Genomic DNA, 55398 nt, shown 5'->3' on the forward strand with positions numbered 1-55398 from the left:
GCCTGCGCGTCATCGATCTCGCGCGGCAGGGACGCGGCGGTCCGCGACACCGCGGCGTCGACGGCGGCGGGCAGCGCCGCCCCGCGCGGCGCGATGTAGGGCCGGCCGTGCGCCTCCCCGTCGGTCAACGTGTTCACGAGCGATACGGCCTGCTCCAGCAGAACGCCGACGTGACTGTCGAACATCACTTGACCAGTCACTCCTTCCGTGGCTAGCGTTAGGTGACTGACGATAGTCGATTCGACAGTTACGCGAGGGGGTGTCCGTGCCGCGGACCGTATGGCTGCTGGTGGGAGCGCGGGCGATCAACCGGCTCGGCGCCTTCTCCCTGCCCTTCCTGACCGTTCTGATCAGTACCGGATTCGGCGCGAGCGCCACGACCGCCGGCGCCCTCTCGGCCGCCTTCGGCCTCGCGACGATCCCCTCCCGGCTGGCCGGAGGCCGCCTCGCCGTCCGCCTCGGACGCCGCCGCACCATGGTGCTCGGGCTCACCGGGTGCGCCCTGGCCCAATTGGGCATCGCGGCCGCCGGTTCACTGGCCGCCGTGGCACTCTTCGCGGTCCTGCTGGGCCTGGCCTTCGAACTGTACGAACCGCCCAGCCAGGGGATGATCGCCGACGCCGTCGGCCCCGCCGACCGGGTGCGCGCGTACGGCCTGATGAACACCGCGCTCGCCATCGGCGGCACGGGAGCCGGGCTGATCGCGGCGGGCCTCGGCCGGTGGGACCTGCGGTGGCTGTTCGTCGTCGACGCGCTGACCTGCCTCGTCTGCGCCCTGGTCCTCCACCTGGTCCTGCCCGCCGACCACCTCCGACCGAAGGCGCCGCTCGCCCCGGGCGGTCGCCGGGACGGGGCGAGTCCTTGGCGGGACCGGGCGCTGTGCGCCATGTTCGGGGCCGGGACCGTCTTCGCCCTCGTCACGATGCAGATCATGATCGCGCTGCCGCTCAGCCTGGACCGCCGGGGCCTGCAACCCGCCGACACCGGGCTGTTGTTCACCGCCTCGGCCCTGACCGTGGTCGCCGCGCAGCCCGCGCTGCGCCTGCGCCGCCTCGCCGTGCTCCCCGACTCCGTGGCCCTGGCCCTGGGTTACGTCCTGATGGCACTGGGCCTGGCAGGGTACGCCGTCGCGCACACGCTGCCCGCGTTCACCGCCGCCACCGTGCTGTGGAGCCTGGGCGACGTACTCCTGCTGGGCCGGGCCCTGGGCGTGGTGGCGGAGTTGGCCCCGCCCGGCGCCGCCGACCGGTACCTCGCCGCGTACGGCGTCAGTTGGGGCATCGCCACGGTCGCGGCCCCCGTCACGTCCACCCAGGCCCTCGAACACGCCGGTGCCGCCGCGCTGTGGACCGCCACCGCGGCCCTCTGCCTCGCCCTCGCGGCAGCCCAGCTCGTGATCGTCGAACCCCTCATCCGCCGTACGCGGCCGCCACGGGCGGTCCGCCCCGCACACCCTCCGGAGGCCGGCGGACGCATCAGTCGGACGTGAACAGCTCCTGCCGCACGCCGTCCAGGACGAACCCGTTGTCGAAGCGCACGCGGACCGTGACGAGGGGACCGCGGCGCTGGTGGGCGGTCCACTCCGGCTCCAGGTCGACGATCTGCTCCTCCAGTCGCCGCTTGCTCTCCGTGGGCATGTCGTGGCCGAAGGAGTCGAGGAGCGAGGTGAGGCGCCGGTACTCGCGCACGCCCACGCTCTCGTCCAGGTGCTCCACCACCTCCTCGACGGTCCCCTCCGTCCCCGCCGCGAGCAGCAGGGACCCGGAGAAGGCGCCCGGCGGCATCGGGGAGTCGTCCGCCGGCGCGAGCGAATCGATCAGCGTCGTGTCGTCCGCCAGCCGTACCCGCCGGCCTTCTGTCAGGGTCATCGCTTCGTCATCCCTCGCATCGGTACGGGCCGCTCGCCCGGGCCCGCTGCCAGTATCCCCGCAGGTCCGATCGCCGCGGCACCCGCTTCCGACGGGGGCCGTACGCGACGGCGCGTCATGGCGACGCCCAGTAGGACGACCGCCATGCCGGCCACGACCCGCGCGCCGATCTCCTCGCCGAGGACGACCGCTCCGAGGACCACGGAGACCACCGGCAGCAGGTAGCCCACCGTCGCCGCGTTGGTCGCCCCTTCGTCCGCGATGATCCTGTACGTCAAGTAGAAGGTGAGACCCGTGGCGAACAGTCCCAGTACGACGACTGCGGCCACGGCGAGCAGGGTGCGCGGTTCGTCGCGCACCGGGGTGAAGCCCCCGAAGGGCAGGGTCGGCGCGGTCAGCGCCGTCGCGGCGATCAGCTGGGACGCGGCGAGCGGCAGGGTGGGGACGCCGCGCCCCACCAGGTGCCGGCCCATGAGGACGAAGGCGACCGCGTAGCTGCCGGCGGCCCCCACGATCGCGAGTGCGCCCCAGCCCATCGGGGTCGACTGCTCCCAGGGCGCGAAGATCAGGGCCGTACCCGCGAACCCGGCCGACAGGCCGACCACGCGCACCGCGCGCAGGGGCCGTTCGCCGCCCAGGAGCAGGCCGAGCAACAGCGACCACAAGGGCGTCGTCGCGTTCAGCACCCCGGCCGCCCCGGAGTCCACCGTCTGCTGGCCGACGCTGAACAGGGCAAACGGCAGGGCGTTGCAGAAGAACGCGGCGACCAGGACGCGGCCCCACACGCCCCGCTCCCGCGGGAGTCGGTGTCCCTTCACCCGGCACAGGATCAGCAACAGGGCCGAGCCGAGCGCGCAACGGATGAAGGTGACCTGGACCGGGGTGAAGGCCTCCAAGGCCAGATCGATCCACAGGAAGGTCGATCCCCACAACAGAGACAGCACGGCCACCCGTACGGCACTGGTCATTCCTTTGTCTCCCTCGGCCGGTTGTTCCTCCTGAGAACGGTGCCCCAGTCGATTCGACAGGACAAGCAAAGGATCATGCACCTACCGTTAAGCTGTACTACATGCTTGATGTGCGACGGATGCAGGTCCTCAGAGCGGTCATCACCAGCGGCTCGGTCACGGCCGCCGCCGCCCACCTCGGCTACACCCCCTCGGCGGTGAGCCAGCAGGTGGCCGCCCTGGAGAAACAGGCCGGGACCGCCCTGCTCGAACGGGTCGGCCGCGGCGTGCGGCCCACCGCCGCCGGCCGGTTGCTCGCGGAGCACGCGGAGGTCATCAGCCGGGACCTCGCGGCGGCCGAGGCAGCCCTGGCCGACCTGCGGGAAGGGCACACCGGACGGCTCGTCGTCCGCTACTTCGCCTCCGCGGGCGCCGCGCTCGTCGCACCCGCCCTGGTGGGCCTGCGCCGCGCCCACCCCCGGGTGCGGATCGACCTGAAACTCGCCGACCCGGTCGCCCCGCTCCACGAGGTCGAGCAGGGCCGGGCGGACCTCGCGCTCGCCGTCGGGCCGGACCCCCGACCGTACGAGGGCGTGCGCCTGATCCACCTGCACGACGACCCGTACGACGTGGTCCTGCCGACGCACCACCCCCTCGCCGAACGGGAGGAGGTCGACCTGATCGACCTCGCCGGGGAACCCTGGGTCGGCAGCGAACCGCCCGGCCCCTGCCTGGACGCCGTCCTCACGGCGTGCGCGGCGGCCGGGTTCAGCCCCGGCTTCGCCGTCGAGAGCGAGGACTACGCCACCGCGCAGGGCTTCGTGGCGGCCGGTCTGGGCGTCGCCCTGATGCCGCGGATGGCGCTGGGCGGCGCCCGCCCGGGAGTCCTCGTACGCCCGGTGCGCAACCCCCGGCCGCTCCGGCGGATCCACGTGGCCGTCCGCGAGGTCTCGCTCGCCCGCCCCGCCGTACGCGACCTCCTCGACGGCCTGCGTCAGGCGGTGGGCTGACCCCGCCCCCGCGGGGTCGGGCGCATGGGTCTGGACTGGACGGGGGAACGGCCGGAGTCGGGCGGGCCCCGCGCGGTGTCGTGGCGGGGAGCCCCGTCGGGTGCGGTGAGGATCGGGGCATGGGCTTCGTACTGCCGGTCCTCTTCGCGCTGTTCGCGGCGCTCAGCAACGCCCTCGCGACCGTGCTCCAGCGGCGGGCCGCCCTCACCGTGCCGCAGAGCGACGGATTCCGGTTCGGGCTCGTCCTGGACCTGCTGAAGCGCCCGGTGTGGGTCGCCGGGATCCTGGCGGTCATCGCCGCCGGCGTCGGACAGGCCGTCGCGCTGGCGACGGGCGCGCTGGCCCTCGTGCAGCCCCTGTTCGTACTGGAACTCCCGCTCGCGCTGCTGATCGGCTCGCTGGTGACGCGGAACCGGCTGCCGGGGGCGGTGTGGCTCGCCGTCGCCGGCGTGGTCGCCGGGCTCGGGATCGTGCTGGTCGCCGCCTCGCCGGCGGGCAACCGCACGCACGTCCCCACCGACCGCTGGCTGCTCGCCCTGGCCGCCTGCGCGGCGGCCGTGGCGGCACTGGCCGTGACCGGACTGCGCAGACCGCCCGGCCGGATGCGGGCCGGCTGCCTCGGCGCGGCCACCGCCGTCTGCTACGCGCTCACCGCCGCCCTCATGAAGTCCTCCATGCACGTGCTCGCCCAGGGCGGCCTCGGCGCCTTCCTCACCGCCTGGCAGACGTACGCCTTCGCCGCCTGCGGCGTCTGCGCACTGCTGCTCCTCGAACACGCCATGCAGGGCGGCCCGCTCGTCGCCTCCCAGCCCGCGCTGACCCTCGGCGACGCGGGCGTCAGCGTCGCCCTCGGGGTGCTGCTGTACGAGGAACACCTACGGGCCCACTGGTGGCTGCTGCCCCAGCTTCTGGGCCTCGCCCTGATCTGCGTCGGCGTGTTCGCGTTGGCCCGGGCCGGCGCGGAGGTCGAGGACGGTGGCCCCTGAGCCGCCCCTGTCGTCGAGGCCCGGAAACTGTTGGCTTGAACGTGTTCAAGACCGGCTCGCCGGGGCGAGGGAACGCCCGCCGGGCCGGACCCGCGAAGTGAGGAACGCGCCCATGGGCCGAGGCCGCCGACCCCCCGCCGGCCTGCCGCGCCGGCTCATCGACCCCGACGGCTCGGCCGTCCCCGGCCACGAGCCGATGGCCGCCCCGATCACCCCCGACGCCCCTGCCGTCATCCCCCGCCCCTCCCGTACGTCCTGACCTCACCGCCCCCAGATGGCCCGGAGCCCGGTGTCCCGGCCGACCGTCGACCGGCCGCCGGGACACCGGGACACCCGGCGGGCTCAGGCCAGGTCGAACCGGTCGAGGTTCATGACCTTGTTCCACGCGGCCACGAAGTCGCGTACGAACGTCTCGCGCGCGTCCTCGCAGGCGTAGACCTCGGCCAGGGCCCGCAGTTGGGAATGCGAACCGAAGACGAGGTCGACGGCGGTCGCGGTCCACTTGACCGCACCCGTCGCCCCGTCCCGGCCCTCGAACACGTTCTCCGTCGACTCCGACGCCTTCCACTGCGTGCCCATGTCGAGCAGGTTGACGAAGAAGTCGTTGGTCAACAGCCCGGGCCGCTGGGTGAGGACGCCGTGCGTACCTCCCTTGAAGCCGGTGTTCAGCGCCCGCATGCCGCCGATCAGCACCGTCATCTCGGGAGCCGTGAGGGTCAGCATGTTGGCCCGGTCCAACAGGAGGGTCTCCGGGGACAACTTCTCGCCCTCGTGGAGGTAGTTGCGGAACCCGTCGGCCCGCGGTTCGAGCACGGCGAACGACTCCACGTCGGTCTGCTCCTGCGAGGCGTCCGTGCGCCCCGGCGCGAACGGGACCGTCACGGTGTGCCCGGCACTCTTCGCGGCCTGCTCCACGGCCGCGCACCCGCCCAGGACGATCAGGTCGGCGAGCGAAACCCTCTTGCCGTCCGCCGAGGCGTTGAACTCCTGCTGGATCCCTTCGAGGGTCCGGACCGTCTCGGTGACCTCTGGCAGGTCGTTGAGCTCCCAGTCGCGCTGCGGCGCGAGCCGGATCCGGGCCCCGTTCGCCCCGCCGCGCTTGTCGGTGCCGCGGAAGCTCGCCGCCGACGCCCAAGCGGTGGTGACCAGTTGCGGGACCGACAACCCCGAGGCGAGGATCCTGCCCTTCAGGTCCGCGACGTCCGCGTCCGAGACCGGTGCGTGATCGGCCGCGGGGACGGGGTCCTGCCACAGCTGCGGCTCGGGGATCCAGGGGCCGAGGTAGCGCGAGATCGGCCCCATGTCGCGGTGCAGCAGCTTGTACCAGGCCTTGGCGAAGGCCCGCGCGAGCTGGTCCGGGTTCTCGTGGAAGCGCTTCGCGATCGGCGCGTAGATCGGATCCACCTTCAGGGCGAGGTCCGTCGTGAGCATCATCGGCGCGTGCCGCCTCGACGGATCGTGCGCGTCGGGCACGGTGTCGCGGGCGGCGGGATCCTTCGGGGTCCACTGCTTGGCCCCGGCGGGGCTCGTCGTCAGCTCCCAGTCGTAGCGGAACAGGTTGTCCAGGTAGCCGTTGTCCCACTTCGTCGGCTCCGAGGTCCACGCGCCTTCGAGGCCGCTGGTGAGCGCGTCGACGCCCGTCCCGCTGCCGCACGTGTTCCGCCAGCCGAAGCCCTGCTGCTCGATCGGTGCGGCTTCGGGCTCCGGTCCGATGCAGTCGGGATCGACGGCGCCGTGGCACTTGCCGAACGTGTGGCCGCCGACGATGAGGGCCAGCGTCTCCTCGTCGTTCATCGCCATGCGGGCGAACGTCTCACGAATGTCCCGGGCCGCCGCCAGCGGATCCGGGTTTCCGTTCGGCCCCTCCGGATTGACGTAGATCAAACCCATCTGCACGGCGCCGAAAGGACCGGTGAGTTCCCTGTCGCCGCTGTAGCGCTCGTCCCCGAGCCAGGTGTCCTCGGGCCCCCAGAAGATTTCCTCCGGCTCCCAGATGTCCTCCCGGCCGAAACCGAACCCGAACGTCTTGAACCCCATGGATTCCATCGCGCAGTTTCCGGCGAACACCAGCAGGTCCGCCCAGGAGATGCGACGGCCGTACTTCTGCTTGACCGGCCACAGCAGGCGGCGCGCCTTGTCGAGGCTCGCATTGTCCGGCCAGCTGTTGAGGGGCGCGAAGCGCTGGGCGCCCGAGCCGCCGCCGCCCCGACCGTCGGAGATCCGATACGTCCCCGCGGCGTGCCAGCTCATGCGGATGAAGAGCGGCCCGTAATGGCCGTAATCGGCCGGCCACCAGTCCTGGGAGGCCGTCATGACGTCGAAGACGTCCCGCTTGAGCGCGTCGACATCGAGACCGGCGAATTCCTTCGCGTAGTCGAAGTCGTCCGCCATCGGATTGGAGAGGGGCGAGTGCTGGTGGAGGACCTGCAGGTCCAGCTGGTTCGGCCACCAGTCCCGGTTCGTCCTGGGGCGCGTCGCAGTGGCGGTCGGGGAGGGGATTGCCGGGTTCTCACTTTCGCTGCCGGACACGTCCGCCCTTCTTTCCTGTCTCGATGTTTCCTGCTGCCGGCTCTTTACGACGCCGGAAAGGGTGCCGGGGGTCGGCGCTCGTATGTTCGCGCACCATGGACCGCACGGCCGCGAGAACACGCAGGGCACGGCGCGAGAACACGCGGAGCGCGCACGCGATGCCGGGAGGTGATCTCCGCGGGGGGAAAGGGATTCGACGGCGGGGGCTTATCGCGGGAACAACGGGGCAGGCGTGCCCACGGAGGAGTGAACGGCGTGGTGGTCCACCGTCGTGAGCCCCGTACCCAATTCGACCGGATCGGAGATCACCATGGCCGACAAGGGCGCAATGGACAAGGCGAAGGGCAAGGCCAAGGAGGCCGCGGGCAAGGTCACCGGAAACGACCGGATGGCAGCCGAGGGCAAGGCCGACCAGGCCAAGGGCAAGGCCAAGGGAGCCGTCGGGGACGCGAAGGAAGCGATGAAGGGCAAGCGCAGCAAGATGTGACACCCGCAAACACCCGTGGGCCCCCGGCAGCTCTGCCGGGGGCCCACGAGCTCGCTCTGTCGGCGTTGCGCCTCCTTGACCTGTTCGTCATGCTTCCTGCGGGTATCGGAAGCGCCGTGGTGGGCAGGCGCAGGGACATGAAGGCATCGAAGATGGCCTACAAGCCGGTCGGCCTGGCGTTCGGCGCAGGGGCCGGGATCGTGGCCGGGGCGCTGTTCAAGCAGGTCTGGAAACTGGCGGGGCACGACGACGACGCCCCGGACGCCATGGACGAAGGACGGCACTGGCGGGAGATCCTGCTCGCGGCGGCTATCCAAGGGGCGATCTTCGCCCTCGTCAAGGCGGCCGTCGAGCGCTCCGGAGCCGTCGCCGTGCGACGGGTTTCGGGCAGCTGGCCGGGCTGAGGGGCCGGAGAGGTCGAGGGCGGCACACCTGCGGGCACGCATCCCAAGGATTCTTTGCCCATCAGGTGAGTTTTGTTATGTGTAACGGCAAGCGCACCGGGCATTTCCATGGTGAACATGGCGCATCGGCCATGCCGGGGGAAGGGGTGGCCGCGTTGCTCACTCACCTGTTCGACGGTGGCGTCCTGATCGTCCGGCTCCCCGACGACCTCGACGTCGGCACACGCGGCACCGTCGTCTCGGAGTTCGAGTTCCTCCTCAGGAGTTACCGCCCCCGCACCGTCGTGATGGAGCTCCCGTGGTGCGCGGGGCGCGCCGCGGTCGTCAGCGCCGTCCTGCGCGCCGAGCGGCTGTGCCGGGCCGCGGGGGCCTCCTTCGGGACGACGACCTCCCGCGCGGCCCCGCCCCTCATCGACTGCCCGTCCCCGACCGACGGCTCGCCCCGCGCCGACGGTCCGTCCCTCGCCGAGGAGGACGACACGCCGGCGGCGGCCTGAACCCGGCCCCCGGCAGGTTTCACGCGGGGGAGACCGGTAAGGCGCAGCACATGGTGCGATTCGGATACACGATGATGACCGAGCAGGCCGGCCCCCGGGAACTGGTGGAGCACGTCGCCGCCGCCGAGCGGGCCGGTTTCGACTTCTCCGTCACCTCGGACCACTACTTCCCGTGGCTCGCCTCCCAGGGGCACGCCCCGTACGCGTGGAGCGTCCTGGGAGCGGCCGCGCAGGCCACGTCCACCATCCCCCTCATGACCTACGTGACGTGCCCGACGGTCCGCTACCACCCGGCGGTCGTTGCCCAGAAGGCGGCGACGATGCAACTGCTGTCCGAGGGCCGGTTCCGGCTGGGGCTGGGCTCCGGCGAGAACCTGAACGAGCACGTGGTCGGACCGGGCTGGCCCGCCGCGCACGTGCGACTGGAGATGCTGGAAGAAGCCGTCCAGATCATCCGCGACCTCTTCGACGGCGGCTCCGTGAACCACCACGGACAGTACTTCGACGTGGAGAACGCCAAGCTGTGGGACCTGCCGGACCGACCGCCGCCCATCGGCATCGCGGTGTCCGGCAAGCGGTCGTGCGAACTGGCGGGCCGGTACGCGGACTTGGTGATCGCCATCGATCCGGAACGGGAACTCCTGGAGTCCTTTGACCGAGCGGGCGGCGTGGGCAAGCCGCGGGTCGGCCAACTGGCGGTCTGTTACGACACCGACCGCGACGCGGCCGTTCAGCGCGCCCACGACCAGTTCCGGTGGTCGGCGGGCGGCTGGCAGGTCAACGCGGAGCTCCCCGGCCCGGCCGCCTTCGAGCAGGCCTCGCAGTACGTCCGCCCCGAGGACATCGCGAAGTCGATCCCCTGCGGCGACGACGTCGCGACCTTCGTCGACGCAGTCCGCCCGTACGTGGACGCCGGCTTCACCGAGATCGCCCTGGTCCAGGTCGGCGGATCCCACCAGCACACGTTCATCGACTGGGCCGAATCCACCCTCCTCCCGGCCCTGCGCAACATGACCTGACCCCCCGCCCCCTCCTCCCCGGGGTCACGCCGGTTGATCGCCGGATGGGTTCCCCTCGCGCCCCCACGCTCGCCTCGCCCTGCGGCGAACCCGACCGGGGCGACCGGGGGTTGTGCCCTGCCCGGCCCGCAGGATGTGGGTGAACTCGCGGCCGGCGGGGCGCGTACGGCGGGCCGTCGGGCGCGATCACCGGGCGGCCCGGTCGACGTCCGCCGAACCGGCGACGCGGGTAGCCTGCCCCTGTCGGACCGTGCCGGACCAGCCGTTCAGGTACGCACTCACCAGCGGACGCATCGGACGTGGAGCCCCAAATGACCACACCGCGTGACTTGTTGATCGTCACCATGGACACGGCAGACGGTCACCCGGCCGAGAAGGGCGACCTCTCGCTCGCCCTCGCGGGCGCCGAAGCGATCGACCTCCTCGGCACCCGTACCATCCGGCTGGACGGCGACCGGATCGTCCCGGACGACGAGCGCCCGGCACCGACCGACCGACTGATGGCGGAGGCGGCCTCCTCGATCGTCCGGGACGAGCCCTACGAGTCGGTCACCGACTGGCTGTGGCGCCGGGGCCGCGGCCTGTCCGCCGTCTACGAGGCCGCGCTGGTGGAGGAGGGCCTCCTCGCCCGGCAACGCCGCCGCGGACTCTCCTTCCGGGTCGGCGCCCCCGAACTCGTCGAATCGCCCGCCCGCCGCAGGGCCGTGGACCGCTGGAAGTCGCAGGACCCCGTCCTCGCCAACCTCGCGGAAACGGTCGGCGTCCACGGCGACCGGACCGGGGACACCCCGGACGTCGCCGACGAAGCCGTGGCCACCGTCCTGGCCGCCATCGGCGACGCGGTGGTGGAACTGGCCTCCGTGCGCCAACGCCGCGCCATCGACGAGGCGGCCTTCGACAACATCTGGCGCGGCGGCGTCTGATCCACCCGGGCGCACCCGCCCCTGCCCGGGCTCACATGGCCGCGCGGAGGAGGCCCGCCGTTCTGGCCATGGCCGCCTTCGTCGCCTCGTCGGAGGCGGTGCGGGCGGCTTCCTCCAGCAGGAGGGTCGCCGCTTGGAGGAGGCCGACGTGGACGGGCACCGTTTCGAGTCCCGTGAGCGCGGCCATGGCCTGGTCGGTCGCGCTCTGCGGGATGAGGGTGCTGACGCCGCGTCCGACGCCGCGCTGGGACTGGGATGGTGTGCTCACCCGGTGATTCTCGCGGGTCCGGCCGCCGAACCGCGCACGATCACGCGCAGATTCACCGGCGTGGCCCGCGGCGCCCGGTCAACCGGGCCCGTGGCGCCGTCGACCCGTGGCGCCGTCGACCCGTACCGTCTGGACGTGGACGTCACCCCGCCCCGCCGCGGAGCCGGGTGACGCCGATCGGGGCGGTCCCGGCCACCGCCACGTCGTGCCCGACCCGGACCGCCCGCGAAAAGCCGATCCGCGGTTCCAACGGGGACGCGGAGCCGACGGTTCGTCCAATGGATTCCATCGGATCATGCTCGCAGCCGTCCCGGGACGCCCGGGACGCCCGGAACGCCCGGGACGCCCGGGACCTCAATCCGGCGGCAGGACGTTGCCGTCCTCGTCGAGCCCGACGTGGATCCGCGTCGGTTCCTGGGTGTTGACGTCGGAGGGGCGCGGGCCCTCGGGCCCGTCGGGCCCCCAGCGCAGCAGGCGGCGGGTGCGTACGATCTGGTAGACGGAGCCGTCCAGTTCCAGCTCGTTCACGCGCCCCACCCGAAGGCTGTCGGCGGCCCCCGCGTACGCGGCCAACCGCCCGGCCCGCTCGGACCGGTCGGAGGACGACGTCCCCGTACGGGCGTCGACGTGCGGGCCTGCGCCGGGCGGGATCAGGCCGTGCATGCGCGGCCACATCCAGGTCAGGGCGAAGTCCAGTGACTTGCGGGCCTCGTGGGCGGTGGCGTGCGGACCGCTGACCGGGCTCCAGCCCGTCCCGCTCCGCTCCGCGACGGTGAACGTCGCCGGCAACAGCAGTACGTCCGGATGCGTTTCCAGGGCCCGCCGCGCATCGGCGCGCACGTCGTCGGGGAACCGCGCACCGGTGTAGCACAGCCCACGCATCGCCAGCTGCTCCACCGCCTGCGTCGGGGTGACCGGCGCGTCCGGGTCCACGACCAGTCCCTCGTCGATCCCCGGCACCTTGGCCGTACGGTCCCAGTCGGGGACCAAGGGCTCCGGGTCGGTCGGCCGGGGCTGTTCGACGCCGTCCGGGCCCGCACCGGCGTACTCCTCGGCGCGCACGATCCGGTACCGGACCCCGGCGACGGAGAGCTCGTCGACCCGCTCGGTCTCCAGCCGGGAGACCGCCGCCAGCAGGGCCCGGCGTTCCGCCCGGTCCTGTGCGTGGTCCTTCGCGCGGAACCACAGCCAGGAGTTCAACCCGTCACGGGCCTGCTGCGGACAGCTGGACGTCACCTCGATCACCACCCGCCACCGCGGCGCGTCCCCCGCCCGCTGCTCCGCCACCCCGAAGAGGGGGCCGCGCACCACCGGAGTACCCGCACGGGCCACGGCGTCGACCGCGTCGGCCTCCACCACGGCCTCCACCGGTTCCACCGGCACCCGCACCACGATCGGCCGTGATCCGCCCGGCTCCACATTCCCAGGGTCCATCCCCCCATCCTGGCGCCGCCGGCCGGGGCGGCGCTCAGGATCCGCCGATTCCCGTACGGCGAACCGCCCGTGCGCGGTACAGTCCGAACCCCCGCACGGAAATCCGAACGCCCGCCCGGACGCGGTGGACCGCTGCCCGGCCGCCGGCGGGGGACCCTTCAGGCTTCCTCCGGCCGGTGCCCCTCGCCCACCATGAACCGCCGGACCAGGGCGTGGCCGAGGACGATGTCGTCCTGGGCGGAGACGACGCGCGGCGCGACCGCGTCGGTGAAAGCCGCGAAGCTGCCGTCGGCCAGGAGGCCTCGATCACGGCCTCCTCCGGAGCGAAGGTGCCGAAGGACAGGGACGCGCAGGCCCGCTCCGGGCCCGACCGGTGTGCGAGAGCTGCCGAGGTGTCGTCACCGCCCCGGCGCACTCCCGGCGGCCTGCGACTGCAAGGTGCGCAGCAGGTCGAAGGCGGGACGGTCCACCGGACGCGCGGTGTTGGCGAGAGCGACGACGCCGCACCGCGTCTCTGGATCGAAGCCGACGAAGGAGGAGAAGCCGCCGGTTCCCCCGTTGTGCCAGATCTGCAGGTGGGAGCCCTGCTTGGCGTGCAGACGGTGGGCCGTCCAGCCGAGGTGCACCCAGCCGAAGGGGCTCGTACGGTGCTCATCGGCGCGGGTCAGGACGATCGCCTCGGCGAGTTCCTCGGGTCCGCCGTCGAGCTGGGCCCGGACGAAGGCGACCATGTCGCTCGCGGTCGACCGGAGTCCGCCCGCCCCCGCCAGGTCGGCGAGGTGCCAGGGCGGTACGGGGCGCCCGCGCCGGCCGTGCCCCCGGGCGCAACGGTCCGCCCGGGCGCTGTCCACCGTCACCGAGGTGTCGCGCATGCCGAGCGGCGCGCAGACCTCCCGGGTGACGAGGTCCTCGTAGCCCGTACCGGCCCGGCGGGCGAGGGCCAGACCCAGCAGTCCGGCTCCGAGGTTCGAGTAGTGGAACTTCTGCCCCGGGGTGGCCCGCAGCCGGGTCCGACCGAGCCCGGCCAGGAGGACGTCGGCGGTGCAGTCGGCGTACGGATCCGGCTTCGACGGGTGCAGCAGGGCCTGGAGGAGCATGCCGCGGGGCAGGCGCGGCAGGCCGGACGTGTGGTGCGCGAGATGCCGCAGCGAGATCTGTTCGCCCCCGCGGGACGGCACCACCACCCCGCCCGGCAGGAGGTCGCGCAGCGGCTCGTCCAGATCCACCGAGCCGAGCACCGCCATGCGGGCCAGGGCCAGGGCCGTCAGTGACTTCGTCACCGAACCGATCTCGAACAGGGTGTCCGGCCCCGGGGTGCGGCCGAGGTCGCCGCCGGTGCTGCCGGCGCCCCTGATCTCCACGCGGTCCCCGGAGACGGCGGCCACCACCACGCCCACGCGCTGCTGTCCGAGCCGGTCGGCGGTCTGTTGGGCCAGGGTGCCCAGGGCAGCGAGTTCTTGATCCATGCTCGAATCATGACGGTGGCGAACCGCCAACCGATGCGCCTGGATGATGATTTGCGAAGCGGAGCGCTCCGACCTGAGCAGTACGCGGATACGTCGCCGGCAGGAAGCGCGGTGGCGCCCGCCCGGGCCGGCCTACTCGGTGGCGATGCCCGTGATGACGGGATCGCCCAGCCGGGCCCCGTCCCCGCCCAGCCCGGCGCGCCCCAGCGCTTCCGTGGCCAGCTCGCGCGCCTTCTGCTCGGCGCCGCGGGTGTCGGCGGCCTCCACTTCCAGGTGAAGGGCGAATCCGGGTGAGTCCGGATAGAGCGAGAGGAGGTGCAGGTCCTCCTCCACGCCGACGTCCGTGGTGCGCGGGTCGGCCGGACGGAGGGATCGGAGCAGCACGGCGCGGGCGTCCGGCGTGAGCTCGGTCAGCAGGGTCCCGGGAACGGTGACGACGTAGACGGTCATGACGGTCCGGATGCCCGCAGGCGCCGAAAAAATGCTCCTCCCGCCCGGCCCGCCCACGGACGGCCTCCCGAATCGACCCGACTGGCCGCCGCCCGGGGCGCGCGGGGAGGGGCGGCGCCGGCCGGCACCGATACGCGGAGACCGCCCGGTCGGCCACGGCCATTCCCGGGTTCCGAGTGGGCGTTGTCACGTCCCGGACGGCCGGCACGGGCCGTTCGGCCCATGGGCGCCGGCGTACCGCCCGCCTAGCCTGGACGGGCAACGCGAGTCCAGGGGGGCCGAGTGCAAGGGAAGAGCACATCCATGGGCAGCACCACCTCCGGAAGCCGTCGCCGTCGTACGGGCATCACCGTGACGGCAGCCGTCCTCGGCCTGTTGGCCGCGGCCGGCGCACCGGCCCTCGCCGCCGGCACCGGCACCCCGGACCAGGCACCGGAGGCACCCGGTTCCGGTTCCGTACAGGCGCAGCCGCAGGCACCCGGGGCGGAGCCCGCGCAGACGCCGGCCGGGATATCCCGGCTCGCCGAGGGAGCCGGCCGTGACATCGCGATCACGATCGACGACGGCCCGGACCCGCGCTGGACCCCGCAAGTGCTGGAGGTGCTGAAGGAGAACAACGTCAAGGCCACCTTCTGCATGATCGGTACGCAGGCCCGGGCGCACCCCGACCTGGTCCGGCAGGTCGCCGCCGCCGGGCACCGGCTCTGCGACCACTCCGTGGACCACGACGTGACGATGGACCACAAGCCCGTCGACTACCAGAGGCGCCAGATCCTCGACGGCAAGAAGATGATCGAGACGGCGGCTCCCGGGGCCTCGGTCGACTACTACCGGGCGCCGGGCGGAGCCTTCACCCCCCAGAGCCGGGCGATCGCCGCCGCGAACGGCATGCGGCCCCTCGGCTGGACCGTCGACCCCAAGGACTGGAGCAAGCCCGGCCTCGACGCCATCGTCGCGGCCGTGGAGGAGGGCCTGCCCGCCCAGCCCACCGTGCTGTTCCACGACGGGGGCGGGGACCGCAGCGAAACCGTCGCCGCCCTGCGCCAGTACCTCCCCTGGCTCTCCGCCCAGGGCTACCACTTCACCTTCCCGGTCCGGTAGCGGCGGGGCCGGCCGGCCGGTGCCGGGCGTGGGCGGGGTTCAGGACATCCTGCAGACGTGGAACCGGCCGGAACGGATGTTTCCGAAGTCCGCCGGGAGCTGGGACACCCCCTGACCGGGACGGATGGTCAGGTGCCGACCCGAGTAGTCGACGCCGCTGTACACGGTGACGCAGCGCCCCCAGAGCCGGCCGTCGGCACGCCACGTCCTGCCGCCGTTCCACACCGACGAGCCGCCGTTGAACCCCACGTACGCGGTCGTCTCGGGGTAGCGCCGCATGTCGTTCGCCACGAGGCTCACCACACCCGTCCAGCCGGGATCCGTCCAGCCGCAGACCCAGCCGGGGCTGCACCGGTCGGCGGGGGCCGCCAGGCTCGCGGGGGCGAGTGCGAGGGCCAGGGCCAGGGCGAAGGCGAGGACGAGGCCCGGCCACGCGGCGCCGGGAGCGCGCATCGGCCCCGCCCGCCGCCGCGTGCCCCGGCGACGGCGCGCGGGACGTCGGTGGAGGGCTCCGGAGGACTCGTACACGGTGATCACCGCCGATCTCCGGCGACCGGAGGTCGCCGATCGCCGGCCGGTCGCGGACCGCCGATCGGGGGCGACGGTTCGGCGCCGGGCTTCCATCGCACCCCCGCCCGGGGTTGATCGCACCCCGGGCCGCCCCCTGGCCGCCGGGCTCCGTACGACAGGAAGGGCCCTCCCGACGCCGTGGACGCCGGGACGGCCCCTCCTGTGGTGCGTCCCTGGGAGTACCGAGCCGTTCGCCCGGTGTTCCGGGCTAGTCCGTGCCGGACTCCATCGCGGCGCGGTCCAGCACTTCCTCGTCGGCCGACACCTCGCCGCGCGAGGCGATCGCCTCGGCGCCGCCCTCCTGGAGGCTGCCGATGAGCCCGGTCGCGGCCGCCTGGGCGGCGCCGATCGCCGGGTTGTCGCTGCCGATCAGGCCGAGGACGGCGTACTGCTCCAGCTTGGCGCGCGAGTCCGCGATGTCGAGGTTGCGCATGGTGAGCTGGCCGATCCGGTCCACCGGGCCGAACGCCGAGTCCTCGGTGCGCTCCATGGACAGCTTGTCCGGGTGGTAGCTGAAGGCCGGGCCCGTGGTGTCGAGCAGCGAGTAGTCCTCACCGCGCCGCAGCCGCAGCGTGACCTCGCCGGTGACGGCCGCGCCGACCCAGCGCTGCAGCGACTCGCGGACCATCAGCGCCTGCGGGTCCAGCCAGCGGCCCTCGTACATGAGGCGACCGAGGCGCCGGCCCTCGTTGTAGTACTGGGCGAGGGTGTCCTCGTTGTGGATCGCGTTGACGAGACGCTCGTACGCCGTGTGCAGCAGGGCCATGCCGGGGGCCTCGTAGATGCCCCGGCTCTTGGCCTCGATGATCCGGTTCTCGATCTGGTCCGACATGCCCATGCCGTGCCGGCCGCCGATGGCGTTCGCTTCCATCACCAGGTCGACGGGCGAGCCGAAGGTCTTGCCGTTGATCGTCACCGGACGGCCCTGGTTGAAGCCGATGGTCACGTCCTCGGTGGCGATCTCGACCGAGGGGTCCCAGAACCGGACGCCCATGATCGGCTGGACGGTCTCCACACCGGTGTCCAGGTGTTCGAGGGTCTTGGCCTCGTGGGTGGCTCCCCAGATGTTGGCGTCGGTGGAGTACGCCTTCTCCGCGCTGTCGCGGTAGGGGAGGTCGTGGGCCAGCAGCCACTCCGACATCTCCTTGCGGCCACCGAGCTCGGTCACGAAGTCGGCGTCGAGCCACGGCTTGTAGATGCGCAGGTGCGGGTTGGCGAGCAGGCCGTAGCGGTAGAACCGCTCGATGTCGTTGCCCTTGAAGGTCGAGCCGTCGCCCCAGATCTGGACGTCGTCCTCGAGCATCGCCCGGACGAGGAGGGTCCCCGTGACGGCGCGGCCCAGCGGCGTGGTGTTGAAGTAGGCGCGCCCGCCCGAGCGGATGTGGAACGCTCCGCACGTCAGCGCGGCCAGCCCCTCTTCCACGAGCGCCGCCCGGCAGTCGACCAGGCGCGCGACCTCGGCGCCGTAGGTCTGCGCGCGGCCGGGCACCGAGGCGATGTCGGGCTCGTCGTACTGGCCGATGTCGGCGGTGTAGGTGCACGGGATGGCGCCCTTGTCGCGCATCCAAGCGACCGCGACGGAGGTGTCGAGGCCGCCGGAGAAGGCGATGCCGACGCGCTCGCCGGCGGGAAGGGAGGTGAGAACCTTAGACATGGGAAGAGTATGCGCAATAATGCATGGTCATGCAAAACCGCATCTCGGACGGACGCGGATCGGGCCCGATCCTGGGCTCGGAACGGGGGGCGATCCGAGCCGGTGACGAGGCCGTGTAGCTCGGGGGTCGGGCTCCACGCCCGGGTCCCGGTACCGGGTACGGAGCCGGGCGCTCAGCCGTTCAGCGCCTTCGGATCGCCGGAGCGGGCGGTGAGGTCGAGCCGGAGGAACCACTCCGTCCCCAGGATCCGTTCCCGCGTCGCCTCCGGCACCACGGACAGGAGCGCGGGCAGCGAGCCCGCCCGGGCCGCCTCGGAGCGGTGCGCCCGGATCGCGGCCCACTTCTGCTCGACCCACGGCCGGACGTCGACGCTCGCGTCGAGCGTGTCGTCCGGCACGGTGTGCAGCCGCTTGCCGGCCCCGCCGAGCAGTTCGGCCAGTTCGCCCGAGGCCGAGCGGGGATGCGAGGAGAGGTAAAGGGCGCTCGGCCGCCACGGGGGACCGGCCTCGGGCAGGAACCCTTCGAGTCCGGCGGCGTGCACGGCCAGCAGGGTCACGCGGTGGGTGTGGACGTGGTCCGGGTGGCCGGAGGAACCGTGGGCGTCGTGGGTGACCACGATGCCCGGCCGGAAGGCGCGTACGTGGGCGACGACCCGCCCGACCGTCTCGTCGAGCGGCGCGTCGCACCAGCGTGGTCGCCCGGGGGCGGACTCCGGGACCCGGTGGTCGGCGTAGCCGAGCATGCGGGGCTCCCCGGCCCCGAGGAGGCGCAGTGCGTCGGCGAGTTCACCGGCGCGGTGGCTGTCGGGGGCCCAGGTGGCCGTCACGACGCCGGTACGGGCTCCCGCCGCGGCGTGCCGGGCGAGGATCCCGCCGGCGGACAGGGACTCGTCGTCGGGATGGGCGTACACCGCGAGGACATCGGGGCAGGGCACGGCGGACGGGTCCTCTCGATTCTTCGGGAGCGGAACGGGCAGGTGCGGGATCGCGGTGGGCGCCACCACGGCCGAACCGGAACCGGCGTCGGAACCCGCGTCGGGGCCGCCGTGCGCGAGTGGTACCGGGCACCAAGGGGCAGCGAGCCCGGTGTCGTTCATGATGCGGTCGATCGTGTCGGAGAGGGCGCTGTCCGTTCCGATGACGGTTTCCGGAGCGCCCGGGAGCAGGTCGCGCTCGCGGTACCAGCTGCGCAGCTCGCGCTCGGTGACCTGGGCCCGGTAGGCGAGGTCGACCTTCGTACCGTGTCGGGTCAGCGTCTCCTCGATCGGGATGTCGAGGTAGTAGCAGCGCGAGAGCCCGCGATGGTCGTCGAGCAGGTCGGTCAGCACGTCGCCGTACCGGTCGGCGTACAGGATGCCCTCGATCACCACGTGGTAGCCCGCGTCCAGCGCGTAGCGGGCGACCGTGTCGATCAGCCCGATGTTGGCGCCGCCGGGCACGTCGCGCTCCTTCAGCACGATCCGCCGCAGGTTGTCCTGGCCGACGAGGGCCACACCACGGCCGAACCGGTCGCGGATTCCGGCCGCCACCGAGGATTTGCCCGAGGCCGAGTTCCCCCGCACGACCACGAGCCGGGTCTCCGTGCTTCCCACGAGCCCGCGGGCCACGCTACCGACCCCCGGGGAAGCCGCTGCGCGCTGTCCGGGCGGGGTCGGTGACCGCTCGTGCGCGGGGTCCCTTCAGGAGCCGGGTGCGTACCGGACCGTCGCCGTCGTGGGGGACCGGGTCGCCGGGTCGCTGGAAGTGGACGGCGCCCGGACGGCCGTCGCGATAGGCCTCCAGCCCGGCGCGGCAGTACGCCACCATCGGCGCGGGCAGCGCGCCGAGGGAGTACCAGCCCATCGCGTCGCACAGGGCGGGCTCCATGATGGCCGGCTCGCCCGTGAAGTTCCGGACCTCGAAGAAGAACCCGATCCGGGCGCGGCCGTGCGGGCTCCGGTGGTGCACCGTGGCGGCGAGGGCCACGTCCTGCCGGTCGATGACGACGCCCGTCTCCTCGGCGGCCTCCCGGACGACGCCTTCGACCACGTCCTCGTGCGGCCCGTCCAGATGCCCCGACGGCAGGTGCCACAACCCGGAGGCGTACACCGGGCCGGCCCGCCGGGACAGCAGCACTTCCGGACCGGTCGCTGCGTCGCGGGCCAGGATCAGATGGACGTCGACCGTCAGCGCGTAGCGCTCACGGCCGCTCACCGTCCGGTCCCGGGGTCGGTGGAGGCGGGTGCGGCGGCATCCTGTGCGATTCCCCCACCCCTGGGGCGGCGGCTGAACGCTGTCTGCATGGGTCCTCCCTGGTTGACGCGGAACCGAGCGGTACTCGAACGACCCCTCACCACAGGGCACCGTAACGGGCCCTCGGCGGCGAGTTTTTCGAACGGAATTGCGCAAATGTGGCGCCGGGCGGTCGTCTCGGGACCGCCGGATTCCGAACTCACACGTTCGAGTGGACGGCTCCCCGAAGCACTCGATCGGGGACTTGCGGGTCTCCGCGCCGACGACGGGCCGCGCTCGACGGGGACATGGGGCAGCCGATCCGCAGGGGGAGCGGTTTCCGCCATGTTCGTCATTCCCCGCCCACCGTCGGGCGTCCTCAGTAGCGTGACCTTCGAAATCGGTCCGACTTCGCGCACGCGGGTGTCGGGCCCCGGTGGTGAACGGCACGTGAGGGAGCTGGACCGATGGCGAACGTGGAAGTGTCCTTGAAGGAGACGATGACCTCGATCGAAGGGGCGCTGGGGGCGGCGCTGGTGGATTACACCAGCGGCATGGCACTCGGAACTCTCGGCGGCGGCAAGGACCTTGACCTGGTCGTTGCCGCGGCGGGCAACACCGATGTGATCCGGGCGAAGGTCCGCACGCTGGAGATGCTGGGGCTCCGCGACGAGATCGAGGACCTGCTGATCACGCTGGGCAGCCAGTACCACTTGATCCGGCTGCTCAGGGGGCGGGGGACGGACGGCCTCTTCCTGTACGTCGTGCTGGACAAGGGCAATTCCAACCTCGCCATGGCCCGGCACCAGTTGAAGCGCATCGAGGCCGCGCTGGAGCTGTAGCCCGGATTCACGGGCCCACGCATGCCCACGAGTTGCAAGATTCTTCAACTCGACACATCTGAAACCGGTCAACCTCAGACATGCGTGGGCCCACGGAACGGGAAGATGGGTTCCGACAGCTGTCCGACCCCGAACCCCCGGAACGGCACGAACCGTTCCACGCACACGGCGGGAGCATGCGTGGGAATGCAGGTACCCCTGTACCAGGCGAAGGCCGAGTTCTTCCGAATGCTGGGCCACCCCGTCCGCATCCGTGTGCTGGAACTGCTGCAGAACGGTCCCGTCCCCGTACGGGAACTCCTCGCCGAGATCGACATCGAACCGTCCAACCTCTCCCAGCAGTTGGCCGTGCTGCGGCGGTCCGGCATCGTCGTCTCCATACGGGACGGAGCCACGGTCAGTTATGCGCTGGCGGGCGGGGACGTCGCCGACCTGCTGCGCGCGGCACGCCGCATCCTGACCGAACTCCTGGCCGGCCAGTACGAACTCCTCCAGGAACTCCGCCAGGTGGAGCCGACCCACACGCCGACGGGCCCACTGCGCACCCCGAGCATCCACGGGGACTGAACCGCTGCGGCTGCTGCCGCTTCCCGGCCCGGGCGCGGGCTACGGGAGCGCGTCGGTGACCCCGTCGACGATCATCATCCACATCGGCTGACCGCCCGTACCGAACGCCGACGCCAGCAGGTAGCCGATCGAGGCGTCGACCGGCCGGACCTCGGCGCCCTCCTGCCATTCCGCGATGACCATCTCGTCACCGTCGCAGGAGAAGTCGCCGATGTGCGTGCCGTCACGGGTCAGCCTGCTACTGGGCACGGAGTCCGGGACCAGCCGGTAGACGGCCCCGGCGTACGTCACGTCCACCCGGTACGAACGCCGGCTCAGTCCGCCCTTCGCCGGCCTTAGCTCGGCTTCGCGGCCGTCGACGCGCAGGGTGAGGAGAGCCGGGTCCCGGGTGCCGATCGCGATCTGGGGGTCGGCCTCCGTCGCGGGAGAATCCGTCGCGGGGGAATCCTTCGCGGGGGAACGCTCCAGGACCGCTCGGGGGATCACGTCGCCCGCGACCTCGATGCGGTCCTGACCGTCCTGGCGGACGGTGACGGCGCCGAAGCGCGTGTCGTCGATGGGGGCTCGGTCCATGTCGTTCACAGTCATGAGTCGCTTCGGTCGCTTCGGTCGCTTCGGTCGTATGGGCCTGGTGGGGGGACGGGTCGCCCGGACGGACGGCCCGTACGCGCACGAGGTGCTCCGCTCGGGCACGAGTTGCTCCGTGCCCGCGCAAGATCTCCGTACCTACGTGGGGCCGGACATGACGCCCGAACAGTTCACCGTACTTGTCGCCCGCCGTGGCACACCTCCCCGGGGCTCCCCCACCCCGTGAGCAGCGGAGCCGTTCCCGCCCCCGACGCGGCGTCCGGTCGCGTGGCGCCCGCGCCGGGCCGGCGTTTCACTGGAAGGTGCCGCACAAGCGTGCCCGCGGAGGGCTCACCGCGGGCAGGGAGCCCTCCGGCCACGAGCGCATGCCGGGAGGTCCCGTGAACACGCACACACCACCCCGCTTCGACCCCACCCGGGTGCCCCACCTGCAGGGTTCGTTCACGCCGGTGACCGAGGAGGTCGAGGTCGCCGACCTGGAGGTGACCGGGGAACTGCCGGCCGCCCTGGACGGCCTCTACCTGCGCAACGGGCCCAATCCGCGGTTCACGCCGATCGGCTCCTACCTCTATCCCATCGACGGGGACGGCATGCTGCACGGCATCCGGCTCTCCGGAGGCAGGGCCCGCTACCGGAACCGCTTCGTGCGCACCCCGGCGCTGCTCGCCGAGGAGCGGGCGGGCCGCGCCCTGTGGGGCGGCCTCGAATCGATGATCACGCCGGACGTCGACCAGGTCGGCCCGGAACTCGCCGGTACCTTCCGGGACCTCCCCGACATCAACGTCGTCCGGCACGGCGGACGCCTGCTGGCGCTCGCCGAGTCGGCCTGCCCCTACCGGGTGGGGACGGAGCTGGAGACGCTCGGCAAGGAGGACTTCGCCGGGGCACTGCCCGCCGGCATCACCGCGCACCCGAAGATCGACCCGGTCTCGGGCGAGATGGTCGTCTTCTGCTACGGCCTGGAGCCGCCCTACCTGACCTGGTCGGTCATCGACCGTGAGGGGACGGTCACCCGTGGCCCCACCCCGATCGACGGGGTGGACGAACCGATGATGATCCACGACATGGCCCTCACCGCCCGCTACGCCGTCCTCGTCCTCGCCCCCGCCTTCTTCGACCTGGGAGCCGCCCTGTCGGGCGGCTCCCTCCTGGCCTGGCGGCCGGAGCGGGGCACCCGCGTGGCCTTGATCCCCCGAGACGGCGGACCCCCGCGCTGGGCCACCGACGAGGCCTTCTGGCTCTGGCACACCGTGAACGCCTACGACGACGGCCCGGACGCGGACGCCGCCGTGATCCTCGACTACGTGCAGTGGAGCCGGCTGCTCCTCGGCGGTGGCCCCGAGGACGCGTCGGACCCCGTGAGCGGGGGACTCGTACGGGCGCGCATCGACCCGGCCGCGGGCAGCATGGCCCGCACCATGCTGGACGATACACGGGTGGAGTTCCCCCGGATCGACGACCGCCGCATCGGACGTCGCCACCGGCACGTCGCACTGGCGACCGGCACCGGTCGGACCGACCTGCTGACCGGCGAGTACGACGCCGTGCGCTGGTACGACACCGAGACCGGCACCTCCCGCGTCTGGTCGGCCGGGAACCTGTCCGTGGGCGAGCCGGTCTTCGCCCCCGACCCCGGTCACGATCCCACCGGTCACGATCCCACCAGCCAGGATTCCGACGGGCACGGCTACTGGCTGACCTTCGCCACCGACCGCACCGACGGGTCGAGCTGGTTCCTGGTCATCCCCGCCGAGGACCCCGCCTCCGGCCCGGTGGCCCGCGCCCGCATCCCCGTACGCGTCCCGCTCGGCCTGCACGGCTGCTGGCTCCCGACGCCGTGACCGCCGCCCGCCGCCGACGGCGCCTCCCCCCACGGCCGGAACGACCTCGGCATGCCGTTCAACGGGCGATGAGTCGGGAGAGTGCCTCCGTGGGCCGGCAGAGAAACGCGAAGAGCAGGCTGTTGACCACGAACCAGTGGACGCTGATGCGCCCCCGTTCCTTGTCCAGGAGGGGCGGGGCTTCATCGCGGTAGACGTGGCGGAGGTAGCGGCGGCGGATCGGGGCTCCGGCTGTCAGCAGCACGGGGGAGGCGGCCACGACGGCCACCGGAACCAGGGCTCTCACCAGGGTGAGCTTCGCCTTCTCCTCGTATCGCATGCCGTCAGTGTGCTGATCCTCGATGCCGCTTGTCAGTCTGTTCGTCGGCATCCGCTACCGACGCCGTCGCTCCGGTGGGAGTGGCCCGCGGTAGGTCCCCAGCAGCGGGACACGGTGCGGACCGGCCCGCCACCCTCGGCCGGGAACCGACCGATCGTGCGGAGCCGGGCTAGAGGGCGCGGAGCCAGCGGCGTACCTCGCGGGGGTTGCGCAGTCGGACGGAGACGAGGTGGGGATGGGCCGCGAGTCGTTCGCCGATGGCCGCACGCCTCACCGCATGCCGGGTCCAGGCCCAGCGCATCGGATGTTCGGGGTCGAACAGGAACTCCCGGAGCGTCTCGCGGTTACCGTTCCACAGTCGACGTCGGGTGACCACCCGGAGGACCGATCGGCGGACGACCCGCCACATCACCGTCCGTCGGGGCAGGTCGAGCCAGACCAGGGTGTCCGCTCGGTCCCACAACAGGCCGCCGAGCGTGGAGAAGTACTGTTCCTCGCACACCCAACGGGGCTCCGCGGTGAACCGGGCCACGTCGTCCTCGAACTCTGGACGCTTCACCCACTTCGGACCGTGGTACAGGCCGTCCAGTTCGGTTCGCGGCAACCCGAGGCGACCGGCGAGCGCCGTCGCCGTCGTGGTCTTGCCGGATCCCGAGATCCCGGCGACGATCACGCGTTCCATGGGGAGTTCTCCGTCTCGATGGTCCACTGGTGGGGAAGCGCCGCGTCGCAGAAGACGCGGACGACGTGATCCTCCCGCACGATGCCGATCCGGCCGCAGGCCGTACAGCGACGGAACACCACGGTATGGGTGAACCCGGACGGGTGCTCGATTCCGCGGAGTCCAGGGCCTGCGCGACGGCACGCCAGGAGCCGACGTCCGGGCAGTAGTCGGCGGACTGGTCGCAGTACGCCGCCGGCGTCGATGACGAACGTGAAGGGCTCGGCCAGTTCCTCCCACGCCACAGTCCGAGCCGGACGGCGAGCTCCGCCGACGAGCGAACGCGATGCCCCTCGCCGCCCGGTCGGACCGGCGACCGCGGCTCGGCCGGCCCCACGTAAGCACCGGCTACGGGGAAAACCCGTTCCGGGCCCCGCCGCGCCCGTGCGACGATCACAGCAGGAACGGGATCGACGGGCGGGCGGGGGTCGCGCATGAGCAGGATGCACGCAGACGAAGCGGACATCGACGCAGACCTGGTCCGGCGGCTGTTGCGCGCCCAGTTCCCCCGGTGGGCGGACCTTTCGGTCACCCGGATCGCCTCCGGAGGTACCGTCAACGCGATCTACCGGCTCGGCGACGACCTGACCGTCCGGCTGCCGCTGCGTCCCGGCGGCGCCGAAGCCATCGCCACGGAGGCGCGACTGTTGCCCCGGCTGGCGCCGCTGCTGCCGCTGCCGATCCCGGAGGTGGTGGTGACCGGCGCCCCTGGGGAGGGGTATCCGCTGCCGTGGGCCGTGTACCGGTGGATCGACGGCCACCACCCCGTCGAGGGCGACCTGGCGGCGCCCGACCCCGTGGCCCGTTACCTCGCGGAGTTCGCCGTCGCCTTCCGCGAGGTCGGCCTTCCCGATGGCCCACCCGCGCACCGGGGGGCGCCGCTGATCACCGAGGACGAGGAAGTCCGGGCCGCGATCGAAGCCCTGCGGCGCACCGACGAACCCTTCGACGCCGACGAGATCACCGAGGCCTGGGAGGACGCGCTCGCCGCACCACCCTGGACGGGTCCGGCCTGCTGGACGCACTCCGACCTGATGCCGAGCAACCTGCTGCTCGCGGGCGATCGGCTCTCGGCCGTCATCGACTTTGGCACCGTGGGCCTGGGCGAGCCGGCCACCGACCTCATCCCCGCCTGGAACCTGCTGCCCGCCCCGGCGCGCCGTGCCTACCGCGAGGCGGTGGACGCGGACGACGCGACGTGGGCGCGCGGCCGGGGCTGGGCGCTGTCCATGGCGGTCATCCAGCTGCCGTACTACCGGACGACCAATCCGACCATCTCGGCCAACGCCCGCCACGTCATCCGCGAGGTCCTCGGCAGCTGAACACGCCGAGCGCGACACGGCTCGGGGCGCATCGGGCACAGCAGCAGTTGGCCCCTTGAAACGCTGGACGGTGTCGTCGCGCAGTCGCTCGCCGTGTTGCCGGCCGTCGTCCAGCAGGCTGTCGCGGTGTCCGTCGGAATACGCGTACCGGATGTCGTCCCGACTCCACTTGATCTTGTAGAGGGGGGCGGGACAGGTACACGTGCCCGGCCTCGATGAGGGGCCGCATGCAGCGGAACAGGAAGGTGAGCAACAGGGTGCTCATGTGCCGGCCGTCGACATCGGCGTCCGCTCCCGTACCACCGGGCGGCGCGGACGTCAGGAGCGGCGGCGGCGGTGGCCCGCCGGGACGGTACGCCTGCGGGGCGGCCGGCGCCGGCGGGACACCGCCGCCCGCCCGGGGTCGGTGACCGGGCCGCCGAGGCCGTGCTCGATGCGGATGCCGTGGAAGACGAGCACCGTGAGGCTGAGGACGATCAGCGCCTCGGCCCAGTAGAACGCGAGGTAGTCGAGCAGACAGCCGTTGGGCGGCGAGCCCGGCGCCGCGTTGCGCAGGCCGACGAGGGCGAAGAGGCTGGCGGCCATCCAGCCGAGCGCCGGCCAGAGCAGCCCGCGCCGCTGGCCGACCACCAGCCAGCAGGCGGTGACGATCGCGAGGGCGACCGCCCACATGGCGGCGATCATGAACCAGGCGAGGATGAAGGTGCTGCGCGAACGTTTGACCTCACTGGTCAGGTACACCGCCTGCCCCTCGTAGGAGCCGTCGCCGTTCTTGTACGCGAAGTTCGGGTCCTGGTCGTGCAGGCGCAGGACGACCGGCACCCGGGTGTCCAGGGAGCCTGCCGTCGCGGCGAACGCGAAGTCGGCCGTGTACTTGTCGAACGGGTAGTCCGAGGACGCGCCGTTCGAGAGCGGTACCTGGATGTCCCGCACCCGGAGCCCGCTGCCCGCCGGGAACTGGAGTTCCTGCTCACCGGTGGTGTTGGCGTACAGGGTGAGGTCCTGGGTGGGGTAGCCGTCGGGACCCTCGTACCGGCCGAACGGGGTGAGGGTGACCCGCAGGGTGATCTGGCGCAGCACCGGGTCGGTGCGCTGGACGTCGGCGTGGACGTCGATCCGGTCCGCGGCCTGCTGGGGGCCGACGACCACGGTCTGCTGACGGGTGTTGCGCTCGTCGAAGTACAGGGCGATCCCCGCGCCGCACACCACCGCGACGACCACCAGGAAGATCACCAGGGTTCGCCACGGCAGCTCGGCGCCGCGCCTGCTCACGTCCTGGACGACGTCCACGCCCCGGCGCAGCTGCCGGGCGGCGGCCTCCCGTCCGACCTGGCCCGCCCACTCGTCGCCGTCGGCCATGATCCGATGCTGCGGGAGGCTCGCGGCGGGCGCCAGACGGAGGGGGCCGGTGGTGGCGGCCCCGCCCGCTCCGGTCACGGTGTCGGACGCCGGGCGGGTGCCGGCCCGCCGGCCCGCCGGCCCGGCGGGGCGGCGGTACGGCGGTGCTCGGGGCCGTAACGACGCACAGCCCGTCCTCGGCGGTGAGTTCGATCAGGAACTCGGTGGAGACGGCGCCGGCCAAGTGGTTGTGCAGGTCGCCGCCCTTGGGGAGGCCTGCGAAGAAGTCCCGCAACCGGCCCGGCTGCGGGCGCAGACCGGACAGGACCGGTCGACGGCCTGCTCGGCGGCGGTGCCGGGTACGGACGGTTCGGGAGCAGAGGGGAGGGGAGGGGGACCGCGTGGGCGGCCGTGGGCGGCCGTGGGCGGCGGTGGGCGGCGGTGGGCGCGAGGAGCGCCAGTGCGGAGAGCCCACCGATCACGTGCGGGAAGATCACCCGGCACATCGTGACGAGGACGAGGGCACCCGGCCGGTGCGACGGGACGGATGTGTTGGACCGTCACCCGGGAGGGCCCGGGTTAATCGTTCCTGCTGTCGAAGTGTCCCAAGTCAATTGCGGCAAAGGGTATTTGGCGTGTCCGAATATCGTCTGAACGGGCTTCAAACACCCCAACCGACAAGATCACCGCATTGAGGTAATGGCCCCGGGATCGTGGGGCCGACCGTCCTTCGCCGTGGTTAGTGTGCTTCCGGATCTGGACGGATTGCCCGGATATTCGCCCCCTCGTTTCCCACCGGGGGCGTACACGTGCGCCGATCACCACCGCTACGAAGGAGAACCTGTCCGATGACCGTGGACACCAGCCCCGAGGCGCAGCTGGAACCGCCCCCGCAGCGCAGCCTCGGCACGGCCGCTGCCCGGAACCTCGCCACCACGACGAAGTCCGCCCCGCAGATGCAGGAGATCAGCTCCCGCTGGCTGCTGAAGATGCTCCCCTGGGTGGAGACCCAGGGCGGCACGTACCGGGTGAACCGTCGGCTCAGCTACACCGTCGGCGACGGGCGCGTCGAGTTCGTCCAGGACGGCGCCCGCGTCCGGGTCATCCCCCGCGAACTCGGCGAACTCGCCCTGCTGCGCGGCTTCGACGACGTCGGCGTGCTGACCGCGCTGGCCGACCGGTGCGTGCAGCGCGACTTCCGCGCCGGCGAGGTGCTGGTCGAACGGGGCACGCCCGCCGAGCGGATCCACCTGATCGCCCACGGCCGGATCAACCAGACCTCCGTCGGCAAGTACGGTGACGAAGTCGCCGTCGCCGTCCTCGCCGAAGGCGACCGCTTCGGCGAGAACGCCCTGCTGGACACCGACGCGACGTGGGACCACACCGCCACCGCCGCCACCTCCGGCACCCTCCTCACCCTCACCCGCGCCGAGTTCGAGGCCGTCCTGTCCACGGCGCCCAACCTCCGGGCCCACGTCGAGCGGTTCGGCACCCTCCCGCTGCAACGGCAGAACCGCCACGGCGAGGCCGAGATCGCGATGTCCGCCGGCCACACAGGCGAAGCGGAACTGCCCGGCGCGTTCGTCGACTACGAGCTGAACCCGCGCGAGTACGAACTCTCCATCGCCCAGACGGTGCTGCGCGTCCACTCAAGGGTCGCCGACCTCTACAACCAGCCGATGAACCAGACCGAGGAGCAGCTCAGGCTCACCATCGAGGCGCTGCGCGAGCGCCAGGAGTACGAGCTGATCAACAACAGGGAGTTCGGGCTCCTGCACAACGCCGCGCTCAAGCAGCGGATCCAGACCCATTCCGGCCCGCCCACCCCGGACGACCTCGACGAACTGCTCTGCCGCCGGCGCGGCTCACGCTTCTTCCTGGCCCACCCCAAGACGATCGCGGCCATCGGGCGCGAGTTCAACGCCCGCGGCCTCTACCCGGACCACGTCGACCTCGGCGGCCAGCAGGTCCCGGCCTGGCGCGGAGTCCCGATCCTGCCCTGCGGCAAGATCCCCATCAACAAGGACAACACCAGCTCGATCCTGGTGATGCGCACGGGCGAGGACAAGCAGGGCGTCATCGGCCTGCGCCAGACCGGCCTGCCGGAGGAGTACGAGCCGGGCCTGTCGGTGCGGTTCATGGGCATCGACGAGCGCTCGATCATCTCCTACCTGGTCACCACCTACTACTCCGCCGCGATCCTGGTGCCCGACGCGCTCGGGGTGCTGGAGAACGTGCAGATCGCCCGCCGGCCCGACTAGGCAGGTCGTCCGTGCCGGGTCCCGCGACCCGGCACCGCCGCCGCACCGGTCCCATCCGCCGCACCGGCCACACCGGTTGCACCGGCCGAATCGGCCGCACCGGCCGCACCGCCCCGGGAGTCGCCCGGGCCCGCCCACCACGCCCGGGATCCGGGACGGCCCAACCACCCAGCAAGGAGCCACGGATGCCCGATCCCGGGCTTTCCCCCCTGCAGTCGAGCCTGCCCGGCGCGGCGGCCCGCTTCGGGGCCCACGGCCACCACCGGGGCATCGACGCCTTCGGCGGCGTACGCCCGGCCCCGCCGGCCCCGCCCCCCGGGGCGGCGGCGCCGGCCGCCCCGGCCCCGTCCGAGACCCCCGCCCCGCCCGCGCTCCCCGTGCCGCCGGTGGCCCCCCTGGCGCCGGTGGTGCCGCTGCCCGTCGGGGTACCCGCTCCGCCCGACGCCCCGGCCCCCGCCGCGGCGGCCGCGTCCAGTCCCGCCCTGGAGCGCATCCTGCGCGGTCCGAGCGGACTGGGCACGGCGGGCCTCTACCTGACCCGGCCGCGCGAGGAACCCCTCGTACCCGTGGACCCGTCCACGCCGCCGGTCGGCAACCCGATCCCGGGCCTCTACCACCACCCGGTGGCGGAACCCGACCCCGTACGGGCGGAGGAGATCAGCCGCCGCATCAAGGACTGGGCGGTCGACGAGGTCGAGTTGTTCCCCCCGGACTGGGAGGACCAGTTCGACGGCTTCTCCCTCGGCCGGTACATGGTCGGCTGCCATCCGGACGCCCCCACCATCGAGCACCTGATGATCGCCACCCGGCTGATGGCCGCCGAGAACGCCGTCGACGACTACTACTGCGAGGACCACGGCGGCTCGCCCATCGGCCTCGGCGGGCGCCTCCTGCTGGCGCACACCGCGCTCGACCCCCTCCACACGACGGCCGAGTACCAGCCCGACTGGGCCCGGTCGCTGCACTCCGACGCACCCCGCCGCGCCTACCGATCGGCCATGGAGTACTTCCTCCAGGAGGCCACCCCTTCCCAGGCCGACCGGTACCGGCACGACATGGCCCGCCTGCACCTCGGCTACCTCGCCGAGGCCTCCTGGGCGGAAACCGAGTACGTCCCGGAGGTGTGGGAGTACCTCTCGATGCGGCAGTTCAACAACTTCCGCCCGTGTCCCACCATCACCGACACCGTCGGCGGCTACGAACTGCCGGCGGACCTGCACGCCCAACCGGCGATGCAACGCGTCCTCGCGCTCGCCGGGAACGCCACCACCATCGTCAACGACCTGTACTCCTACACCAAGGAGTTGGCGAGTCCCGGCACGCACCTGAACCTGCCCGTGGTGATCGCCGCACGCGAGGACTGCTCCGTCCGCGACGCGTACCTCAAGGGTGTCGAGGTCCACAACGAACTCATGCACGCCTTCGAGGCCGCGGCCGCCGACCTGGCGGCGGCCTGCCCCGTCCCGAACGTACTGCGCTTCCTCAAGGGCGTGGCCGCGTGGGTCGACGGCAACCACCACTGGCACCAGACCAACACCTATCGCTACAGCCTCCCCGACTTCTGGTAAGGACGGACACATCTGTGACCAACACCGAGCTCACCACCGCGACCCCCTCGGCTTTCATCCCCACCCCGGCGACGCCCTACCAAGGTGACATCGCCCGCTACTGGGACCACGAGGCCCGGCCGGTGAATCTGCGTCTCGGCGACGTCGACGGGCTCTACCACCACCACTACGGCATCGGCGACGTCGACCACGCCGCGCTCGGGGACACCGCCGACAGCGAGTACGAGAAGAAGCTGATCGCCGAGCTGCACCGCCTGGAGTCGGCCCAGGCCGACGTCCTGCTCGACCACCTCGGGACGATCGGCCGCGAGGACACCCTCGTGGACGCCGGTTGCGGCCGCGGCGGATCGTCCGTCATGGCCCACCAGCGCTTCGGCTGCACGGTGGAGGGCGTCACCCTGTCGGCCAAGCAGGCCGAGTTCGCGAACCAACGCGCCCACGAACTGGGCATCGCCGACTCCGTCCGCGCCCGCGTCTGCAACATGCTCGACATGCCCTTCGCGACGGGGCAGGCCGCGGGCTCGTGGAACAACGAGTCGAGCATGTACGTCGACCTCCACGACCTGTTCGCCGAGCACTCCCGGGTGCTCGCCGTCGGCGGCCGCTACGTGACCATCACCGGTTGCTGGAACCCCCGTTACGGCCAGCCCTCGAAGTGGGTCTCGCAGATCAACGCGCACTTCGAGTGCAACATCCACTCCCGGCGCGAGTACATGAGGGCGCTGGCCGACAACCGCCTCGTACCGCAGGCCGTCATCGACCTGACCCCGGCGACCCTGCCCTACTGGGAACTGCGGGCCACGTCCTCCCTGGTCACCGGCATCGAGGAGGCGTTCATCAACTCGTACAAGGACGGCTCCTTCCAGTACGTGCTGATCGCGGCCGACCGCGTCTGACCCCGGCGGACGCCCGGCCGGGCGGGCCGGACCCGTGCCCACGGGTCCGCTCTTCCGTGCGTCGGGGGCGCCGTCGACCGGCGGGCCCGGGGGAGCGGGCGGCAGGTCGGTACCGGGTTCCCATCGCCTCGCGCACCCGGTCCGAGGTGGTTCCGGCCACCGCTTCGGCCCGCTCGTTGCCGGCCCGCCGCACCTCCCGCACATACGTCCGATCCTCTTCGTACGCGGCCCGGCGGGCCCTGAGCGGAGCCAGGTGAGCGTTGAGCGCCTCGGTGACCACCCGCTCCACGGCCGCTGTCCCGCCGTCGCCGAACTCCTCGGCGACCGCGTACGGGTCCCGACCCCGGTACAGCGCGGCGAGCAACACCAGGGAGGACACCTCGGGCCGGGCGGGCGGATCGGCATCGGCCGGACCGTGGAGGACCGGCGTTTCGGGCCTCATGGGCCCGGGCGCAGTACGCCCTTTCGCATCGTCATGCCGTGATCGTCGCCGAAGCCGGCCCCGCGGACGACCGGGAACAGCGCCAGTGGTCCGCACCGCCGCCCGGAAGCAATGCGAACGCATCGGAACTTGTAGCCTGGCGAGCGGAGCGCGCGCGTCGTGCGGAGCGCGCGGTACGACGGACACCCGGGAACAGGAGGCGGCCGGACATGCCCCGACAGGTGGATCACGCGGGCCGGCGGCGGCTCATCGCCGAGGCCGTCTGCGAGCTCGCCGACGAGCACGGGCTGGAGGGCGTGTCGCTGCGCGACGTCGCCGCCCGCGCGCAGGTGTCGATGGGCGCCGTCCAGCGGTGCTTCCGCACCAAGGAGGAGATGCTCGTGTTCGCGCTCGGGCACATCGGGGAGGTGATCGGCGAACGCGTCCAGGCCCGCCTCGTCAGGAGCCCGGCCCAGTCGGCCCGTACGGCGCTGGGGCACGCGGCCACCGAGGTCGCGCTGCTGCGCGAGGAACACCGGGCCGAAGCCAGGGTCTGGCTCGCGTTCGTCGCGCAGGCCGCCGTGAGCGAGGCGCTCGCCACACCGCTGAGGGCGAACTACGCCGAGCTCCAGGAGGCGTTCGCCCGCCTGATCGCGGAGGCGCACGCGGACGCGGGTCCGGCCACCGGCGCGGTGGTGGCGGCGGCGGCGGCGGGCGGCGCGGGGAGCGGCCGGCCGGTGGAGTCCCTCGACGCGCACCGCGAGGCCCGTACGCTCCTCGCCCTCGCCGACGGGCTCACCACCCACGTCCTCATCGGCCACCTCAGCCGGCAGGCGGCGCAGGACGTCCTCCACGCCCACCTCGGGCGTCTTTGCGAGTAGTCCGCCGGATGCGCTACAGTCGATCTTGAGCTTGCCGCCGTGATCACGGCAGCGGCCCGCGCGTTGGTGGTCCAAGGAAAGACGCCCCACTTCCCGTGGGGAAATGCAAGTGCAAGGCTTGCCCAGCGCTCCGAAACGAAGGTCCCGGCCCCCTGAGGGGGTCGGGACCTTCGCGTTGTGCGGCCCCCGCAGCGGTCTCCGCAGCGACCCTCGCAGCGGTCTCCGCGGCGGGCTTCGATCGGCTCCGGTACCCCGCGCCGACCCGCGATCGTAGGACGCGCGTACGAGGCCAGTAGGGTGTGCAAGGTGAACACTTCCGCACTCCCGCGTTCCTTCCGGTTGCTCGTGACGGGCGGAGGGACCGGCGGTCACACGTATCCCGCCCTGACGGCGATCCGGACACTGCAAGGTCGCCTCGCGGCCCAGGGCAGCACGCTCGACGTCCTGTGGATCGGCACCGCCGACGGTCTCGAAGCGCGCGTCGCGCCCGCCGAGGGCATCGCGTTCAAGACGGTGGCCACGGGCAAGATCCGCCGCTCGGCCAACCCCCTCAAGATGCTGTCCGCGGCGAACGTCAAGGACATGGCGCGCGTGCCCCTGGGCGTCGCCCAGGCCCGTTCCATCGTGTCCGAGTTCGAGCCCGACGTCGTCCTGGCCACCGGCGGCTACGTCGCCGTACCGGCCGGCCTCGCCGCGCGCCTGTGCCGCCGCCCCCTCGTCCTCCACGAGCAGACCGTCCGCCTCGGACTGGCCAACCGGAAGCTGGCGAGCTCCGCCACCCGGATCGCCCTGTCCTCCGACTCCTCGCTGGACCTGCTCCCCGCCGAGCTGCGCGGTGCCGCCGTCGTCACCGGCAACCCCGTCCGGCCGGAGGTGCTCACCGGGCACCCCGACAAGGCGGTGCACGCGCTCAACCTCGTGGGCTTCGACCGCCGGCTGCCGACCGTCTACGTCACCGGCGGCGCCCAGGGCGCGCAGCAGATCAACGGGGTCGTCCGGGACGTCCTGCCGTGGCTCCTCGGCCACGCGAACGTGATCCACCAGTGCGGCCCGGCCAACGTGGACGAGCTCCGCGCGGCCGCCGCCGGCCTGGACCCCGTCCTCGCCGGCCGCTACCACCTCACCGGCTTCGTCGGACCGGAACTGCCCGACGTCCTCGCCCTGGCCGACGTCGTCGTGTCCCGCAGTGGCGCCGGCACGCTGGCCGAGCTCACCGCGCTGGGCAAGCCGGCCGTGTTCGTGCCGCTCGCCACCTCCGCCGGCAACGAGCAGGCCCACAACGCGAAGCACCTCGCCGACGCGGGCGCGGCCGTCGCCCTGCTGGGCGACGTCACCCCGGAGACCCTCTGGAACGCCCTCGGTCCGCTCCTCACCGACGCGGCCCTCCGCCACGGGATGGCGGAGCGCGCCCGGGCGCACGGGCGGCCCGACGCCGCCGAGCGGCTCGTCGACGTCCTGCTGGCCGCCGCGGCGGGCTGACCGACCGCACGGTTCGACCCTTCCGGAGCCCACCCCACCGCCCTCGCGGTGGGGTGGGCTCCGGTGTTTCGGTGTTTCGCGGCGCTGCCGGAACTCGTGCGCCGCAGAGCGATGAGTTCCGACGCCGCCGACGGTCAAACCCTTCGGCAGCACTCACCCGCAGGAGGAACCCATGACCTCGACCGTCACCCGCACGCTGGAATCCACGGGCGCCACCGTCACGTACGACGTCCACGGCGCGGACGACCGTACCGGGGGCGGGACCGGACCGGCCCTGTTCCTGATCGGCTCCCCGATGGGCGCCGCCGGGTTCGTGAGCCTGGCCGCGCACTTCACCGACCGGACCGTGATCACGTACGACCCTCGGGGTGCGGGCCGCAGCACCCGCACGGACGGCGGCGCCGAGACGATGCCCGACGAGCACGCCGAGGACCTGCGACGGGTGATCGAGGCGGCCGGCGTCGGCGCCGTCGACGTGTTCGCCAGCAGCGGCGGCGCCGTCAACGGGCTGGCCCTGGTGGCCCGCCACCCGGACCTGGTCCGCACCCTCGTCGCGCACGAGCCGCCTCTGGCGCAGGTGCTGCCCGACCGGGAGGCGGCCCTGGAGGTGTGCGCCGACATCCATGCGACGTACCTGCGCGAGGGGATGGGCCCTGCCATGGCGAAGTTCCTGGTCATGGCGACCCGGACGGGAGCGATCCCGGCGAACTGGCGGGACGAGCCCGCGCCGGACCCGGCCGCCTTCAGCCTGCCCGCCGAGGACGACGGCACGCGCGGCGACCCCCTGCTGGGGCAGAACATGCGCGGCTGCACCGCCTACCGGCCCGACTTCGCCGCGCTCCGGGCCGCGGGGACGAGGATCGTCATCGGGGAGGGCAAGGAGTCGCAGGGCCAGTTCCCCGCGCGCGCCGCGGCCGGCGCCGCCGAGGCGCTGGGCGGCGGAACGCTCCTCTTCCCCAGCCACCACGGGGGCTTCCTCGGCGGCGAGTACGGTCAGCAGGGTGAGCCGGAGGCCTTCGCGGCGACCCTCCGTGAGGTGCTCGACCAGGGATGACCTGCGGCGGGCCGGCCGGCGGCGGGTCGGGAGCCGGGGTCTGCCAGACTGTGTGCATGACGCATGAACACCGTTCCGTGGAAGGGCAGTCGACGACGCAGGGGCCCGGGCATCCGGAGCCTGCCACTCCGGGTTCCGTGGGCCCGGAGTCGGCGCCGGAGTCGACTCCGGCGCCGGCGTCCGCGCCCGTCGCGCCCGAGAACCCGGCCGCCGCCAAGGGACTGGCGGCGGGCGTATCGTCCGGCGTTTCCGTCGGACTGCTCCTGGGACTCTTCGTGTTCGACAACATCGGACTCGGCCTGGCCCTCGGCCTGGCGATCGGCAGCGGGATCGGCGTCGCCTTTCCGGCCCTGTTCCGGGCACGCCGGTCCGCCCCCACGAACGACGCCTGAGCCCGGTCCGCGCCCGACGGAGCGGGGGTCCGCGGCAGGGGGAGAGGCGGAGCCGGCCGGATTCGAACCGGCGTCCTCACGGTTTTGGAGACCGCGCGCGACGACCTCTGCGCTACGCCTCCGCCCCCTGCCCCCATCGTACGCAGCGGATACGGCGCCCCATGCCCGGCCCCTCCCGCCCCTCAGCTTCCGTCCCGACCTCTGAGCGGAGCACCCGGCGGACCGGTCGACTCGGCCTCGACGACGCGAGGAGCGCCCGGAACACGCACAGGCGTCGTACCGTGCCCGCAGTTCCCCGTGTTCACGGCCGGGAACCTGTGCCACCCCATCACGACACGGTGAGCATGAAGAGCCGACGCGCGACGGGCGACTACGTCTCGGGCTGTACCCACCGCTTGATGATGTCCGGCGCGGAGAACGGGGCCGGCCAGGCTTGCAGTCGAAGGTGCTCGGTGGTCTCCGGTGACTCGTACGAGTCGATGTCCGCATGGACGGCGGCAGCGAGGTTCCGCCGAGAAGCTCGTACCCGAACCCAATCGGCAGGCATGTCGAAGCGTGCCGAGTCGGGGAAGTATTCGCTGCAGCCCATCACGACGAGGCGTCCCGAAGCCAGGTGGAGACCGGCCTCGACGACGTGGTCGAAGTCCTCCCTGTCATCCGCAGGCCGGTCACCGAGGATGTGCACGCTGACCGCCACGGTGACGTTGACGGCGGTACCGATGGCAAGGCCGCCGTCGGTGACACAGAGCCCGTCCTGGACGGCCTAGTCGGTCCACGCATCGCCGAAGTCGCCTTCGCCTTCCTCGTCCATGACGTGAATCTGGTGGTAGTCCGCGAAGAGTTCAAGGTTTGTCGCCACAGGGGCATCCTCGCCGCTGCCCGATGAGGGCAGGGAGGCGGGGTGGGGTCGCCCGTCGGCAGGGCGCGGGGTGCCTGTGCCGGCATGCTAGAAGTCGTTCGATGCCTGGACGTTGAGTGATCGGTACTCGTCCAGTACGGCGTAACCGGTGCTGTCGTACAGGCTCATGGCGACCTCGTTGCCGCCGAATACGTTGAACATCATCGCCTCGTCGCCGCCGTGCCGGGACGCCCATTCGCCGACGGCCATCGCGGCCCTGCCGTAGCCCTTGCCGCGGTGCTCCTCGTACACCTCCAAGGAGAAGCCGAAGGTCACCCCCGGCAGGTATCCGTGCCGCACCCAGCCGGTGCCGACCACCTGTCCCTCGGCCTCCAACGCGTAGAAGGCGTGACCGGGGGTCCGGTACCCCTGCGGGAGGTGGAGGGCGAAGTCGCGGTCGGACTTCTCCTTGGCCTGTTCCGGCGTCAGGACGCCGGCCCGGACGATGTCCGCGATGTACCCGGCCTCCTCGCCGGCGTACCAGGCCGGGTACTCCTCCTCGGAGAGCGGACGCACCGTCAGGCCGGCGGGCAGCTCCGGCCGCTCGGCCGAGGCGCGCATCCGTATCTGCTGGCGTACGGGGTAGTCGGCGAACCCTGCGGCTCCTCCGGTGAGGCGGACCTCCACCCGTTGCGCGCCCTGCTCGGCGCACCACTGCTCGGCCCAGGCGCGTCCCTCGGGAGCCGTCAGGTCGTGGATGCGGCCCACCGTGCTGCCGTTGTCCTGTTTGACTTCGACGGCGATCCACTCGGAGCCGTCCGTGGCCACCGTCCAACGGTCGACGTTCTCCAGGGCTCGTTCCAGCAGGGCCCGCGCGAGCGGCTCCGAGCACCCCGCGGCCCGGTACCCCGCGAGCACCCGCTCATCGAACCCGGCTCGCCATGCGCTCCGGTCGGGCGCGATCTCCATCACGTTCATCCGGCCACCCTAGGCCGAGGGGTGGTCGGAGGGCCCCTCAATTACGGCCGCGCGGCCGCCCGGTCCGGTGCGGTCCGGTGCGGTGCGGTGCGGTCCGGTGCGGTCCGGGTGCGGTCAGGGTTTCGGGCCGATCTCGAACTGCGGCGGCTTGAGGTTCGTGACGCAGCCGGTCTTCGGAGCCGTCGGGGTGTCGAAGAAGGAGAGGGTGATCTCCTGTGCGCACGGCGAGGCGGCGAAGGCCACGTGGGCCACGTACGGGATGGTGACGACGGTGGACCGGCTCAACGTGCGGGCGACCCAGGGGCCGTTGAACGCTCCGGTCTGGGCGTCGAATCCGGCCGACATGACCAGGGTCGGGACGTCGCTCCGGGTGACGTCGCGGATCGAGCGCGGCGCCGGCGGCACCCGCCAGGTCGCGCAGTCCTCGTGCAGGAACGGGAGTTGCGGAGCCTCGGCCAGGACCGAGCGGGGGAACGACGGGAACGCCTTCTGCCCTGCCCGCACCGCGTCGGCCCGGCTCTCGTAGGGCACCCACTCGCGGCAGAAGACGCCGTAGGCGAGGCCGTGGGCAATGCGGCCGATGGCCTGGGGGCTGACCTTGCCGGCCGCCCACTGTTCGGCGATCCGTTGCGGCTTGCCGTGCGCCAGCTCGTCGAGGGAGCGGGGCACACCGGCCGCCACATGTGTTGCCGAGGTGAGCCAGTTGACCAGGGCTCCGCCGTCCAGCACCACCTCGACCGGCTCCGTGCGCCCGGGCACCTTCACGGAGGTGGTGACCGGCCGGGCTTCGAGTTCTCCGACGAGGCGGTCGAAGGTCGCCGACAGCTTCGGGTACCGCTCGTCGCAGGCCGGCTGGCGCGCACACGCCTGGAAGAGGCCGTCGAAACCCTGCCGGGCGCTCGCCCACGTCAGGGCCGCCCCGGCCGTCGACGGCGGCAGGACGCCGTCGAGGCCGACGGACCGGATGCCCCGGGGGTGGTCGCGCAGGTAGATGAGAGCGAGATCGGTGCCGTAGGAGATGCCGAACACGTTCCACCGATCGATGCCCAGCGCGAGCCGCAGGTCCGCGTAGTCGGCGGCACTCGCGGCGCTGTCGTAGGCGCTCAGCAGCGCCCCCCGGGTGGCGAGTTGCTCCCGACAGGTCCGGGTGGCGTCGACGTGCAGACGGCCGGTGGACGCCGCGTCGTAGGCGAGGCCGACCGAGCGCGCGGTGAACTCGTCGACGACGGGACAGGTCAGTGCCGGGTCCGCCGAGTACGTACCGCGCTGCGACATGAAGATCACGTCGCGGTCGCGGTTCAGGCCGCCGTCGATCGCCATCTGCGCCTCGCCGACGGCGTCGTCCCCGGGACCTCCCGCGAACCAGACGATCGGGTCGGGCTTCGGCCGTTCCGCCTCCGCCGCAACGATCGCGACACCGAGCTCGATCCTCCGGCCGTCGGGCTCGGCGCGGTCCTCGGGCACGCTGAGCGTGCCGCACCGGGCCCCCTTGAGGGCGGCCACCGGTTCCGGTGTCCTCGGGCAGGCGCCGGGATCGTAGCGGGCGTCGCCGACGGCCCGCGCGACCGTCCCGATCGCCGCGTCGGCGGTCGCCCCCGGGCCGGAGCCGCTGCCGGCCGCCTGGGCGGGCGCCGCCATCAGACCGGCGAGGAGGAGGCCGGCCGCCCATCCGGCGGGCACGGCACGCGGGCGACCTACGGCAGGGCCGGCGCCGGTACGGCGGCGCCCGGCCGTGGCACCGGTGGGCCGGCGGCGTACGGTGCGACGGGGCGCGTCGGACGATGACATCGTGCCTCCCGCTCACTTCGGGACGATCGCGAACGGCTTCGGCTCGACACCTTTCACGCAACGGGTGTCGGGCGCCGTGGGACGGGCGAAGAACGAGGCCAGCACCTCCTGCGCGCACGGCGACTGGGGGACGACGAAGTGCCCGATCCCCGGGATCCGCACGATGGTCGAACGGGACAGCGTACGAGCCGTACGGGCGCCCCAACTCGCCCCGGTCTTCATGTCGAACGTCCCCGAGACGACGAGCGTCGGCACGGAACTGACGGTCGGCACCCGCTGGACGGCGGTCCGGTCGGGGACCTTCCAGACGCCGCACGCCTCGTGTTGGAACGGCAATTGCGGCGCCTCGGCCAGGACACTGTCCGGCCACCCGGGGAAGGCCTCGCGCCCCGCCGCCAACACGGCGGAGCGGGTGTGCCCGGGCACCCACTCGGCACAGGCCACCGACTGTGTCAGCCCGTGCGCGACCGCACCGACATCGGGCTGCGCGCCGGCCGCCCGCGCCCGCGCGAACCGTTGCGGATTCCCGCGCGCCAACTCGTCGAGGGCGGCCGGGACTTCGGCCGCCGGTACGGCGTTGCCGACCAACAGGTTCACCAGCGCGCCGCCGTCGAGGACGACCTTGACGGGCTTCCCGCCGCCCGGGGGAGCGGCGTAGACCGTCAGCGGCCGCGCCTCCAGCTCGCGCACCTGCTCCGTGAGCGTGCCGTACGGGTCCGGGTGACGCTCCTTGCAGCGGGGCTGCGCCGCGCACGCCCGCACGACGGCGTCGAAGCCTTCCCGGGCGCTGCTCCACGTCCACGGAAGGCTGACGGTCTGCGGCGGCGTCACCGAGTCCAGCGCCACCGCGCGGACGCCCCCGGGGTGCTCCCGCAGGTAGGTGAGGGCCAGGTCGGTGCCGTACGAGTACGCGTACACGTTCCACCGGGGGATGCCCAGCGCCGTCCGGAGGTCGGCGAAGTCGGCCGCGTTCGCGGTGGTGTTGTAGGCGCTCAGGTCGGTGCCGTCGGCGGTGAGGCGGTCCCGGCACTCCCGCGTGGCGGCCAGTTGGAGCCGCTCCGTGGCGGGGTCGTCGTAGCGCAGGCCCACCGCCCGCGCGGCGAACCGGTCGATCTCGGGGCAGGCGAGGTTCGGCTGCGAGTGGAGGTTCCCGCGCTGGGCCATGACGATCAGCGGCCGGTCACGGTTCAGACCGGCGTCGACCAGGAAGGGGATGTCGTCGAACGCGTCGCCGCCGGGGCCGCCCGCCATGAACACCACCGGGTCCCGCGCCGGTGTGGCGGAGGTGGCCGGTACGACCGCGACGGCCAACCGGATGGTCCGGCCGTCGGGACGCGCACGGTTCTCGGGGACCTCCAGGAACCCGCAGCGCGCCTTCTCCAGCGCCGCGACCGGTTCGCTCGTCCCGGGGCAGGCCCCGGGCACGAACCGCGAGCCGGCGGCGGCCGCGCGGCTCCCGGCCGGATGCTTCTGCCCGTCCCCGCCGGGCACCGTCGCACCCCCGCCGAGCGCCGGGCCGAGCCCGGTCATCAGCGCCAGGAGCGTGGCCGCGCCGGTCGCACCTACGCGGACGCCGGCACGATTCGGGGGGATGTGGTGATGTGCCATGTGATCGTGTTCCTCTGCCGTCATTCACGGCTGCCCGGCGAGCGGACTCCCCGCGAAGACGCGGGCGGATCGCACACAACCGACGATGCGGATCGCACACAATCGACGATATCGACATCCCCGCCGACCCGCACACGCGCACACCTCGGCGTCCTCGCCGCTCCCGCCCGGTGCGGGCGGGTACTCAAGTGGATCTGAGTACGCCCGCTCTGCCGTGGACGGACGGGGGAGCCGAAACTGGGGCCATGAGCAACGGCATGCGGAAGCCCGCACACGAACTGTTGGTGACCCTGCTGCTCGTCGTGGTGGCGGTGGCCGCGTGGGCGGGGTGGCTGGGGTGGGACCAGGAACGTGACGTGCGGCCGGACGGCTCCACGACCGGCCCGTACGAGGCCTGGCAGGTGATCGGGCTCGTGCTGACCCTGCTGGTGGCCGTGTACGGGGCGGCTTCCCGTCAGTACATCGCGGCCGCCGTGCTCGGCACGAGCCTGGGGTTGGCCGGCGCCGCCTTCTACGACTGGTCGGACGACGGGAGCGGGCTCTTCGTGATCGGCGTCGGCATGATCCTCATCGGCAGCCTGGCCGTGACCACCGTGGTCACCCTACTGATCGCCTCGTGGAAGAAGAGGGCCGGCTCCCGCCGCCCCTCCTGAACGGACCAGGTACGTCAGCGCCCCGGCTCGCGGTGGACGTCGACCGGGACGGCCTCCAGTCGGGTGTCCGCGCGCACCCTGCCGATCACGCTCGGCAGAGTACCCCCCCGGCTCATCCGTTCGATCAAGTCTTCGAGTTCAGGCGCTCCCGCGAGCCCTGCCCGTGCCGCGGGTCCGGTACCTCCCCGGCGGCGTCGCCGCCGTCGAGGAGTTCCCGTACGAGCGCCGCGACCTGCTCCGTCTCGATGAGGAACCCGTCGTGGCCGAACGGGGAGGCGATCACCCGGGCCCGGTCCGCCGAGGGGATTCCCGCCGCCAGCTCCTCCTGTTGCGACAGCGGGTACAGGCGGTCGGAGTCCACCCCCGCCACCAGGGTCCGCGCCGCGACCCGGCCCAGGGCGGCCCGCGTACCGCCCCGGCCGCGGCCCACGTCATGGGCGTTCATCGCCTCGCACAGGACGACGTAACTGGCCGCGTCGAAGCGCCCGACCAGCTTCGCCGCCTGGTGGTCGAGGTACGACTCCACCTGGTAACGGCCGCCGAGCCACGGGTCCTCCCCGTCCTGCGGGCGCCGGCCGAAGCGGGCTTCGAGTTCCCCGGCGGCCCGGTAGGTGGTGTGGGCGATGCGGCGGGCGACGCCGAGACCGGTGTGCGGTCCGCGCCCCGGTCCGGCGTCGTGGTAGTCGCCGCCCCGCCAATGGGGGTCGGCGCGGATCGCGTGGAGTTGCGCCGAGGCCCAGGAGATCTGGTCGGCGCTCGCCGCCGCGGGGCAGGCGAGCAGCAGCAACGCCGCCATCCGCCGAGGGAACGACACGGCCCACTCCAGGGCGCGCATCCCGCCCATGGACCCGCCGACCACCAGTGCCCACCGGTCGATCCCCAACGCCTCGGCGAGCCCCGCTTCGGCGCGCACCTGGTCGCGCTGCGTCAGCCGGGGGAACGCACCCGCCCAGCGGCGCCCGTCGGGGCGCGGCGAGGCGGGCCCGGTGCTGCCCTGGCAGCCCCCGAGGACGTTCGGCGCCACGACGAACCAGCGGTCCGTGTCCAGCGCCAGGCCCGGACCGACCAGCCCGTCCCACCACCCGGGCGTGGCGTGCCCGGGCCCGGCCGGACCGGCGACGTGACTGTCGCCGGTGAGCGCGTGCAGTACGAGGACCGCGTTCGAGGCGTCTGCCGCGAGCCGGCCCCACGTCTCGAACGCCAGGGTCACGCCCGGCAGCCGACCGCCCGCCTCCAACGGCAGGTCACGTACCGGGCGGTGCCACTGCCGGCGCCCCGGCGGGTCCCCCTCCCGCCACGCGCCGCTCGCCGGAGGGGGACCCGCCGGGACGCCCGCCCTCGACGAGATCGGCCCCCCGGGGTTCAGGACGCCTCCTTCGCCGCCCGGAAGCCGGCCTCCAGGTCCGCCTTGAGGTCGGCGAGGTTCTCGATGCCGACGGAGAGGCGCACCAACCCCGGCGAGGTTCCGGTGGCGGCGAGCTGCGCCTCGTCGAGCTGACTGTGGGTGGTGGAGGCGGGATGGATGATGAGGCTGCGCACGTCACCGATGTTGGCGAGGTGGCTGAAGAGCTCGACCGCGTCCACGAAGCGCTTGCCCGCCTCGGCGCCACCCGCCAACTCGAAGGAGAGCACGGCGCCGGCGCCGCGCGGCAGGTAGCGGCGCCCGGCCCCGTACCAGCGGCTGGAGGGCAGGCCGGGGTAGTGCACGACCGCGACCTCGTCGCGCGCCTCCAACCACTCGGCCAAGGCTTGGGCGTTGGAGGTGTGGCGCTCCAGGCGCAGGCTCAGCGTCTCCACCCCTTGGAGGAGGAGGAAGGCGGAGTGCGGCGCGATGGCCGGGCCGAGGTCGCGCAGCAACTGCACGCGCAGCTTGACCGCGTAGGCGCCCGGCCCCAGCGCGGGCCAGTAGCGCAGGCCGTGGTAGCTGGGGTCCGGCTCGCTGAAGTCGGGGAAACGCTCGGTGTGCGCGCCGAAGTCGAAGGTTCCGGCGTCGACGACGACACCGCCGAGGGTCGTGCCGTGACCGCCGAGGAACTTCGTCGCCGAGTGGACGACGACGTCGGCCCCGTGCTCGATGGGGCGCAGCAGGAACGGCGTGGGCACGGTGTTGTCCACGATCAGTGGCAGCCCGGCCCCGTGCGCCACATCGGCGACGGCGCGGACGTCGAGCACGTTGCCGCGCGGGTTGCCGAGGGTTTCCGCGAACAGGGCCTTCGTGGTGGGCCGGATCGCGGCCCGCCAGGCATCGAGGTCGTCCGGGTCGTCCACGAAGGACACCTCGATGCCGAACTTCGGCAGCGTGTGCCGGAAGAGGTTGTAGGTGCCTCCGTAGAGGGAGGCGCTGGAGACGATGTGGTCGCCCGCACCGGCCACGTTCAGCAGGGCCAGCGCCTCGGCGGCCTGGCCCGACGCGACGGCGACGGCGGCGACACCGCCTTCGAGTGCGGCGATCCGCTGCTCGAAGACGTCCTGGGTGGGGTTGTGGATGCGGGTGTAGATGTTCCCCGGCTCGGCGAGGGAGAAGAGGTCGGAGGCGTGCTGGGTGTCGCGGAAGACGAACGAGGTGGTCTGGTAGATCGGCACCGCCCGGGCGCCCGTGGTCGGGTCGGGGGCGGCCCCCGCGTGCAGCTGCTTCGTCTCGAACGACCAGGCGGAGGTGTCGGGTCCGCCCGCCTCGTCCTGGGGGGTGTGGCCTGCGGTGACGGCGTCGATCGGCTGGCTCATGCTTCTCCTCGGTACGCGTACGGAGCCCGCCGGACGGGGCGGGGTGGGGCAATGGGGTGCCGGATGAGTGGCGGGGCATGACGGGGGAGCCCGACGTACGGAGCGGCCGGTACGCACGGGTGACCACGGCGCGGGAGGGGTCACCGCCGGGCAGCACGGCGGGAGCCGGTGCCGTGACGGGACGGCATCAGCGCACGGTGCGCACGGTGCGGGGAGAGGGGCGACCGGGGTCGCGGCGCCGCGTCAGAGGGCGGCGGTACAGGCCGTCGTCGTGACACGCACGTAGTCCACGTGGCGGCGGGTCACAAGTACGGTCATGGCCTCAGAGAACCACAGTGGAAGGGCCCGCACCAGCGGCTTCGGCAACCCGGTTCGTGAACATCCTGCTACGTACGACGGGCCACCGGTGACGATCAGCACGATCTGCGACAGCGGGGTCGTCATCACGAGGGCCGGTACCAGTACGTCCTGGGCGGTGGCGCGGCCGAGGAAGCGCGGCATGTCCTTGTCCTTGGCGGCCACGAACAGGACCTCGGCGGCCATCAACGTCCAGGCGGGGTAGACCCCCGGGACGGAGACGAAGAGTCCGATGCTGATCAGCACCTTGCCCCAGGTACCGACGGCGGCTTCAGGAAGGCCCACAAACCGAGGGACGACAGGACGGCGGCCAGGGTCGTGTCGCCTTCCCCGAGCGCCGGAACACCGCTCCGACCGTGGACATGGTCAGGACCCAGTACGTCACGTTGCCGTACAGCTCGAAGTGGACGAGCGGATGGGCGGCCCGGCGCGGGCGGGCTCGTCGTCCGTTCGGAGCAAGGTGAGAGGTGGGCGGGCCCGGGCGGGGCTACGTTCCGTTGGTATGACGTCCATATCAGGCGACCGGGAATCCGGTCCCACTCGCCGCGCCCTCCTCCTCGCCGGCGCGGGCACCGCCCTCGCCGCGGGGTGCGCCCCCGGCGGTACGTCCGGCGCCGCCGCACCCGTGCTGCGCGCCACCCCCACACCGAGTGCGTCCGCCTCCGCCGCCGGCGCCGACCTGACCCCCGGCGCGATGACGCTGTTCAAGGACCCGGGCTACAACTTCAACGGACTCCTCGCGCTCGGCGGCTCCGGCGCCGGCTCCGCCGAGGTCGGCGAGGTCCTCACCGCGGTGAACACGATCAACCGGGCGGGCCTCTCCGCGCAGACGTACGTGGAGACCTTCCGCACACTCGGCGATCAACTCCTGCAGGCACCACCGGGCGCGCCGGCCGACGACCGGACCAAACGGTTCCGGGCGCTGCGCGCCGCCCAGTACTACGGCCAGGCACTGTTCTTCGTCCTCGGATCCGACGATCCGAGCAGCGAGGAGCAGCTGTACCGATCGGGCCGCAGGGCCTGGGACACCTTCTGCGACCTGTGCGAACCCGCCCCGGTCAAGGCCAACGTCCCGTACGGCTCGACGCCGCTGCCGGTGTGGTTCTTCCGGCCCGACACGTCGAACACCCCGCGCCCCACCGTGATCCTGACCAACGGCAGCGACGGCCAGAACGTCGACATGTGGACCTACGGCGTCCCCGCCGCACTCGAACGGGGCTGGAACGCGCTCGTCTACGACGGTCCGGGGCAGGGACAGCTCCTCTTCGTCGACCAAGTGGTGTTCACCCCCACCTGGGAGAAGGTCGTCAGCCCGCTCATCGACTGGCTGTCCGCCCGACCCGACGTGGACACCGACAGGATCGCCCTGACGGGCCTCAGCATGGCCGGGGACCTCGCCCCGCGGGCCGCGGCCTTCGAGAACCGGCTCGCCGCGCTGGTGGCGATGCCCGGCTGCGTCGAGCCCTGGCTGGGCTTCCCGCCCGAGATCCGGCAGATCCTCACACCGAACAGGGAGGAGACGAACAACATCTGGAACGAGGAGGTCGTCCCCGAACTCCCGCCGGACGCCGCCGCCGTCATGAAGAAGCGCTTCGAGCCCTTCTCGATCCCGGCGATGCTCGACGCCCGCCGGGGCAAACTGTTCACCGACTTCTACACGCCCGCCACCCGCATCCGGGCACTGGCCATCACCTCCGTCGTCAGCCGGATCAAGACACCCACCCTGGTCCTGGACTACGAGGGCGAGCAGTTCTACCCCGGCCAGCCACGACAGCTGTACGACAAGCTCACCTCGCCCAAGGACTACGTGAAGCTCACCGCGGCCCAGGGCGCGCAGCTCCACTGTTCGCCGATGGCGCCCCAACTCCACTGCGAGGTCGTCTTCGACTGGCTCCAGGAGACGATGTCCGGCGGCTGAACCGTCGGCGGACGGACCCCGCGCCCGCGCGCGCGGGCCGGGCCGGGCCGTTCGCCGGCCCGGTCACGGCGGTGTGGGCGAGTCGCGCCGCATCCGGTCCAGGCGGCGGATGACGGGTGTGGCGGCGGCGCCGTGCAGGAAGACGGACAGCAGCACGGTGAACGCGACGACGGACCACAGCTGCTCCGCGTAGCCGGCGAAGCGGTCGCTGTGGCCGAGCGCGTAGGCCAGGTAGAACAGCGAGCCGATGCCGCGGATGCCGAACAGGGCCGTGACCACGCGCTCGCGCGGCCCGGTGGCGGCCCCGAGCAGGCCCACCCAGCCGGCGAGCGGCCGGACGACCAGCACCAGCAGGACACCGACCAGGGCGCCCTGCCAGGTCAGTGCGGCCAGACCGTGTTCGACGAGGTAGGCGCCGAGGAGGAACAGCAGGAAGACGGTGAGCAACCGTTCGATCTGCTCGGTGAACTCGTGCAGCACCTTGTGGTAGCCGTGGTTGCGTTCGGCGGCCCGGATCGTGCAGGCGGTGACGAAGACGGCGAGGAACCCGTAGCCCAGGAGCAGCTCTGTGGCGCCGTACGCCACGAACGTGGCGCCGAGGGCGACGAACCCCTCCATGTGCTCGGACAGGCGCAGTGCGTCCGGCCGCGCCCGGAAGAACATCCTGCCCAGCAGTCGGCCCGTGACGATGCCGACGGCGACGCCGATGCCGATGCGGGCGAGCACGTCGACCAGGAACCAGTGCCCGATCCAACCGGCCCCCGAGGCGCCGCCGGCCGCGGCCATGGCGAGGGCGGCGAGTACGAAGGGGAAGGCGAGCCCGTCGTTGAGACCCGCCTCGGCGGTCAACGAGAAGCGGACCTCGTCCTCGTCGTCCTCCACGTCGGTGGGCTCGCCCACCCGCACCTCCGCCGCCAGCACCGGGTCCGTCGGCGACAGGATCGCGGCGAGGAGCAGCGCCGGGGCGAGCGGCCAGTCGAGCAGCAGTGCGGCGGCGGCGGTCATCGCGGCGATCGTCAGCGGCAGACTGATACCGAGGAGCCGCCACGGGCCCTGCCAGCGGCGCAGTCCCACCGGCCGGTTCAGGGCGAGTCCGGCTCCCATCAGGGACACGATGACGCACAGTTCGGTGGCGTGCTCGATCCAGAGCCGATCGCGCCCCGGTTCCACGATCGGCACCGGCAGGAGGGCCGCCAGGGCGCCCGCGGCGAGGAAGACCATGGGCATGGACAGCGGTTGCCGGAAGACGAGCCGGGGGATGACGGCCGCGCCGAGCGCGCCGATTCCCACGGCCAGGTACACAGCGTCGGAGAGTGTCATTGCGCCCATCCTCGCCGATGGGCCCCTCAGCCGCAGTCGACGGCGTGCCGCCCGTCCCACGTCGGCGTAGCGCGGTGACGCCGTGGACGAGCGCGACCGCGGCGCCGTACGCGATGTTGCTCACCGTCGCCCGGTAGCCGAACTCCGGCGCGAGGACGTGGACGGCGGCGCCCGCACCCGCGATGCCCGGCCACTTCCCTCCGCGCGATCACCGGTTACGGCCGCCGCCGGACTCGGCCTTGCGGGCGAGCAGGTGGACCTCCCGGAACGGTCGCCGGTCGGTGGGTCGGGGCTCGCGGATCATCCGGGCCACCTCGGCCAAACCGCATTCCCGCAGGAGCGCGGCGAGGTGATCGGGGGACCAGCGGTGGGCCGGGGCCACCGCGTGATCGAAGACCTGCGTCGGGGGCGACGGGCCGTCCGTTGCCGAGAAGGCGATCAGGAGATGGCCGCCGGGTGCCAGCACGCGGTGGAACTCCGCGAGGACGGCGGGCAGTTCCGGCGGGGGAGTGTGGATGACGGACCAGCGGGAGAGCACGCCGCCCAGTACCCCGTCCGCGATGTCCAACGCGGCCATCGTGCCCACCTCGAACCGCAGGCCCGGATGGGCCCGTCGAGCCAACGCGACCATCGCGGGCGAGGCGTCGACGCCGAACGTCGTCGGCCCCAGCCCGTTCAGGTGGGCGGTGACGTGGCCGGGACCGCACCCCACGTCCGCGACCCGACCGTCCCCGCACCCACCGACGACCTCGGCGAAGGCGCCGAGCATCGCCCGGTCCAGGGGACTGTCGCGCAACGAGCCGCTGAACAACCGCGCGTAGGCGGGGGCGGCGTCGTCGTACGCATCGCGGACGGCACGGAGGGCTTCGTGTTCGACCATGCCCGCGATCTTAGTTCCCGGCCCGGAGGGGGACAGCAGGAGCCATCGGGGCCTCCGGGCGAGCGACACGCACGGCTCGCGGTCCGCACCACCGTCACCCCGCCGTCGCCGGGGGCGGCACGGCCGTCCCGGACGGGCGCCTCGGGCAGCCGCTCGTCGCGGGAGAAGTCGAACCGGGCCTCCCCCCGGGCCCCGGACTCCGCCCGCCGCGGGATGACGATCCTGTGTGTCAGGCGGTGAAGGCCTCGACGAGGGTCCAGACGGCGAGGGCGCCCATGCACACGGCGCCGAAGCGCTGGACCCTCTTCAGCGGGACGCGCTGGGCGATGAACCGGCCGACCAGCAGGGCGAGGGCCGAGACCGACATGAGGGCGAGGGCGGAGCCGATGGCGGTGGGCAGCCAGCCGTTGGTGGCGGCGAGGTTGGCCGTGGTGATCTGGGTGAGGTCGCCCCACTCGCTGATGAACACGGCCATGAACGCCGTCGTGTACACGGCCCAGAAGCCGGTGACGGTCTTCGCGGCGCCGTTCTCGTCCTCGTCGTCCCCACTGCGCAGCAGCACGACCGCGCCGAACGCGAAGAGGGCGGCGGAGACGAGCTTGACCAGCATGTCCGGCAGCATCCCGAGGAGGCTGCCGGCGCCGACGGCGATGGCCACGTGCACGACGAACGCCGTGGAGGCGCCGAACCAGACGTACAACGGGCGCATGCGGGTGCCCATGGCCAGCGAGGCGAACATGGTCTTGTCGGGGAGCTCCGCGAGGAAGATCAGCCCGAAGGCGGTGACGATCGCCAGGGGGTCGAGAGTCATCCTGGTGCTTTCTGCTGGGGCCGGGCCGTCAGCTCGTACGACACCCAGGAGGCGACGGGAGAACCACTCGGCCCGGCACGACGGATCAGCCCGCACGCGTGTGCGGACCGGGTCATGCTTGGCCGAAGGTCTCGTCCACCACGGCACCGAGTGCCGGGGCCCGATGGCCGGGACGGGTTGCCCTGTCCAGTATGTCGACCAGCGGTATTTCGGGACTACTCCCCTTCGCTCCTCCCAGCATAAACGGATGGCAGGGGGGGCGGGGACCGGGGCCGGGTGGCGCACGTCACGCGGGGCTCCTGCACCGCTGGGGCGTCCCGGCCGCGGGCCCGGTGGCCGGGACCCGGCCCGGCCGATCAGCGCAGGACCGGGATCACGTCCTGCGTCTCGTCCACCTCCAGGCCCGTCGCACGGAGGCCGAGCACGGTCGGCGGCGCCTCGTCGGCGCAGACGGTGCCCCGCGCCGGGAGGGTCAACGTGGCGAGGTAGTCGTTCGCCAAGGCGCTGACGCACGCGCTCCGGTTGTAGGCGGTGTGCCCTTCGGCTGCGAAGGTCAGCAGCCGCCCGTTGTCCAGCGTCCGGGAGAGGGCCACGGAGTCCTGGTACGGGGTGTCCGGGTCCCCGGTCGTGCCGAGGACCAGGATCGGGGCCGAACCGGCCGCCCGGTAGGAGCCCGCGTACCGGCTCGGGCGCTCCGCCCGCCACTGGGCGCAGGTGGGCGCGTGATTGTGGTCGTACGTGGGCGGCCCCAGGCCGACGGGCGGTCCCAGCAGGGGAGCTGAGGCGGCCTCGGCGCTCACCAGCGTGCCGAGCAGCAGCCGGCTGGTCGGGTAGACGCGGTCGGCGCACTCGACGGCCAGGTTGACGTTGAGGAAGTCGAAGGAGCCCGGCGAGGGCGGCGACAACAGGAACGAGCTCCGGCGGTCCTGGGCCGCGCGCAGGGCCTGCCCCAGGTGGGGCCAGATGACCTTGCCGGAGTTGATGTTGAACATCAGGCGGTAGGCCAGGGTGTAACCCGTGGCCGGGCGTCCGCTCGCGGTGACGACCGGGTCGGCGTCCAGCGCCCGCTTCAGCCGCTCGAAGGCCTGCCGGGGCTCGCCGTCACCGAATCCGCAGGTCGCGGCGGACTGCGCGCACCAGTCCAGGAACCGGCCGACCGCGGAGTCCAGGGCGGCGAACTGCGCGGCGTCGTAGGCGTACGGCACGTCGGCGTAGGTGCGCGGATCGTAGCCGCCGTCCAGGACCATGGCCCGCACGCGCCGGGGGAACTGGGCGGCGTAGACGGTGCCGACGTAGCTGCCGAAGGAACGGCCGTAGAAGGAGAGGGTCTCCTCGCCGAGGGCCCGACGCAGCAGGTCGATGTCCTTGGCGTTCGACCCGGTGCCGAGGAACGGCACGAGGTTCCCGGCGCGCTCCTCGCAGGCGGTCGCGAAGTCGAGGCCCTGCCGGACCGCTTCCCGCAGGGATCCCGGGGCCGGTACGCCCCGTGCGGCGTCGACGGCGGCGGAGTACTCCTCGTCGTTCCAGCACTCCACCTGTCCACTGCGCGCCACGCCCCGCATGTCGTACCCGACGACGTCGAAGCGGTCGCGCAGGGAGGCCGGCAGGGCGTCGTAGCTGTTGCGGGCGAAGTCGACGCCGGAGTTGCCCGGTCCGCCCGGATGCAGCAGCAGGACACCGGTGCGCTGGGTCCGGTCGCTCGCGAGCCGCCGGGTGACGGCCAGCGGGATCGTGTCCCCCGTGGGGCGGCGGTGGTCCAGCGGCACCAGGGCGGTCGCGCACTGGAAGCCGTCGTCCGGATCCTCGGCGGCCGCCCCGTCGCAGGGGCCCCAGGCCAGGACGGGAACGGGCGGAACGGGCGGGGGCGCGAGCGGCGTCGCCGTCGCGGCGTCCGGCGCGCCCCCGAGGAGCGCGGTGACCGCGATCAGGACGAGGGATATCCCCCACGCCACTCGCCTGCGCGGGTCATCGGCCATACGGGTCTGCATGCGGCGAACCTCCGTCCCGGGTCCTGCGGAACGAACGACAACGTAGCCGCCGGTCACCGCTCCTGTCGGCCCACCAGGAGTGCACTCCCGCCTACCACCGGGGGCGGCGACCGCCTACCACCACGGTTGTACGCTCCCCGAAAACGGCGGGGCCGACATCCTGGCCGGAACCGGACGGAGGGCCCCCGGACCGGACGACCGCCCCGCCGCCCCCGCACCCCACCTCGGGCCCTGTCGGTGCGGCTTGCTACAACTGGCAGCGCATCTGACGCGACGGGCGAGGAACGGTGGGCACCCCATGAGCTACCCGAGGCATTTGACGGGATTCGGCGGGCTGCCCGTCATCGACTTCCCGGGCCCGAAGGACGCGGACACGCGGTTGCCCGAGGCCGACGAGGTCGCGTGGCGGATCGGCTGTGACAGCTACGACAGCGAGGAGAGCTGGACCGAGGCCTTCGCCCGGTTCCGCGCGGCGGTCGACACCACCGCGGTCCGCGCGATCGTCGTCGGCTCCTGGGCGGAGGCCTACGACACCGGTCCGGAGGAGATCTTCGCGGCGCTCCTCGACGCACGCCCCCAACTGCCCGCCCTGCGGGCCCTGTTCCTCGGGGACATGGAGTCGGAGCAGTGCGAGATCTCCTGGATCAACCAGGGGGACGTCGGCCCGCTCCTCGACGGCTTCCCGGAGCTGGAGGAGTTCGGCGTACGGGGCGGCTCCGGGCTGGTCCTGCCCGCCGTCACGCACCGGACGCTGCGCTCCCTGACCGTCGAGACCGGCGGAATGCCCGCCGCGGCCGTCCGCGGCGTCGCCACGAGCGAGCTGCCCGCCCTGGAGCGCCTCGACCTGTGGCTCGGCACGTCCGAGTACGGCGGGGACGCGAGCATCACCGACGTGGCCCCGATCCTCGACGGGGAACGCCTCCCGCGCCTGCGCCACCTGGGCCTGCGCAACAGCGACATCCAGGACGCGATCGCGTCCGCCGTCGCCTCCGCGCCGGTGGCCGCCCGCCTGGAGACCCTCGACCTGTCCATGGGCGTCCTCACCGACGAGGGCGGCGCCGCGCTGCTCGCCGGGCAGCCCCTGACGCACCTGAAGAAGCTGGACCTGCACCACAACTACCTCACCGAGCCGCTGCGCGAGCGCTTCCAGGAGGTCCTCGGCGGCGCCGGCGTCCTGCTCGACCTGGAACGGGGCAACGCCGAGGACGACGAGTACGACGGCCGCACCTGGCGCTACGTCGCCGTCGGCGAGTAGCACCCGGCCCATGACGGACCATGCGAGCCCGCCCCGCTGGGCGGTCGTCGGCAACCCGGAGAACCGGCGCGTCACCCTGTTCTCCGGGGCCGTGCGCGCCGCCGGGCTGCCCGCGCCGCGCATCGTGCCCTGGACGGACGTCCTGCGCGCGGGCGGCGCGGCCTTCGCCGCCGACGAGATCGTCCGGGTCGAGTCGCCGGGCGAGAACCCGGAGGTCGACCGCCTGCTGCGCGGCACGGACGACCCGACCCGGGTGGAGGGCGGAGCCCGCTGGTACGCCGCCTTCACGGCCGCCGTACGGACGCTGAGCGGCGGCCGCCGCCTCGACGACCCCGACGAGCTGGCCGTCCTCTTCGACAAGCGCGGCTGCCACCGCACGCTCGCCCGCGCCGGCGTCCCCGTACCGGACGCGCCGACCTCCGGCGGCGCGACACCGGTGCGCGGCTGGGACGACGTACGGGCCCTCATGGACGCCCACCGCATGCCGCGGATGTTCCTGAAGCCCGCCCACGGCTCCTCCGCCTCCGGCGTCGTCGCCGTCGAGACGGCCGGCGGGGGCCGGATCAGGGCGACCACGTCCGTGGAGCGGGCGGTCGACGGCCGGCTGTTCAACTCCCTGCGGGTACGGCGCCTCACGCGCGAGCCGGAGGTGGCCGCCCTGGTCGACGCCCTCGCCCCCGACGGCCTCCACCTCGAACGCTGGTGGCCCAAGGCCTCCCTCGGGGACGGCGCGGCCGACCTGCGGGTGGTCGTCGTGGCCGGACGGGCCACCCACGCCGTGGTGCGCGTCAGCCGGGCCCCGATGACCAACCTCCACCTCGGCGGCCGGCGCGGCGACCTGTCCGCCGTGATCCGGGCCGCGGGACCGGCGGCCTGGGCCGAGGCCCTGCGGATCTGCGAGCGGGCCGCGGCCTGCTTCCCCGGCACCCTGTGCGTCGGCGTCGACCTGCTGCCCGCCATCGGCTGGCGCCGGTTCGCGGTGGCCGAGGTCAACGCCTTCGGAGACCTGCTGCCGGGCCTGACCGGACTGCCGGGCAGCGGCGCCGAGGGACAGGACACCTACGCCGCGCAGGTCGCCGCCGCGACCCGCGCACCCGTGCCGCACCACCCGATGAGGAACCACCGTGCACTCGCCTGAACCGCCGGCGCCGTCGATCCCCGACATGAACGAGGTCGTCGGCCGAGACGACCTGCTCCTGCTCACCCTGGACACCCTGCGCCACGACGTCGCCGTCGAACTGGCGGCCGCCGGACGCCTCCCGAACCTGGCTCGCCACCTGCCCGGCGGGCTCTGGGAGGAACGGCACGCCCCCGGCAGCTTCACCTACGCCTCCCACCAGGCGATGTTCGCCGGTTTCCTGCCCACGCCGGCCCGCCCCGGCCCGCACCCCCGGTTGTTCGCCGCCCGCTTCGCCGGCAGCGAGACCACCGAGGGCCGGACGTACGTCTTCGACACGCCCGACCTGGTGTCCGGCCTCGCCGCGGCCGGGTACCGCACGGTGTGCGTCGGGGGCGTCGGCTTCTTCAACAAGCGGGGCGCGCTCGGCGACGTCCTGCCCGGCATGTTCCAGGAGAGCCACTGGGAACCCGGGTTCGGCGTGGCGTCGCCGCACTCCTTCGAGGCACAGGTCGAGCGGGCCGAGCAGGTCGTCGCCGCGCTCCCGGCCGAGCAGCGGCTGTTCCTGTTCCTCAACGCCTCCGCGATGCACCAGCCCAACTGGTTCCACCTGCCCGGCGCCACGGCCGCGGCCGGCGACACCCGGGCCAGCCACGCCGCCGCCCTCGAGTACGTCGACCGGCACGTCGGCCGGCTCCTCGCCGCCATGAGCTCCCGCCGCCGCTGCTTCGCCATCGTCTGCTCCGACCACGGCACGACCTACGGCGACGACGGCTACACCGGCCACCGCCTCGCCCACCAGGCCGTCTGGACGGTGCCGTACGCCCACTTCTTCCTGGAGCCGTCCGC

At 72.7% G+C, this 55398-nt stretch carries 52 protein-coding genes, 1 tRNA gene and 4 pseudogenes (2 of these 57 cut by a window edge); 27 read left to right on the top strand and 30 right to left on the bottom strand.

Translation table 11 applies throughout. From position 1 onward, the window contains the following. Positions 1-185 carry the 5' portion of a CGNR zinc finger domain-containing protein gene (locus ACZ4XJ_RS26930; RefSeq protein ID WP_468497679.1) on the bottom strand. The gene continues 391 nt to the left of window position 1, outside the view, so only the first 185 of its 576 coding nucleotides appear in the window; it begins with the start codon at positions 183-185; the stop codon falls past the left edge of the window. An 80-nt stretch (positions 186-265) separates the two neighbouring features. On the opposite strand from ACZ4XJ_RS26930, the gene ACZ4XJ_RS26935 reads away from it, so the two are divergent. Then, on the top strand, positions 266-1489 hold the full coding sequence (locus ACZ4XJ_RS26935; RefSeq protein WP_468497680.1) for an MFS transporter: 1224 nt from the start codon (positions 266-268) through the stop codon (positions 1487-1489). Here the strand turns inward: ACZ4XJ_RS26935 and ACZ4XJ_RS26940 are convergent. Continuing rightward, positions 1476-1868 (bottom strand): hypothetical protein, encoded by a 393-nt coding sequence (locus ACZ4XJ_RS26940; RefSeq protein WP_362881132.1) that lies wholly within the window; start codon positions 1866-1868, stop codon positions 1476-1478. The two genes, ACZ4XJ_RS26935 and ACZ4XJ_RS26940, sit on opposite strands and share 14 nt — an antisense overlap. Further along, a complete protein-coding gene (locus tag ACZ4XJ_RS26945; protein WP_468497681.1) occupies positions 1865-2836 on the bottom strand; it encodes a DMT family transporter in 972 nt (323 codons plus the stop codon). Before ACZ4XJ_RS26945 ends, ACZ4XJ_RS26940 begins: the two co-directional genes overlap by 4 nt. 119 nt (positions 2837-2955) lie before the next feature. Between ACZ4XJ_RS26945 and ACZ4XJ_RS26950 the strand changes: the two genes are divergently transcribed. From ACZ4XJ_RS26950 to ACZ4XJ_RS26960, 3 genes are all read left to right on the top strand, one after another. Then, positions 2956-3825, top strand: a complete 870-nt coding sequence (locus ACZ4XJ_RS26950) for a LysR family transcriptional regulator (RefSeq protein WP_468497727.1) — start codon at positions 2956-2958, stop codon at positions 3823-3825. A gap of 119 nt (positions 3826-3944) precedes the next feature. Continuing rightward, positions 3945-4811: a DMT family transporter gene (locus ACZ4XJ_RS26955; protein ID WP_468497682.1), complete on the top strand. Its 867-nt coding sequence runs from the start codon at positions 3945-3947 to the stop codon at positions 4809-4811. Positions 4812-4923: 112 nt separating this feature from the next. Beyond that, a complete protein-coding gene (locus tag ACZ4XJ_RS26960; protein ID WP_468497683.1) occupies positions 4924-5070 on the top strand; it encodes a hypothetical protein in 147 nt (48 codons plus the stop codon). 83 nt (positions 5071-5153) lie between these two features. On the opposite strand, the gene katG is transcribed toward ACZ4XJ_RS26960, so the two are convergent. After that, a complete protein-coding gene (gene katG / locus ACZ4XJ_RS26965) occupies positions 5154-7340 on the bottom strand; it encodes a catalase/peroxidase HPI (RefSeq protein WP_468497684.1) in 2187 nt (728 codons plus the stop codon). A 310-nt stretch (positions 7341-7650) separates the two neighbouring features. On the opposite strand from katG, the gene ACZ4XJ_RS26970 reads away from it, so the two are divergent. The 5 genes from ACZ4XJ_RS26970 (at position 7651) to ACZ4XJ_RS26990 (ending at position 10670) form a co-directional block, all read left to right on the top strand. After that, positions 7651-7827, top strand: a complete 177-nt coding sequence (locus tag ACZ4XJ_RS26970) for a CsbD family protein (protein ID WP_362881227.1) — start codon at positions 7651-7653, stop codon at positions 7825-7827. 137 nt (positions 7828-7964) lie between these two features. Continuing rightward, positions 7965-8231 (top strand): DUF4235 domain-containing protein, encoded by a 267-nt coding sequence (locus ACZ4XJ_RS26975; protein WP_468497685.1) that lies wholly within the window; start codon positions 7965-7967, stop codon positions 8229-8231. A 155-nt stretch (positions 8232-8386) separates the two neighbouring features. After that, the gene (locus ACZ4XJ_RS26980) at positions 8387-8728 is read left to right on the top strand and encodes a hypothetical protein (RefSeq protein ID WP_468497686.1); all 342 of its coding nucleotides are present in this window, start codon (positions 8387-8389) and stop codon (positions 8726-8728) included. A gap of 50 nt (positions 8729-8778) precedes the next feature. Next, positions 8779-9747, top strand: coding sequence for an LLM class F420-dependent oxidoreductase (locus ACZ4XJ_RS26985; RefSeq protein WP_362881145.1), 969 nt, complete (start codon positions 8779-8781; stop codon positions 9745-9747). Positions 9748-10058: 311 nt separating this feature from the next. After that, positions 10059-10670, top strand: a complete 612-nt coding sequence (locus ACZ4XJ_RS26990) for a GOLPH3/VPS74 family protein (RefSeq protein ID WP_468497687.1) — start codon at positions 10059-10061, stop codon at positions 10668-10670. A 31-nt stretch (positions 10671-10701) separates the two neighbouring features. Here the strand turns inward: ACZ4XJ_RS26990 and ACZ4XJ_RS26995 are convergent, their stop codons facing one another. The 4 genes from ACZ4XJ_RS26995 to ACZ4XJ_RS27010 form a co-directional block, all read right to left on the bottom strand. Beyond that, positions 10702-10938, bottom strand: coding sequence for a hypothetical protein (locus tag ACZ4XJ_RS26995; protein ID WP_362881149.1), 237 nt, complete (start codon positions 10936-10938; stop codon positions 10702-10704). Between the two features lie 354 nt (positions 10939-11292). Next, on the bottom strand, positions 11293-12372 hold the full coding sequence (locus ACZ4XJ_RS27000; protein WP_468497688.1) for a DUF5954 family protein: 1080 nt from the start codon (positions 12370-12372) through the stop codon (positions 11293-11295). Positions 12373-12770: 398 nt separating this feature from the next. Continuing rightward, positions 12771-13838, bottom strand: a complete 1068-nt coding sequence (locus ACZ4XJ_RS27005; RefSeq protein WP_362881153.1) for a serine hydrolase domain-containing protein — start codon at positions 13836-13838, stop codon at positions 12771-12773. A gap of 132 nt (positions 13839-13970) precedes the next feature. After that, positions 13971-14288, bottom strand: coding sequence for a hypothetical protein (locus tag ACZ4XJ_RS27010; protein WP_362881155.1), 318 nt, complete (start codon positions 14286-14288; stop codon positions 13971-13973). A 303-nt stretch (positions 14289-14591) separates the two neighbouring features. Here ACZ4XJ_RS27010 and ACZ4XJ_RS27015 point away from each other — a divergent pair, with 303 nt between their 5' ends. Beyond that, positions 14592-15389, top strand: coding sequence for a polysaccharide deacetylase family protein (locus ACZ4XJ_RS27015; protein ID WP_468497689.1), 798 nt, complete (start codon positions 14592-14594; stop codon positions 15387-15389). Between the two features lie 39 nt (positions 15390-15428). On the opposite strand, the gene ACZ4XJ_RS27020 is transcribed toward ACZ4XJ_RS27015, so the two are convergent. The 5 genes and pseudogenes from ACZ4XJ_RS27020 to ACZ4XJ_RS27040 form a co-directional block, all read right to left on the bottom strand. Further along, positions 15429-15842: a peptidase inhibitor family I36 protein gene (locus tag ACZ4XJ_RS27020; protein ID WP_468497690.1), complete on the bottom strand. Its 414-nt coding sequence runs from the start codon at positions 15840-15842 to the stop codon at positions 15429-15431. 325 nt (positions 15843-16167) lie between these two features. Further along, positions 16168-17613 carry an argininosuccinate synthase gene (argG, locus tag ACZ4XJ_RS27025; RefSeq protein ID WP_362881161.1) on the bottom strand — a complete coding sequence of 482 codons (1446 nt, stop codon included), beginning with the start codon at positions 17611-17613 and terminating at the stop codon, positions 16168-16170. A 173-nt stretch (positions 17614-17786) separates the two neighbouring features. Beyond that, entirely contained in the window at positions 17787-18710 is a 924-nt protein-coding gene (locus tag ACZ4XJ_RS27030; RefSeq protein WP_468497728.1) for a PIG-L deacetylase family protein, read from the bottom strand. After that, positions 18690-19205 (bottom strand): annotated as a pseudogene (locus tag ACZ4XJ_RS27035) (P-loop NTPase family protein); the annotation flags it as partial. The gene ACZ4XJ_RS27030 and the pseudogene ACZ4XJ_RS27035, both read right to left, overlap by 21 nt. A gap of 16 nt (positions 19206-19221) precedes the next feature. Next, positions 19222-19806, bottom strand: coding sequence for an NUDIX hydrolase (locus ACZ4XJ_RS27040; RefSeq protein WP_468497691.1), 585 nt, complete (start codon positions 19804-19806; stop codon positions 19222-19224). Between the two features lie 485 nt (positions 19807-20291). Here ACZ4XJ_RS27040 and ACZ4XJ_RS27045 point away from each other — a divergent pair, with 485 nt between their 5' ends. Then, positions 20292-20666 (top strand): hypothetical protein, encoded by a 375-nt coding sequence (locus tag ACZ4XJ_RS27045; RefSeq protein WP_362881164.1) that lies wholly within the window; start codon positions 20292-20294, stop codon positions 20664-20666. 186 nt (positions 20667-20852) lie between these two features. Then, positions 20853-21233, top strand: a complete 381-nt coding sequence (locus ACZ4XJ_RS27050; protein ID WP_468497692.1) for an ArsR/SmtB family transcription factor — start codon at positions 20853-20855, stop codon at positions 21231-21233. Between the two features lie 39 nt (positions 21234-21272). Here the strand turns inward: ACZ4XJ_RS27050 and ACZ4XJ_RS27055 are convergent, their stop codons facing one another. After that, complete coding sequence (locus ACZ4XJ_RS27055) at positions 21273-21806, bottom strand: hypothetical protein (protein ID WP_468497693.1); 534 nt, start codon at positions 21804-21806, stop codon at positions 21273-21275. Positions 21807-22201: 395 nt separating this feature from the next. On the opposite strand from ACZ4XJ_RS27055, the gene ACZ4XJ_RS27060 reads away from it, so the two are divergent. After that, the gene (locus tag ACZ4XJ_RS27060) at positions 22202-23662 is read left to right on the top strand and encodes a carotenoid oxygenase family protein (RefSeq protein ID WP_468497694.1); all 1461 of its coding nucleotides are present in this window, start codon (positions 22202-22204) and stop codon (positions 23660-23662) included. A gap of 58 nt (positions 23663-23720) precedes the next feature. Here the strand turns inward: ACZ4XJ_RS27060 and ACZ4XJ_RS27065 are convergent, their stop codons facing one another. Continuing rightward, complete coding sequence (locus ACZ4XJ_RS27065; RefSeq protein WP_362881171.1) at positions 23721-23981, bottom strand: hypothetical protein; 261 nt, start codon at positions 23979-23981, stop codon at positions 23721-23723. Positions 23982-24150: 169 nt separating this feature from the next. After that, entirely contained in the window at positions 24151-24663 is a 513-nt protein-coding gene (locus tag ACZ4XJ_RS27070) for a P-loop NTPase family protein (RefSeq protein ID WP_468497695.1), read from the bottom strand. Positions 24664-25145: 482 nt separating this feature from the next. Between ACZ4XJ_RS27070 and ACZ4XJ_RS27075 the strand changes: the two genes are divergently transcribed. After that, on the top strand, positions 25146-26024 hold the full coding sequence (locus ACZ4XJ_RS27075) for an aminoglycoside phosphotransferase family protein (protein WP_468497696.1): 879 nt from the start codon (positions 25146-25148) through the stop codon (positions 26022-26024). A gap of 51 nt (positions 26025-26075) precedes the next feature. Here the strand turns inward: ACZ4XJ_RS27075 and ACZ4XJ_RS27080 are convergent. Beyond that, positions 26076-26316: pseudogene (locus ACZ4XJ_RS27080) on the bottom strand (DNA topoisomerase IV subunit B); the annotation flags it as partial. A 26-nt stretch (positions 26317-26342) separates the two neighbouring features. Next, the gene (locus ACZ4XJ_RS27085; RefSeq protein ID WP_362881175.1) at positions 26343-27383 is read right to left on the bottom strand and encodes a DUF4436 family protein; all 1041 of its coding nucleotides are present in this window, start codon (positions 27381-27383) and stop codon (positions 26343-26345) included. A gap of 827 nt (positions 27384-28210) precedes the next feature. Here ACZ4XJ_RS27085 and ACZ4XJ_RS27090 point away from each other — a divergent pair. From ACZ4XJ_RS27090 to ACZ4XJ_RS27100, 3 genes are all read left to right on the top strand, one after another. Next, positions 28211-29623, top strand: a complete 1413-nt coding sequence (locus tag ACZ4XJ_RS27090; RefSeq protein WP_468497697.1) for a family 2B encapsulin nanocompartment shell protein — start codon at positions 28211-28213, stop codon at positions 29621-29623. Between the two features lie 269 nt (positions 29624-29892). Further along, on the top strand, positions 29893-31191 hold the full coding sequence (locus tag ACZ4XJ_RS27095) for a family 2 encapsulin nanocompartment cargo protein terpene cyclase (protein ID WP_468497729.1): 1299 nt from the start codon (positions 29893-29895) through the stop codon (positions 31189-31191). 14 nt (positions 31192-31205) lie between these two features. Continuing rightward, positions 31206-32087 (top strand): geranyl diphosphate 2-C-methyltransferase, encoded by an 882-nt coding sequence (locus ACZ4XJ_RS27100; RefSeq protein ID WP_468497698.1) that lies wholly within the window; start codon positions 31206-31208, stop codon positions 32085-32087. Positions 32088-32205: 118 nt separating this feature from the next. Here ACZ4XJ_RS27100 and ACZ4XJ_RS27105 read toward each other — a convergent pair. Continuing rightward, positions 32206-32487: pseudogene (locus ACZ4XJ_RS27105) on the bottom strand (tryptophan--tRNA ligase); the annotation flags it as partial. 251 nt (positions 32488-32738) lie between these two features. Between ACZ4XJ_RS27105 and ACZ4XJ_RS27110 the strand changes: the two are divergent. From ACZ4XJ_RS27110 to ACZ4XJ_RS27125, 4 genes are all read left to right on the top strand, one after another. After that, positions 32739-33389 (top strand): TetR/AcrR family transcriptional regulator, encoded by a 651-nt coding sequence (locus ACZ4XJ_RS27110; RefSeq protein WP_468497699.1) that lies wholly within the window; start codon positions 32739-32741, stop codon positions 33387-33389. 306 nt (positions 33390-33695) lie between these two features. Beyond that, the gene (locus ACZ4XJ_RS27115) at positions 33696-34868 is read left to right on the top strand and encodes a UDP-N-acetylglucosamine--N-acetylmuramyl-(pentapeptide) pyrophosphoryl-undecaprenol N-acetylglucosamine transferase (protein ID WP_468497700.1); all 1173 of its coding nucleotides are present in this window, start codon (positions 33696-33698) and stop codon (positions 34866-34868) included. 172 nt (positions 34869-35040) lie between these two features. Further along, positions 35041-35922, top strand: a complete 882-nt coding sequence (locus ACZ4XJ_RS27120; RefSeq protein WP_468497701.1) for an alpha/beta fold hydrolase — start codon at positions 35041-35043, stop codon at positions 35920-35922. 56 nt (positions 35923-35978) lie between these two features. Beyond that, a complete protein-coding gene (locus ACZ4XJ_RS27125; RefSeq protein ID WP_468497702.1) occupies positions 35979-36314 on the top strand; it encodes a hypothetical protein in 336 nt (111 codons plus the stop codon). 47 nt (positions 36315-36361) lie between these two features. Here the strand turns inward: ACZ4XJ_RS27125 and ACZ4XJ_RS27130 are convergent. Further along, a tRNA-Trp gene (locus ACZ4XJ_RS27130) sits at positions 36362-36436 on the bottom strand. 365 nt (positions 36437-36801) lie between these two features. On the opposite strand from ACZ4XJ_RS27130, the gene ACZ4XJ_RS27135 reads away from it, so the two are divergent. After that, the gene (locus ACZ4XJ_RS27135) at positions 36802-37200 is read left to right on the top strand and encodes a hypothetical protein (protein WP_468497703.1); all 399 of its coding nucleotides are present in this window, start codon (positions 36802-36804) and stop codon (positions 37198-37200) included. A 60-nt stretch (positions 37201-37260) separates the two neighbouring features. Here ACZ4XJ_RS27135 and ACZ4XJ_RS27140 read toward each other — a convergent pair whose 3' ends face one another. The 3 genes from ACZ4XJ_RS27140 to ACZ4XJ_RS27150 form a co-directional block, all read right to left on the bottom strand. Then, positions 37261-38130, bottom strand: a complete 870-nt coding sequence (locus ACZ4XJ_RS27140; protein ID WP_362881189.1) for a GNAT family N-acetyltransferase — start codon at positions 38128-38130, stop codon at positions 37261-37263. A 114-nt stretch (positions 38131-38244) separates the two neighbouring features. Continuing rightward, entirely contained in the window at positions 38245-39918 is a 1674-nt protein-coding gene (locus ACZ4XJ_RS27145; RefSeq protein WP_468497704.1) for an alpha/beta fold hydrolase, read from the bottom strand. A 12-nt stretch (positions 39919-39930) separates the two neighbouring features. After that, the gene (locus ACZ4XJ_RS27150) at positions 39931-41526 is read right to left on the bottom strand and encodes an alpha/beta fold hydrolase (protein ID WP_468497705.1); all 1596 of its coding nucleotides are present in this window, start codon (positions 41524-41526) and stop codon (positions 39931-39933) included. Between the two features lie 245 nt (positions 41527-41771). Here ACZ4XJ_RS27150 and ACZ4XJ_RS27155 point away from each other — a divergent pair, with 245 nt between their 5' ends. Further along, positions 41772-42179: a hypothetical protein gene (locus ACZ4XJ_RS27155; RefSeq protein WP_468497706.1), complete on the top strand. Its 408-nt coding sequence runs from the start codon at positions 41772-41774 to the stop codon at positions 42177-42179. A gap of 124 nt (positions 42180-42303) precedes the next feature. Here the strand turns inward: ACZ4XJ_RS27155 and metX are convergent, their stop codons facing one another. The 3 genes and pseudogenes from metX to ACZ4XJ_RS27170 form a co-directional block, all read right to left on the bottom strand. Continuing rightward, positions 42304-43527 carry a homoserine O-acetyltransferase MetX gene (gene metX / locus ACZ4XJ_RS27160; protein ID WP_468497730.1) on the bottom strand — a complete coding sequence of 408 codons (1224 nt, stop codon included), beginning with the start codon at positions 43525-43527 and terminating at the stop codon, positions 42304-42306. 14 nt (positions 43528-43541) lie between these two features. Beyond that, positions 43542-44903: a bifunctional o-acetylhomoserine/o-acetylserine sulfhydrylase gene (locus ACZ4XJ_RS27165; protein WP_468497707.1), complete on the bottom strand. Its 1362-nt coding sequence runs from the start codon at positions 44901-44903 to the stop codon at positions 43542-43544. Positions 44904-45308: 405 nt separating this feature from the next. Further along, positions 45309-45536: pseudogene (locus ACZ4XJ_RS27170) on the bottom strand (arginine-ornithine antiporter); the annotation flags it as partial. A gap of 226 nt (positions 45537-45762) precedes the next feature. Between ACZ4XJ_RS27170 and ACZ4XJ_RS27175 the strand changes: the two are divergent. After that, positions 45763-47178: an alpha/beta hydrolase family protein gene (locus tag ACZ4XJ_RS27175; protein ID WP_468497708.1), complete on the top strand. Its 1416-nt coding sequence runs from the start codon at positions 45763-45765 to the stop codon at positions 47176-47178. 63 nt (positions 47179-47241) lie between these two features. Here ACZ4XJ_RS27175 and ACZ4XJ_RS27180 read toward each other — a convergent pair whose 3' ends face one another. The 4 genes from ACZ4XJ_RS27180 to ACZ4XJ_RS27195 form a co-directional block, all read right to left on the bottom strand. Continuing rightward, positions 47242-48498: a cation:proton antiporter domain-containing protein gene (locus ACZ4XJ_RS27180; RefSeq protein ID WP_468497709.1), complete on the bottom strand. Its 1257-nt coding sequence runs from the start codon at positions 48496-48498 to the stop codon at positions 47242-47244. A 208-nt stretch (positions 48499-48706) separates the two neighbouring features. Next, positions 48707-49378 (bottom strand): class I SAM-dependent methyltransferase, encoded by a 672-nt coding sequence (locus ACZ4XJ_RS27185; protein WP_468497710.1) that lies wholly within the window; start codon positions 49376-49378, stop codon positions 48707-48709. Positions 49379-49607: 229 nt separating this feature from the next. Further along, a complete protein-coding gene (locus ACZ4XJ_RS27190; protein ID WP_468497711.1) occupies positions 49608-50189 on the bottom strand; it encodes a TMEM165/GDT1 family protein in 582 nt (193 codons plus the stop codon). 356 nt (positions 50190-50545) lie between these two features. Further along, entirely contained in the window at positions 50546-52177 is a 1632-nt protein-coding gene (locus tag ACZ4XJ_RS27195; protein ID WP_468497712.1) for an alpha/beta fold hydrolase, read from the bottom strand. Between the two features lie 298 nt (positions 52178-52475). Between ACZ4XJ_RS27195 and ACZ4XJ_RS27200 the strand changes: the two genes are divergently transcribed. The 3 genes in view from ACZ4XJ_RS27200 to ACZ4XJ_RS27210 are tightly spaced (at most 25 nt apart) and all read left to right on the top strand, a layout consistent with a single transcriptional unit that may run on beyond the window. After that, positions 52476-53432 (top strand): STM4015 family protein, encoded by a 957-nt coding sequence (locus ACZ4XJ_RS27200; protein ID WP_468497713.1) that lies wholly within the window; start codon positions 52476-52478, stop codon positions 53430-53432. 10 nt (positions 53433-53442) lie between these two features. Further along, complete coding sequence (locus tag ACZ4XJ_RS27205; RefSeq protein WP_468497714.1) at positions 53443-54570, top strand: STM4014 family protein; 1128 nt, start codon at positions 53443-53445, stop codon at positions 54568-54570. Between the two features lie 25 nt (positions 54571-54595). Continuing rightward, positions 54596-55398: the 5' portion of an STM4013/SEN3800 family hydrolase gene (locus ACZ4XJ_RS27210; RefSeq protein WP_362881208.1), read on the top strand. It continues 4 nt past the right edge of the window; 803 of the gene's 807 nt are visible here — the first part of the coding sequence; its start codon is at positions 54596-54598; its stop codon lies off the right edge, out of view.

It is taken from the genome of Streptomyces sp. NPDC029836 (assembly GCF_055574495.1).

Excerpts from the sequence above, each read along its gene's own strand:
- ACZ4XJ_RS27090 (WP_468497697.1), top strand. The coding sequence starts at position 28,211 with ATGACCGTGGACACCAGCCCCGAGGCGCAGCTGGAACCGCCCCCGCAG.
- ACZ4XJ_RS26945 (WP_468497681.1), bottom strand. The coding sequence starts at position 2,836 with ATGACCAGTGCCGTACGGGTGGCCGTGCTGTCTCTGTTGTGGGGATCG.
- ACZ4XJ_RS27135 (WP_468497703.1), top strand. The coding sequence starts at position 36,802 with ATGGACGGCGGCAGCGAGGTTCCGCCGAGAAGCTCGTACCCGAACCCA.
- ACZ4XJ_RS27195 (WP_468497712.1), bottom strand. The coding sequence starts at position 52,177 with ATGCAGACCCGTATGGCCGATGACCCGCGCAGGCGAGTGGCGTGGGGG.
- ACZ4XJ_RS27020 (WP_468497690.1), bottom strand. The coding sequence starts at position 15,842 with ATGCGCGCTCCCGGCGCCGCGTGGCCGGGCCTCGTCCTCGCCTTCGCC.
- ACZ4XJ_RS27140 (WP_362881189.1), bottom strand. The coding sequence starts at position 38,130 with ATGAACGTGATGGAGATCGCGCCCGACCGGAGCGCATGGCGAGCCGGG.
- ACZ4XJ_RS27190 (WP_468497711.1), bottom strand. The coding sequence starts at position 50,189 with ATGACTCTCGACCCCCTGGCGATCGTCACCGCCTTCGGGCTGATCTTC.
- ACZ4XJ_RS27125 (WP_468497702.1), top strand. The coding sequence starts at position 35,979 with ATGACGCATGAACACCGTTCCGTGGAAGGGCAGTCGACGACGCAGGGG.
- ACZ4XJ_RS27015 (WP_468497689.1), top strand. The coding sequence starts at position 14,592 with ATGGGCAGCACCACCTCCGGAAGCCGTCGCCGTCGTACGGGCATCACC.
- ACZ4XJ_RS27075 (WP_468497696.1), top strand. The coding sequence starts at position 25,146 with ATGCACGCAGACGAAGCGGACATCGACGCAGACCTGGTCCGGCGGCTG.
- ACZ4XJ_RS26955 (WP_468497682.1), top strand. The coding sequence starts at position 3,945 with ATGGGCTTCGTACTGCCGGTCCTCTTCGCGCTGTTCGCGGCGCTCAGC.
- argG (WP_362881161.1), bottom strand. The coding sequence starts at position 17,613 with ATGTCTAAGGTTCTCACCTCCCTTCCCGCCGGCGAGCGCGTCGGCATC.
- ACZ4XJ_RS26975 (WP_468497685.1), top strand. The coding sequence starts at position 7,965 with ATGAAGGCATCGAAGATGGCCTACAAGCCGGTCGGCCTGGCGTTCGGC.
- ACZ4XJ_RS27110 (WP_468497699.1), top strand. The coding sequence starts at position 32,739 with ATGCCCCGACAGGTGGATCACGCGGGCCGGCGGCGGCTCATCGCCGAG.
- ACZ4XJ_RS27185 (WP_468497710.1), bottom strand. The coding sequence starts at position 49,378 with ATGGTCGAACACGAAGCCCTCCGTGCCGTCCGCGATGCGTACGACGAC.
- ACZ4XJ_RS26960 (WP_468497683.1), top strand. The coding sequence starts at position 4,924 with ATGGGCCGAGGCCGCCGACCCCCCGCCGGCCTGCCGCGCCGGCTCATC.
- ACZ4XJ_RS27065 (WP_362881171.1), bottom strand. The coding sequence starts at position 23,981 with ATGCGATACGAGGAGAAGGCGAAGCTCACCCTGGTGAGAGCCCTGGTT.
- ACZ4XJ_RS26970 (WP_362881227.1), top strand. The coding sequence starts at position 7,651 with ATGGCCGACAAGGGCGCAATGGACAAGGCGAAGGGCAAGGCCAAGGAG.
- ACZ4XJ_RS27030 (WP_468497728.1), bottom strand. The coding sequence starts at position 18,710 with ATGAACGACACCGGGCTCGCTGCCCCTTGGTGCCCGGTACCACTCGCG.
- ACZ4XJ_RS27120 (WP_468497701.1), top strand. The coding sequence starts at position 35,041 with ATGACCTCGACCGTCACCCGCACGCTGGAATCCACGGGCGCCACCGTC.
- ACZ4XJ_RS27175 (WP_468497708.1), top strand. The coding sequence starts at position 45,763 with ATGACGTCCATATCAGGCGACCGGGAATCCGGTCCCACTCGCCGCGCC.
- ACZ4XJ_RS27165 (WP_468497707.1), bottom strand. The coding sequence starts at position 44,903 with ATGAGCCAGCCGATCGACGCCGTCACCGCAGGCCACACCCCCCAGGAC.
- ACZ4XJ_RS26940 (WP_362881132.1), bottom strand. The coding sequence starts at position 1,868 with ATGACCCTGACAGAAGGCCGGCGGGTACGGCTGGCGGACGACACGACG.
- ACZ4XJ_RS27000 (WP_468497688.1), bottom strand. The coding sequence starts at position 12,372 with ATGGACCCTGGGAATGTGGAGCCGGGCGGATCACGGCCGATCGTGGTG.
- ACZ4XJ_RS27145 (WP_468497704.1), bottom strand. The coding sequence starts at position 39,918 with ATGTCATCGTCCGACGCGCCCCGTCGCACCGTACGCCGCCGGCCCACC.
- ACZ4XJ_RS26985 (WP_362881145.1), top strand. The coding sequence starts at position 8,779 with ATGGTGCGATTCGGATACACGATGATGACCGAGCAGGCCGGCCCCCGG.
- ACZ4XJ_RS27070 (WP_468497695.1), bottom strand. The coding sequence starts at position 24,663 with ATGGAACGCGTGATCGTCGCCGGGATCTCGGGATCCGGCAAGACCACG.
- ACZ4XJ_RS27010 (WP_362881155.1), bottom strand. The coding sequence starts at position 14,288 with ATGACCGTCTACGTCGTCACCGTTCCCGGGACCCTGCTGACCGAGCTC.
- ACZ4XJ_RS27050 (WP_468497692.1), top strand. The coding sequence starts at position 20,853 with ATGCAGGTACCCCTGTACCAGGCGAAGGCCGAGTTCTTCCGAATGCTG.
- ACZ4XJ_RS27085 (WP_362881175.1), bottom strand. The coding sequence starts at position 27,383 with ATGGCCGACGGCGACGAGTGGGCGGGCCAGGTCGGACGGGAGGCCGCC.
- ACZ4XJ_RS27180 (WP_468497709.1), bottom strand. The coding sequence starts at position 48,498 with ATGACACTCTCCGACGCTGTGTACCTGGCCGTGGGAATCGGCGCGCTC.
- ACZ4XJ_RS27045 (WP_362881164.1), top strand. The coding sequence starts at position 20,292 with ATGGCGAACGTGGAAGTGTCCTTGAAGGAGACGATGACCTCGATCGAA.
- ACZ4XJ_RS27150 (WP_468497705.1), bottom strand. The coding sequence starts at position 41,526 with ATGGCACATCACCACATCCCCCCGAATCGTGCCGGCGTCCGCGTAGGT.
- ACZ4XJ_RS27155 (WP_468497706.1), top strand. The coding sequence starts at position 41,772 with ATGAGCAACGGCATGCGGAAGCCCGCACACGAACTGTTGGTGACCCTG.
- ACZ4XJ_RS27055 (WP_468497693.1), bottom strand. The coding sequence starts at position 21,806 with ATGGACCGAGCCCCCATCGACGACACGCGCTTCGGCGCCGTCACCGTC.
- ACZ4XJ_RS27205 (WP_468497714.1), top strand. The coding sequence starts at position 53,443 with ATGACGGACCATGCGAGCCCGCCCCGCTGGGCGGTCGTCGGCAACCCG.
- ACZ4XJ_RS27200 (WP_468497713.1), top strand. The coding sequence starts at position 52,476 with ATGAGCTACCCGAGGCATTTGACGGGATTCGGCGGGCTGCCCGTCATC.
- ACZ4XJ_RS27005 (WP_362881153.1), bottom strand. The coding sequence starts at position 13,838 with ATGGATCAAGAACTCGCTGCCCTGGGCACCCTGGCCCAACAGACCGCC.
- ACZ4XJ_RS26990 (WP_468497687.1), top strand. The coding sequence starts at position 10,059 with ATGACCACACCGCGTGACTTGTTGATCGTCACCATGGACACGGCAGAC.
- ACZ4XJ_RS26950 (WP_468497727.1), top strand. The coding sequence starts at position 2,956 with ATGCAGGTCCTCAGAGCGGTCATCACCAGCGGCTCGGTCACGGCCGCC.